The sequence below is a fragment of the Pseudomonas sp. NPDC088322 genome, assembly GCF_044740745.1.
Classification (GTDB): domain Bacteria; phylum Pseudomonadota; class Gammaproteobacteria; order Pseudomonadales; family Pseudomonadaceae; genus Aquipseudomonas; species Aquipseudomonas shirazensis.
The window spans coordinates 1-55,761 of the sequence record NZ_JBIURK010000006.1 but is presented as its reverse complement, the minus strand read 5'-3'; the positions used below and the strand labels follow the sequence as shown (position 1 = coordinate 55,761).

Annotated in this window: 53 protein-coding genes (1 of these 53 only partly in view); 23 read left to right on the top strand and 30 right to left on the bottom strand. The window is 62.1% G+C overall.

All coding sequences use genetic code 11. From position 1 onward, the window contains the following. A protein-coding gene (gene rnt, locus ACIOAU_RS16800; protein ID WP_189691781.1) for a ribonuclease T crosses the window boundary here: on the bottom strand, positions 1-255 show its beginning. It extends 348 nt beyond the left edge of the window; 255 of the gene's 603 nt are visible here — the first part of the coding sequence; it begins with the start codon at positions 253-255; the stop codon falls past the left edge of the window. 56 nt (positions 256-311) lie between these two features. Beyond that, a complete protein-coding gene (gene pyrC, locus ACIOAU_RS16795; RefSeq protein ID WP_101321837.1) occupies positions 312-1,358 on the bottom strand; it encodes a dihydroorotase in 1,047 nt (348 codons plus the stop codon). 130 nt (positions 1,359-1,488) lie between these two features. On the opposite strand from pyrC, the gene ACIOAU_RS16790 reads away from it, so the two are divergent. Next, positions 1,489-2,424, top strand: coding sequence for an OmpA family protein (locus tag ACIOAU_RS16790; RefSeq protein ID WP_101321836.1), 936 nt, complete (start codon positions 1,489-1,491; stop codon positions 2,422-2,424). A 137-nt stretch (positions 2,425-2,561) separates the two neighbouring features. Then, complete coding sequence (locus ACIOAU_RS16785; RefSeq protein ID WP_101321835.1) at positions 2,562-3,779, top strand: argininosuccinate synthase; 1,218 nt, start codon at positions 2,562-2,564, stop codon at positions 3,777-3,779. 31 nt (positions 3,780-3,810) lie between these two features. Here ACIOAU_RS16785 and ACIOAU_RS16780 read toward each other — a convergent pair whose 3' ends face one another. After that, positions 3,811-4,293 carry a hypothetical protein gene (locus ACIOAU_RS16780; protein WP_150572233.1) on the bottom strand — a complete coding sequence of 161 codons (483 nt, stop codon included), beginning with the start codon at positions 4,291-4,293 and terminating at the stop codon, positions 3,811-3,813. A 371-nt stretch (positions 4,294-4,664) separates the two neighbouring features. On the opposite strand from ACIOAU_RS16780, the gene ACIOAU_RS16775 reads away from it, so the two are divergent. Then, a complete protein-coding gene (locus tag ACIOAU_RS16775) occupies positions 4,665-5,291 on the top strand; it encodes a response regulator transcription factor (protein WP_101321833.1) in 627 nt (208 codons plus the stop codon). A 36-nt stretch (positions 5,292-5,327) separates the two neighbouring features. Here the strand turns inward: ACIOAU_RS16775 and ACIOAU_RS16770 are convergent, their stop codons facing one another. The 3 genes from ACIOAU_RS16770 to metG all read right to left on the bottom strand — a co-directional run bounded on the left by ACIOAU_RS16770 (position 5,328) and on the right by metG (position 8,390). Then, a complete protein-coding gene (locus ACIOAU_RS16770; RefSeq protein WP_401183414.1) occupies positions 5,328-5,507 on the bottom strand; it encodes a PA3496 family putative envelope integrity protein in 180 nt (59 codons plus the stop codon). Positions 5,508-5,611: 104 nt separating this feature from the next. Next, a complete protein-coding gene (gene nth, locus ACIOAU_RS16765; RefSeq protein ID WP_103438356.1) occupies positions 5,612-6,250 on the bottom strand; it encodes an endonuclease III in 639 nt (212 codons plus the stop codon). A gap of 97 nt (positions 6,251-6,347) precedes the next feature. Beyond that, positions 6,348-8,390: a methionine--tRNA ligase gene (gene metG / locus ACIOAU_RS16760; protein ID WP_150572234.1), complete on the bottom strand. Its 2,043-nt coding sequence runs from the start codon at positions 8,388-8,390 to the stop codon at positions 6,348-6,350. 158 nt (positions 8,391-8,548) lie between these two features. On the opposite strand from metG, the gene apbC reads away from it, so the two are divergent. Further along, positions 8,549-9,643 (top strand): iron-sulfur cluster carrier protein ApbC, encoded by a 1,095-nt coding sequence (gene apbC / locus ACIOAU_RS16755; protein ID WP_101321829.1) that lies wholly within the window; start codon positions 8,549-8,551, stop codon positions 9,641-9,643. Positions 9,644-9,751: 108 nt separating this feature from the next. On the opposite strand, the gene ACIOAU_RS16750 is transcribed toward apbC, so the two are convergent. Further along, a complete protein-coding gene (locus tag ACIOAU_RS16750; protein ID WP_101321828.1) occupies positions 9,752-9,961 on the bottom strand; it encodes a cold-shock protein in 210 nt (69 codons plus the stop codon). Positions 9,962-10,286: 325 nt separating this feature from the next. On the opposite strand from ACIOAU_RS16750, the gene dcd reads away from it, so the two are divergent. After that, positions 10,287-10,853 (top strand): dCTP deaminase, encoded by a 567-nt coding sequence (dcd, locus tag ACIOAU_RS16745; RefSeq protein WP_101321827.1) that lies wholly within the window; start codon positions 10,287-10,289, stop codon positions 10,851-10,853. Positions 10,854-10,950: 97 nt separating this feature from the next. Beyond that, complete coding sequence (locus ACIOAU_RS16740) at positions 10,951-11,181, top strand: hypothetical protein (protein WP_101321826.1); 231 nt, start codon at positions 10,951-10,953, stop codon at positions 11,179-11,181. On the opposite strand, the gene pdeM is transcribed toward ACIOAU_RS16740, so the two are convergent. From pdeM to ACIOAU_RS16690, 10 genes are all read right to left on the bottom strand, one after another. Then, complete coding sequence (gene pdeM / locus ACIOAU_RS16735) at positions 11,182-11,838, bottom strand: ligase-associated DNA damage response endonuclease PdeM (RefSeq protein ID WP_401183408.1); 657 nt, start codon at positions 11,836-11,838, stop codon at positions 11,182-11,184. 26 nt (positions 11,839-11,864) lie between these two features. Next, complete coding sequence (locus ACIOAU_RS16730; protein ID WP_401183405.1) at positions 11,865-14,342, bottom strand: ligase-associated DNA damage response DEXH box helicase; 2,478 nt, start codon at positions 14,340-14,342, stop codon at positions 11,865-11,867. 61 nt (positions 14,343-14,403) lie between these two features. Next, entirely contained in the window at positions 14,404-15,519 is a 1,116-nt protein-coding gene (locus tag ACIOAU_RS16725; protein WP_188036558.1) for a succinylglutamate desuccinylase/aspartoacylase family protein, read from the bottom strand. A gap of 99 nt (positions 15,520-15,618) precedes the next feature. After that, complete coding sequence (locus ACIOAU_RS16720) at positions 15,619-17,277, bottom strand: ATP-dependent DNA ligase (protein ID WP_401183402.1); 1,659 nt, start codon at positions 17,275-17,277, stop codon at positions 15,619-15,621. Beyond that, entirely contained in the window at positions 17,274-18,284 is a 1,011-nt protein-coding gene (locus ACIOAU_RS16715) for a ligase-associated DNA damage response exonuclease (protein ID WP_103438348.1), read from the bottom strand. Before ACIOAU_RS16715 ends, ACIOAU_RS16720 begins: the two co-directional genes overlap by 4 nt. Before the next feature lie 115 nt (positions 18,285-18,399). Beyond that, on the bottom strand, positions 18,400-20,838 hold the full coding sequence (locus tag ACIOAU_RS16710; RefSeq protein ID WP_401183399.1) for a penicillin acylase family protein: 2,439 nt from the start codon (positions 20,836-20,838) through the stop codon (positions 18,400-18,402). Between the two features lie 118 nt (positions 20,839-20,956). After that, a complete protein-coding gene (locus tag ACIOAU_RS16705) occupies positions 20,957-21,160 on the bottom strand; it encodes an SEC-C metal-binding domain-containing protein (protein WP_101321819.1) in 204 nt (67 codons plus the stop codon). A gap of 6 nt (positions 21,161-21,166) precedes the next feature. Next, the gene (locus tag ACIOAU_RS16700; RefSeq protein ID WP_308812245.1) at positions 21,167-21,640 is read right to left on the bottom strand and encodes an LEA type 2 family protein; all 474 of its coding nucleotides are present in this window, start codon (positions 21,638-21,640) and stop codon (positions 21,167-21,169) included. A gap of 2 nt (positions 21,641-21,642) precedes the next feature. Next, positions 21,643-22,119, bottom strand: a complete 477-nt coding sequence (locus tag ACIOAU_RS16695; RefSeq protein WP_101321817.1) for a YchJ family protein — start codon at positions 22,117-22,119, stop codon at positions 21,643-21,645. Positions 22,120-22,123: 4 nt separating this feature from the next. Next, on the bottom strand, positions 22,124-22,618 hold the full coding sequence (locus ACIOAU_RS16690; protein WP_401183394.1) for a DUF6231 family protein: 495 nt from the start codon (positions 22,616-22,618) through the stop codon (positions 22,124-22,126). A gap of 158 nt (positions 22,619-22,776) precedes the next feature. On the opposite strand from ACIOAU_RS16690, the gene ACIOAU_RS16685 reads away from it, so the two are divergent. The 3 genes from ACIOAU_RS16685 to ACIOAU_RS16675 all read left to right on the top strand — a co-directional run bounded on the left by ACIOAU_RS16685 (position 22,777) and on the right by ACIOAU_RS16675 (position 24,724). Then, on the top strand, positions 22,777-23,469 hold the full coding sequence (locus tag ACIOAU_RS16685) for an OmpA family protein (protein WP_101321815.1): 693 nt from the start codon (positions 22,777-22,779) through the stop codon (positions 23,467-23,469). 228 nt (positions 23,470-23,697) lie between these two features. Next, complete coding sequence (locus ACIOAU_RS16680; protein ID WP_101321814.1) at positions 23,698-23,973, top strand: DUF1145 domain-containing protein; 276 nt, start codon at positions 23,698-23,700, stop codon at positions 23,971-23,973. Then, entirely contained in the window at positions 23,966-24,724 is a 759-nt protein-coding gene (locus ACIOAU_RS16675; protein ID WP_150572242.1) for a collagen-like protein, read from the top strand. The genes ACIOAU_RS16680 and ACIOAU_RS16675 overlap by 8 nt, the downstream gene beginning before the upstream one ends. Positions 24,725-24,765: 41 nt before the next feature. Here ACIOAU_RS16675 and ACIOAU_RS16670 read toward each other — a convergent pair whose 3' ends face one another. Continuing rightward, positions 24,766-25,230, bottom strand: a complete 465-nt coding sequence (locus ACIOAU_RS16670) for a CopD family protein (protein ID WP_101321812.1) — start codon at positions 25,228-25,230, stop codon at positions 24,766-24,768. 97 nt (positions 25,231-25,327) lie between these two features. On the opposite strand from ACIOAU_RS16670, the gene dinG reads away from it, so the two are divergent. The 6 genes from dinG (at position 25,328) to ACIOAU_RS16640 (ending at position 34,195) form a co-directional block, all read left to right on the top strand. Continuing rightward, positions 25,328-27,472 (top strand): ATP-dependent DNA helicase DinG, encoded by a 2,145-nt coding sequence (gene dinG / locus ACIOAU_RS16665; RefSeq protein ID WP_101321811.1) that lies wholly within the window; start codon positions 25,328-25,330, stop codon positions 27,470-27,472. Positions 27,473-27,553: 81 nt separating this feature from the next. Continuing rightward, positions 27,554-29,791 (top strand): beta-agarase, encoded by a 2,238-nt coding sequence (locus ACIOAU_RS16660; protein WP_401183389.1) that lies wholly within the window; start codon positions 27,554-27,556, stop codon positions 29,789-29,791. A 133-nt stretch (positions 29,792-29,924) separates the two neighbouring features. Next, positions 29,925-31,070, top strand: coding sequence for a serine hydrolase domain-containing protein (locus ACIOAU_RS16655; RefSeq protein ID WP_101321809.1), 1,146 nt, complete (start codon positions 29,925-29,927; stop codon positions 31,068-31,070). A 97-nt stretch (positions 31,071-31,167) separates the two neighbouring features. Beyond that, positions 31,168-32,157: an OmpA family protein gene (locus ACIOAU_RS16650; protein WP_150570555.1), complete on the top strand. Its 990-nt coding sequence runs from the start codon at positions 31,168-31,170 to the stop codon at positions 32,155-32,157. Between the two features lie 19 nt (positions 32,158-32,176). Continuing rightward, the gene (pdxH, locus tag ACIOAU_RS16645; RefSeq protein WP_259076188.1) at positions 32,177-32,824 is read left to right on the top strand and encodes a pyridoxamine 5'-phosphate oxidase; all 648 of its coding nucleotides are present in this window, start codon (positions 32,177-32,179) and stop codon (positions 32,822-32,824) included. A gap of 909 nt (positions 32,825-33,733) precedes the next feature. After that, positions 33,734-34,195: a glycine zipper 2TM domain-containing protein gene (locus ACIOAU_RS16640; RefSeq protein WP_150573613.1), complete on the top strand. Its 462-nt coding sequence runs from the start codon at positions 33,734-33,736 to the stop codon at positions 34,193-34,195. Between the two features lie 70 nt (positions 34,196-34,265). On the opposite strand, the gene ACIOAU_RS16635 is transcribed toward ACIOAU_RS16640, so the two are convergent. The 7 genes from ACIOAU_RS16635 to ACIOAU_RS16605 form a co-directional block, all read right to left on the bottom strand. After that, entirely contained in the window at positions 34,266-35,876 is a 1,611-nt protein-coding gene (locus ACIOAU_RS16635; RefSeq protein WP_150573612.1) for an NAD(P)/FAD-dependent oxidoreductase, read from the bottom strand. A 104-nt stretch (positions 35,877-35,980) separates the two neighbouring features. After that, positions 35,981-36,655, bottom strand: coding sequence for a COG3650 family protein (locus ACIOAU_RS16630; RefSeq protein WP_101321804.1), 675 nt, complete (start codon positions 36,653-36,655; stop codon positions 35,981-35,983). Between the two features lie 119 nt (positions 36,656-36,774). Next, positions 36,775-37,476, bottom strand: coding sequence for an ABC transporter ATP-binding protein (locus tag ACIOAU_RS16625; protein WP_101321803.1), 702 nt, complete (start codon positions 37,474-37,476; stop codon positions 36,775-36,777). Further along, positions 37,476-38,243 carry a high-affinity branched-chain amino acid ABC transporter ATP-binding protein LivG gene (gene livG, locus ACIOAU_RS16620; protein WP_101321802.1) on the bottom strand — a complete coding sequence of 256 codons (768 nt, stop codon included), beginning with the start codon at positions 38,241-38,243 and terminating at the stop codon, positions 37,476-37,478. The genes ACIOAU_RS16625 and livG overlap by 1 nt, the downstream gene beginning before the upstream one ends. Then, positions 38,240-39,496 (bottom strand): high-affinity branched-chain amino acid ABC transporter permease LivM, encoded by a 1,257-nt coding sequence (locus ACIOAU_RS16615; protein ID WP_101321801.1) that lies wholly within the window; start codon positions 39,494-39,496, stop codon positions 38,240-38,242. The genes livG and ACIOAU_RS16615 overlap by 4 nt, the downstream gene beginning before the upstream one ends. Further along, on the bottom strand, positions 39,493-40,416 hold the full coding sequence (gene livH, locus ACIOAU_RS16610; RefSeq protein WP_101321800.1) for a high-affinity branched-chain amino acid ABC transporter permease LivH: 924 nt from the start codon (positions 40,414-40,416) through the stop codon (positions 39,493-39,495). The genes ACIOAU_RS16615 and livH overlap by 4 nt, the downstream gene beginning before the upstream one ends. A 224-nt stretch (positions 40,417-40,640) precedes the next feature. Next, positions 40,641-41,756: a branched-chain amino acid ABC transporter substrate-binding protein gene (locus tag ACIOAU_RS16605; RefSeq protein WP_150571553.1), complete on the bottom strand. Its 1,116-nt coding sequence runs from the start codon at positions 41,754-41,756 to the stop codon at positions 40,641-40,643. A gap of 356 nt (positions 41,757-42,112) precedes the next feature. Between ACIOAU_RS16605 and ACIOAU_RS16600 the strand changes: the two genes are divergently transcribed. Both ACIOAU_RS16600 and ACIOAU_RS16595 read left to right on the top strand, forming a co-directional pair. Then, positions 42,113-42,424, top strand: a complete 312-nt coding sequence (locus ACIOAU_RS16600; RefSeq protein WP_101321797.1) for a DUF2288 domain-containing protein — start codon at positions 42,113-42,115, stop codon at positions 42,422-42,424. Between the two features lie 222 nt (positions 42,425-42,646). Further along, positions 42,647-43,534, top strand: a complete 888-nt coding sequence (locus ACIOAU_RS16595; RefSeq protein WP_220632447.1) for an NAD(P)-dependent oxidoreductase — start codon at positions 42,647-42,649, stop codon at positions 43,532-43,534. Here ACIOAU_RS16595 and ACIOAU_RS16590 read toward each other — a convergent pair. Continuing rightward, positions 43,434-45,698, bottom strand: coding sequence for a putative bifunctional diguanylate cyclase/phosphodiesterase (locus tag ACIOAU_RS16590; RefSeq protein WP_401183380.1), 2,265 nt, complete (start codon positions 45,696-45,698; stop codon positions 43,434-43,436). The genes ACIOAU_RS16595 and ACIOAU_RS16590 overlap by 101 nt on opposite strands. 199 nt (positions 45,699-45,897) lie before the next feature. Beyond that, on the bottom strand, positions 45,898-48,744 hold the full coding sequence (gene rapA, locus ACIOAU_RS16585; RefSeq protein WP_101321794.1) for an RNA polymerase-associated protein RapA: 2,847 nt from the start codon (positions 48,742-48,744) through the stop codon (positions 45,898-45,900). A 122-nt stretch (positions 48,745-48,866) separates the two neighbouring features. On the opposite strand from rapA, the gene ACIOAU_RS16580 reads away from it, so the two are divergent. From ACIOAU_RS16580 to ccoM, 4 genes are all read left to right on the top strand, one after another. Further along, positions 48,867-49,562, top strand: coding sequence for a M949_RS01915 family surface polysaccharide biosynthesis protein (locus ACIOAU_RS16580; protein WP_401183376.1), 696 nt, complete (start codon positions 48,867-48,869; stop codon positions 49,560-49,562). Positions 49,563-49,651: 89 nt separating this feature from the next. Then, on the top strand, positions 49,652-49,978 hold the full coding sequence (locus tag ACIOAU_RS16575) for an aspartate-semialdehyde dehydrogenase (protein WP_101321792.1): 327 nt from the start codon (positions 49,652-49,654) through the stop codon (positions 49,976-49,978). A 60-nt stretch (positions 49,979-50,038) separates the two neighbouring features. After that, positions 50,039-50,200, top strand: coding sequence for a hypothetical protein (locus tag ACIOAU_RS16570; protein WP_178080789.1), 162 nt, complete (start codon positions 50,039-50,041; stop codon positions 50,198-50,200). 136 nt (positions 50,201-50,336) lie between these two features. Next, positions 50,337-50,453: a cytochrome c oxidase subunit CcoM gene (ccoM, locus tag ACIOAU_RS16565; protein ID WP_275967712.1), complete on the top strand. Its 117-nt coding sequence runs from the start codon at positions 50,337-50,339 to the stop codon at positions 50,451-50,453. A gap of 89 nt (positions 50,454-50,542) precedes the next feature. On the opposite strand, the gene ACIOAU_RS16560 is transcribed toward ccoM, so the two are convergent. Next, positions 50,543-51,760, bottom strand: coding sequence for an ATP-binding protein (locus tag ACIOAU_RS16560; protein WP_401183372.1), 1,218 nt, complete (start codon positions 51,758-51,760; stop codon positions 50,543-50,545). Positions 51,761-51,945: 185 nt separating this feature from the next. Here ACIOAU_RS16560 and ACIOAU_RS16555 point away from each other — a divergent pair, with 185 nt between their 5' ends. Then, positions 51,946-52,266, top strand: a complete 321-nt coding sequence (locus tag ACIOAU_RS16555) for a DUF2025 family protein (RefSeq protein ID WP_101321790.1) — start codon at positions 51,946-51,948, stop codon at positions 52,264-52,266. 12 nt (positions 52,267-52,278) lie between these two features. Here the strand turns inward: ACIOAU_RS16555 and ACIOAU_RS16550 are convergent, their stop codons facing one another. Continuing rightward, complete coding sequence (locus ACIOAU_RS16550; RefSeq protein WP_150573607.1) at positions 52,279-53,355, bottom strand: diguanylate cyclase; 1,077 nt, start codon at positions 53,353-53,355, stop codon at positions 52,279-52,281. Between the two features lie 125 nt (positions 53,356-53,480). Here ACIOAU_RS16550 and ACIOAU_RS16545 point away from each other — a divergent pair, with 125 nt between their 5' ends. Next, a complete protein-coding gene (locus ACIOAU_RS16545; protein ID WP_150573606.1) occupies positions 53,481-54,575 on the top strand; it encodes an MBL fold metallo-hydrolase in 1,095 nt (364 codons plus the stop codon). Positions 54,576-54,578: 3 nt separating this feature from the next. Here ACIOAU_RS16545 and ACIOAU_RS16540 read toward each other — a convergent pair whose 3' ends face one another. Next, positions 54,579-55,472 carry a formate/nitrite transporter family protein gene (locus ACIOAU_RS16540; RefSeq protein ID WP_401183367.1) on the bottom strand — a complete coding sequence of 298 codons (894 nt, stop codon included), beginning with the start codon at positions 55,470-55,472 and terminating at the stop codon, positions 54,579-54,581. Positions 55,473-55,761 lie beyond the last annotated feature (289 nt).

The window sequence follows — 55,761 nt, the reverse complement described above, 5'->3', positions numbered from 1 at the left end:
GCTCTCTTCACTCACTGCCATGCGCAGTGGGTGGTCAAGCTTGATCCCGGTGAACTCCAGTGCCGCCGCCTCGATGTTGGCGCCTTCAAACGGCTCGACGCGGAAGAAGTGCGTGTGCTCAGGGAACAGGAAACCCTTCTCGTCCATGCCGATGGTGACCGCAGCGATCTCCAGCAGGGCATCGGTAGCGCTGTTGAAGCCACCGGTCTCGACATCGATAACAACCGGCAGGTAACCGCGGAAGCGCTCGGCCATCGGGTGGCGTGGGCCACCGCTGGAAGCTTCCTGGTCGTCTTCGTACAGATCTTCGCTCACGCGTTTTCCTCCAGCAGGCGCCAGCGCAGTTTTTCACCGGCGCGCAGCGGAATCACAAGGTTGTCGCCAAACGGCAGGCTGCTTGGCGCAGTCCATTCTTCACGGACCAGAGTAATCCGGTCGGTGTTTGCCGGCAGGCCATAGAACGCTGGGCCATGCAGGCTGGCAAAACCTTCCAGCTTGTCCAGCGCGTTGCGCTGTTCGAACGCTTCGGCGTACATCTCGATCGCCGCATACGCGGTGTAGCAACCGGCGCAGCCGCAGGCGGCTTCCTTGGCGTGCTGGGCGTGGGGCGCCGAGTCGGTGCCAAGGAAGAACTTGCGATTGCCGCTGGTAGCCGCGTCCAGCAGCGCCACCTGGTGGGTGTTGCGCTTGAGGATCGGCAGGCAATAGAAGTGCGGGCGAATACCGCCGACCAGCATGTGATTGCGGTTGTACAGCAAGTGCTGAGCGGTGATGGTCGCACCGACATTGGCCGGTGCTTCACTGACAAACTGCGCGGCATCGGCCGTGGTGATGTGTTCGAACACCACCTTGAGCGTCGGGAAGCGGTCGACCAGACGGCGCATGTGCTCGTCGATAAAGCGTTTTTCGCGGTCGAACACATCGACATCGGCATGCGTCACTTCACCGTGCACCAGCAGCGGCATGCCGGTTTCGGCAAGGGCTTCGATGGCCGGGAAGATCTTGTCGATGCTGGTCACGCCGGAATCGGAGTTGGTCGTGGCGCCAGCCGGGTACAGCTTGGCGGCGTAGACAAAACCACTGGCCTTGGCCGCGCGGATGTCATCGGCACTGGTACGGTCGGTAAGGTACAGCACCATCAGCGGCTCGAAGCGGCTGCCAACTGGGCGCGCGGCAAGGATCCGCTCGCGGTAGGCACCCGCTTCGGCGGCATCGCGCACCGGCGGAACCGTGTTGGGCATGACAATGGCGCGGGCGAAGGTACGCGCTACGTCGCCAACGGTGTGGGGCAGGACAGCACCATCGCGCAGATGGATATGCCAGTCATCGGGACGCAGGAGGGTCAGGCGGTCGGACATTGGGGATTCCAGGCGGGTCGAACTCAAGTGCGAATGCTACCGGAAAACCCTTGGTCGAGCACGGCTATCAAGTTTTCCGGCGCGCGACCGATAGCCTGCAGGTAAGCCGTCAGAATTTGTGGAGCCGCCCGTGCGCCAGCGTTACCTAGCCCTGTTCACCTTGTTTGCCAGCCTGCCGGCAGGCGCATTGACCTTCCAGACCCGGATGGAGAACATCGCCTGGACGGTCGAAGGCGATCAGTTCGAATGCCGCCTGGTCCAGCCGATAGACGGCTTTGGCAGTGGCGAGTTCGTGCGTCGCGCAGGCGAGCAACCAACCTTCCGCCTGCGCTCGGACACCAACCTGCTCGGCGCCGGCTCTGCCACCTTGCTCGCCGCCGCTGCGCCATGGCAGCCGGGGCGCAGTGATGTCAGTCTCGGAGCCGTACGCCTGGCCCGCAGTGGGGTGTTGTTCACGTCCTCGCAAGGCCAGGCCAGTCGCTTGATCAACGGCCTGATGGATGGGCGCAGCACGGTCGTGCGCAACCATGCCGGCGAGGGTGGTCGAGCAATGGAAGTGCGAGTGTTGCCCGTCAGCTTTGCCAAGGCGTTCAACGACTATCAGCTGTGCGCGAGCAAGCTATTGCCGATGAACTACGACCAGATTCGCCAGACGCAGGTCGCCTTCCCGCGTGGGGTTGAACTGGACAGTAATGGCCGGGCTCGGCTGGACGTGATTCTCGATTACCTGAAGGCCGATCCGACGGTCAATCACATCGAACTCAACGGTCATTCCGACAACGGCGGCAATCGTCTGGCCAATCGCGAGGACTCGCGGCGCCGGGCGCTGGCGGTTGCCGAGTACCTGGTAGCACATGGTGTGCCTGAAACGCAGATCATCGTGCGCTTCCATGGCGAGCGCTACCCGCTGGCGAAGAACAACAGCGCGGCCAATCGGGCGCGTAACCGTCGCGTCAACATCGAACTGGATCGCGTCACGCCAGTGGCCAAACCGGCGGAGAGAGCGGTTGAGCCTTCCCCGGCTGGCGCTCCTGTGGCCCCTGCGCCTGCGGCCAAGCAACTGTAAACAGCCAGATCCGCGACCGTTGGTCGCTGTATCGAAAGTTCTTGTCGCTTTGTCGTCAGAAGCTGTCGCCCCACTGTAAATTTGCCCGCGAGGTCGGTAGAATCGACGGCTTTCCGTAAACCCCGTGGAGTGATGGCATGGCGGACGTAAATAAGGTCGTACTGGCGTATTCCGGCGGCCTTGATACTTCGGTGATTCTCAAGTGGCTGCAGGACACCTACAACTGCGAAGTGGTGACCTTCACCGCTGACCTCGGCCAGGGCGAAGAGGTCGAACCGGCCCGCGCCAAGGCTCAGGCGATGGGCGTGAAAGAAATCTACATCGATGACCTGCGCGAAGAATTCGTGCGTGACTTCGTGTTCCCGATGTTCCGCGCCAACACCGTCTACGAAGGCGAGTACCTGCTGGGTACTTCCATCGCGCGTCCGCTGATCGCCAAACGTCTGATCGAGATCGCCAACGAAACTGGCGCTGACGCCATTTCCCACGGTGCGACCGGCAAGGGCAACGACCAGGTTCGTTTCGAGCTCGGCGCCTACGCGCTCAAGCCAGGCGTCAAGGTCATTGCACCATGGCGCGAGTGGGACCTGCTGTCCCGCGAGAAGCTGATGGATTACGCCGAGAAGCACGGCATCCCGATCGAGCGCCACGGCAAGAAGAAGTCGCCTTACTCGATGGACGCCAACCTGCTGCACATCTCCTATGAAGGCGGCGTGCTGGAAGACACCTGGACCGAGCACGAAGAAGACATGTGGAAGTGGAGCGTCTCCCCGGAGAACGCCCCTGACCAGGCGACCTACCTAGAGCTGACCTTCCGCAATGGCGACATCGTTGCCATCGACGGCGTCGACAAGTCGCCAGCTACCGTGCTGGCCGACCTCAACCGCATCGGCGGCGCCAACGGCATCGGCCGTCTGGACATCGTCGAGAACCGTTACGTCGGCATGAAGTCGCGTGGCTGCTACGAGACCCCTGGCGGCACCATCATGCTACGCGCTCACCGCGCCATCGAGTCGATCACCCTCGACCGTGAAGTGGCTCACCTGAAAGACGAGCTGATGCCCAAGTACGCCAGCCTGATCTACACCGGCTACTGGTGGAGCCCGGAGCGGATCATGCTGCAGCAGATGATCGACGCTTCGCAGGTCAACGTGAACGGCGTAGTGCGCTTGAAGCTGTACAAAGGCAACGTCACCGTAGTCGGGCGCAAATCCGACGATTCGTTGTTCGATGCCAACATCGCTACCTTCGAGGAAGATGGCGGTGCGTACAATCAGGCTGACGCGGCTGGCTTCATCAAGCTCAACGCACTGCGTATGAGGATCGCCGCAAACAAAGGTCGTTCGCTGCTGTGATCGACTGCCAGATGGCGTGATCAACCCCGGCCTAGCGCCGGGGTTTTTTTTGCCCGCCAGCGACCTCGAACAGCACTGACTGAGGGGTGTCGGCGAGCGCCTCGACAGCCAGATAGATCTGCTTGTGCGCGTCCAGGTTGTACAGCGTCCAGCTGCGCGCGCTCGGCTCTGGGTCGGCCAGCGTGCGGTGGATATGCTGTTCTATCAGAACACCTGCGTCCGGACCGGAAAACGCAATGGTCGCCGAGGCCTGCCCATGCATTCGCTCCGCTTCGATTGTTGGCTGCTGCTGCGCCGCTTCATGTGCAGCGGGCTGGTAAAGGGTCTGGTGATTGAAGTTCAGGGTCAGAAAGAACAGTACCGTGAGAAAAAATGGAAAGCCGACCAGAAACCATGTGTAGATCATTTGGCTGGCCTCGCTCAGGAACGGCAGCGATGCCAACGCCGATGCCTCGACGATGCCTGCAAAAATCGCTATGAGCGTCAAAGGACTCAGACTTTTTTCATTTTTCATGTTGGCAGCCCCCGTCGATATAGCTCCTGTTTACCCGGCGCAGCGTGCGCCGAAAAGGTAGCCGAGTTCCTCGCTTGGTTAGAGTGCCGCCGCGTCATCAGAGCGTTGATGTCGAGTCCTGCGTTGTGGGCTGATTGATCCTGCATGCGTCAGCGATGATGCTGGCTTGAATAGCGCTTGTGTCGCCAGGCTGCCGTCTGGTGAATAGAGGGCAAGGGGCATGATTTCCTAAGATGCCTGTTTGTAGGAAATTTCCTTGATTAACGTAGGTTTCATCTCTGCGTGTCCTACGGGCCCCACCCCCCGCGCTATTTGCCGTTGCGCTCGGTTATGGTGGCGGCTGGATAAAAAAATAAGTCAATGGATGTCGCATGAATAAAGTGCTTATCGTGGATGATCACCCGGTCATTCGCCTTGCTGTGCGCATGCTGATGGAGCGGCATGGTTATGACGTTGTGGCAGAAACCGACAACGGCGTAGATGCGCTGCAACTGACCCGGGACTACCTGCCAGATATCGTGGTCCTGGACATCGGTATACCCAAGCTCGATGGGCTTGAGGTGATTGGCCGCATCGGCCTCGCCAGCCCCAGCAGCAAGGTACTGGTGTTGACGTCGCAGGCGCCAGGGCATTTCTCCATGCGCTGCATGCAGGCCGGCGCGGCCGGCTATGTCTGCAAGCAGCAGGAACTGACCGAATTGCTCAGTGCAATCAAGGCGGTGCTCTCGGGCTACAGCTATTTCCCCAATCAAGCCCTGCACAAGGCTCGCAGCGCCATCAGTCGTGGGACCGAGACCGAAATGGTCGAGCGCCTTTCTGCGCGTGAGATGATGGTGCTGCAGCAATTGGCCAGGGGCAAGAGCAACAAGGATATCGCCGAAAGCATGTTCCTCAGCAACAAGACCGTCAGCACCTATAAAACCCGGCTGCTGCTCAAGCTCAATGCTCGCTCACTGGTCGATCTGATCGAGCTTGCCCAGCGTCATGGGCTGGCCTGAGCAGGCTTGGTGCCGGCCTGTTTACAGATCGTGGTTTTACAGGTCGTAGTCGTAATCGGCGAGTTGCCGCTGCAGGCGTCGCTCCTCCAGCAAGTTGTCAATGGTGCGACGCTTGTCCAGGTTGGTCTTGGCAACTTCTACCTGCGGCTCCGGCTCGTCATCGGTGCTCAGTACCAGATCGTCATCGATCACCAGGTCTTCTTTGTCAGTGCTCATGAGTTACTCCAAGCCAAGGGGCCATTGGCCGACCTTATAACGAGAATCTCTGGTCTGGTAAAAAAGATTTTTTCAATCAGGAAGGGGGTGTTCTGGCTATCGGCTCAATCGTCCGAGGTTTTTAGTCGGTATTCGCACAAATCCTCGATGCGGCAGCTGCCGCAGCGCGGCTTGCGCGCCTGGCATACGTAGCGGCCGTGGAGGATCAGCCAGTGATGAGCATCGAGCAGGTAATCCTTGGGAACGAAGCGCATCAGCTTTTTTTCCACTTCCAGCACGGTCTTGCCAGGGGCGATCCCGGTGCGGTTGCTGACGCGGAAAATATGCGTGTCGACGGCCATGGCGGGTTGCCTGAACGCCGTATTGAGCACCACGTTGGCGGTCTTGCGGCCCACGCCTGGCAGCGCCTCGAGTGCTTCGCGGTTGTCGGGGACTACGCTGCCATGCAGCTCAATCAGCAGCCTGCAGGTTTCGATGACGTTTTTCGCCTTGCTGTTGTACAAGCCGATGGTGCGGATGTAGGCGCTTAGCCCGTCGACGCCCAGGGCGTAGATCGCCTCGGGTGTATTGGCAACCGGATACAGGCGCGCCGTGGCCTTGTTGACGCCGACATCGGTGGCCTGGGCTGACAGGATCACCGCAATCAGCAATTCAAACGGTGTGGTGTAGGCGAGTTCGGTCTTGGGCTCTGGGTTGTCTTCGTGCAGCCGACGAAAGATCTCCAGGCGTTTGGCGGCATTCATGAAAGGCTAGGCTCTCGTTTGAGGCGGGGAGGCGATGGTCGCTGGCCACGTTGGCCAAAACAACGCCCCGGCACTTGGCCGGGGCGTTGTTGCTCGGTTACTTGATGCGTTGGCCTGGCTTGGCGCCGCTGTCAGGGCTGAGCAGGTAGATCTCTTCGCCGCCAGGGCCGGCTGCCATGACCATGCCCTCGGAGATGCCGAAGCGCATCTTGCGGGGCTTGAGGTTGGCCACCATCATGGTCAGGCGGCCTTCCAGCAACGACGGGTCAGGGTAGGCCGACTTGATCCCGGAGAACACGTTGCGACGCTCGTCGCCGATGTCCAGGGTCAGTTGCAGCAGCTTGTCGGCACCCGGTACTGCTTCGGCTTTGACGATCAGGGCTACGCGCAGGTCGACGGCGGCGAAGGTGTCGAATTCGATTTCCGCAGCCAGCGGATCCTTGCTCAGCTCGCCATTGCCAGCAGGGGCGCTGGGCGCCTGGGAGGCGAGCAGGTCTTCCTTGCTGGCGGCGATCATGGCTTCGACCTTGGCCGGTTCGATGCGGCTCATCAGTGGCTTGAACGCATTCAGCTGATGGTTTTCCAGGCGTGACCGGTGATCGTCCCAGCGCAGCGGGGCGACGTTGAGGAAGGCCTCGGCGTCTGCTGCCAGCACTGGCAATACCGGTTTGAGGAAGATCACCAGCTGGCGGAACAGGTTGATGCCTTGGGCGCAGATGGCCTGAACCTCGTCCTGCTTGCCTTCCTGTTTGGCCAGCGACCACGGCGCCTTGTCGGCAATCCAGGCGTTGGCGCGGTCGGCCAGGGCCATGATTTCGCGCATGGCGCGGGCAAAGTCGCGTGCCTCGTAGGCTTCGGCGATCGATGGCGCGGCGGCGGCAAAGGCTTCGGTCAGCTCAGGCGCGGCGTCACCGCCGACCATCACACCGGCATTGCCTTTGTGGATGAAGCCTGCGCAACGGCTGGCAATGTTCACCACTTTGCCGACCAGGTCGGAGTTGACCTTCTGGATGAAGTCTTCCAGGTTCAGGTCGAGGTCATCGACGCCGCGGCCAAGTTTGGCGGCGTAGTAATAACGCAGGTATTCCGGCGCCAGGTGGTCGAGGTAAGTACGCGCCTTGATGAAGGTGCCACGCGACTTCGACATCTTCGCGCCGTTGACCGTCAGGTAGCCGTGCACGTTGATTGCGGTCGGCTTGCGCAGGCCTGCGCCTTCGAGCATGGCCGGCCAGAACAGGGCGTGGAAGTTGACGATGTCCTTGCCGATGAAGTGATACAGCTCGGTGGTCGAGTCGGCCTTCCAGTACGCATCGAAGTCCAGCTCCGGGCGGCGTGCGCAGAGGTTCTTGAAGCTGGCCATGTAGCCGATGGGCGCGTCCAGCCAGACATAGAAGTACTTGCCTGGCTCATCCGGGATTTCGAAGCCGAAATACGGTGCGTCGCGGGAGATGTCCCACTCCTGCAAACCGGAGTCGAGCCACTCGGCGAGTTTGTTGGCAACGGCGTCCTGCAGGGTGCCACTGCGGGTCCACTGTTGCAGCATGGCCTGGAAGTCGGGCAGCTTGAAGAAGAAGTGCTTGGAGTCCTTGAGTACTGGCGTGGCGCCAGAGATCGCTGACTTGGGGTTCTTCAGTTCGGTCGGGGCGTAGGTTGCGCCGCACTTCTCGCAGTTGTCGCCGTACTGATCTTCAGCCGCGCACTTGGGGCAGGTGCCCTTGATGAAGCGGTCGGCCAGGAACATGCCTTTTTCCGGGTCGAAGTACTGCGTGACCGAGCGGTTGGCGATGTGTCCGGCGTCGCGCAGGCGGGTGTAGATCATGCTCGACAGTTCGCGGTTTTCATCGCTGTGGGTCGAGTGGAAGTTGTCGAAGTCGACCAGGAATTCGGCAAAGTCACTGCTGTGCTCGGCCTGCACGTCGGCGATCAACTGCTCGGGGGTGATGCCTTCTTTTTCGGCACGCAGCATGATCGCCGAGCCGTGGGCGTCGTCGGCGCAGACATAGGTGCACTGGTTGCCGCGCAGCTTCTGGAAGCGAACCCACATGTCCGTCTGGATGTACTCGAGCATATGGCCAAGGTGAATGGAACCGTTGGCATAGGGCAGGGCGCTGGTGACGAGAATCTGACGTGGCTCGGACATGGTGGCTCGGCTATTACTCTGGCTAGACGGGATACAAAGTTGATCGGCCACTATAAAGCGACAGCGAATATATTTCACCCCATCGACGTACCTGCTGACGATTGACGGGTTAGCATAGGCGCCTGTCTCACCTTCAGATCTTGCCTATGGGAGCCTCCATGAGTGCCGTCACACGTGCCGATGTCGAAGCCGCGCTTCGCCAGTACACCGATCCCTACCTGAACCAGGACCCGGTCAGCGCCGGTTGCGTACGCGCGATCGACATCCAGGGTAGCCAGGTCAGCGTGCAGCTGCAGTTGGGCTATGCTGCCGGGCTGTTCAAGAATGGCTGGGCGCAGGTATTGCAGACCGCTGTCGAGAACATAGAGGGCGTAACTGCCGCCAACGTCTCGATCGATTGTGTGATCAGCGCACACAAGGCCCAGGCGCAAGTGCCCGGCATGGCCAACGTGAAGAACATCATCGCTGTTGCCTCGGGCAAAGGGGGCGTAGGCAAGTCGACCACTTCGGCCAACCTGGCCTTGGCGCTGGCGCGCGAAGGGGCGCGGGTGGGTATTCTCGATGCCGATATCTACGGCCCAAGCCAGGGCGTGATGTTCGGTATCGCCGAAGGTACTCGACCGCAGATTCGTGAGCAGAAGTGGTTTGTGCCGATCAAGGCGCACGGCGTCGAAGTGATGTCGATGGCATTTCTGACCGACGACAACACGCCGATGGTCTGGCGCGGGCCGATGGTCTCCGGCGCCCTGCTGCAACTGGTGACCCAGACGGCCTGGGATGATCTGGACTACCTGGTGATCGACATGCCGCCCGGCACTGGCGATATCCAGCTGACCCTGGCGCAGAAAGTCCCGGTGGCCGGTTCGGTGATCGTGACCACGCCGCAGGACCTGGCCCTGCTTGACGCGCGCAAGGGTGTGGAGATGTTCCGCAAGGTCAACATCCCGGTACTTGGCGTGGTGGAGAACATGGCCGTGCATATCTGCTCTAACTGTGGCCATGCCGAGCACCTGTTCGGTGAGGGCGGCGGTGCCAAGCTGGCCTCGCAATACGGTGTCGACTTGCTGGCGTCGCTGCCGCTGTCGATGCTGATTCGCGAGCAGGCTGACAGCGGCAAGCCGACTGCGATCGCCGAGCCGGAAAGTCAGATTGCCATGGTCTACCAGGAACTGGCGCGGCAGGTCGGTGCACGTATCGTGCTGCAGGAAGCAGCCGCTCCGGCCATGCCGAGCATCACCATCAGCGAAGACTGATATCTCGGCATCCCTGCGTAAGTGGGGATGCCGTTCGCGCTGGTCTGATAGCTAAATTGCAGGCATAAAAAAACCCGCCGAAGCGGGTTTTTTTGAAGCCAGCTGGAATTAACCCAGTTGAACTTCTTCAGCCTGCATACCTTTCTGGCCGCGGGTAGCGACGAAAGTTACGGCTTGGCCTTCTTTCAGAGTTTTGAAGCCGTCAGCTTGGATGGCTTTGAAGTGCACGAACAGGTCGTCACCCGATTGAGGGGTGATGAAGCCGTAGCCTTTTTCATCGTTGAACCACTTGACGGTACCGTTTTGACGGTTGGACATGTGTCTGTCTCCTTGGACAAAGTAATTATCGGCGCAGGAAATGCCCTGGCCGGACTGAGTGCAAAGAGTCGGAAAATTCAGCGATGGGCAGATTGGGATCGTGCATCTAACTAGAGTTCTCGGTGTCACGTGCAGCACAGTGACGTCACCATACCCCACTTTCTTCAGCCTGCCAATGGTCAAACGCGGCTTTGCTCAAAATCGGATCGGCGGCGGCTGCAAGCCCCGTCCGGCGTGGGATACGGCCGGGGAACTTTAACCCGGAGGCCGGGACCGGTAAGATGCGCTTCTCGTTTTTTACCTTGCAGCCTTCAGGACACCCGCCATGAGCATCAAATCAGACAAGTGGATTCGCCGCATGGCGCAGGAACACGGCATGATCGAACCCTTCGTCGAGCGCCAGGTGCGCGGTGACGAAGCCAGCCGGGTGATTTCCTTCGGCGTTTCCAGCTACGGCTACGACGTGCGCTGCGCAGACGAATTCAAGGTCTTCACCAACATCAATTCGGCCACGGTCGACCCGAAAAACTTCGACGCCGGCAGCTTTGTCGACGTCAAGAGCGACGTCTGCATCATCCCGCCGAACTCGTTCGCCCTGGCGCGCACCGTCGAGTACTTCCGCATTCCGCGCAACGTCCTGACCATCTGCCTGGGCAAAAGCACCTACGCGCGCTGCGGCATCATCGTCAACGTCACGCCGCTCGAGCCAGAGTGGGAAGGCCACGTGACCCTGGAGTTCTCCAACACCACCACCTTGCCGGCAAAGATTTACGCCAACGAAGGCGTGGCGCAGATGCTGTTCCTCGAGTCCGATGAAGAGTGCGAAGTCTCTTATAAAGATCGTGGCGGCAAGTACCAGGGCCAGCGTGGCGTCACCCTGCCGCGGACCTGAGCCGACGAGCGCGGGGAATTAGTTGCCCGCAAGGCACTCCAACGGGGTAACAGTTGCGGCGTGCATGACGTACGCCGGCCCCCGTGAGGAGCTGCCTATGAAACTCCATACCACTGTCAGTGCCCAGCTGGCTCATCTCCAGCCTAACCAGATCGGCCTGCTGGCCTGGTCGCTGTTGGCGCAGCCACCACTGCCTGTGCAGGCAGGAGGAGTGCCCGGCCAGCCGGACCCGGACAGCCCGCAGCCGCCTCAGCCGGGTGAGCATCAACCGACCGAGCCGGGTGTACCGACCTTGCCGGACGACATACCGCCTACTCCTGTTGCGTAATTAACGCTGCACTGCCCAGACCCGCTCAGCCCCTGCCAGAAACACGCGGGTGGCTGCGTCGGGTTCGACCGTCCAGCCCCCGGTGAATTCGCCGAATGCGGGCAACAGGCAGACCTCCTTGTTGATCAGAAAGCACGGCAAGCGCAACCGCTGCCGGGCTCTGCCGCGCAGTACGTAAACCGGATGTACGTGCCCTGCCAGCACCGTGTGCGGAGGGTTTGCCGTGGGCTCGTGCTGCAGGGCAAACGGGCCGTATAGCCACGGTTCTTCCTTGATCTCGATGTTCAGTTCCGTCGGTGGGTCGCCGGCATGGCGGTCATGGTTGCCGCGCACCAGAATCATCTGCACCTGAGCATGCCGCTCGCGCCAGGCCTTGAGCTTGGCGGTGATCGCCGGCGCCTGAGCGTGGCGGGCGTGCAAGAAATCGCCGAGTACAATCAATTGCTCGCAAGCGTGCTCGGTAAGCAACGCATCAAGGCGGGCGAGGGTGGCATCGGTGGTGCCGCGCGGCACTGGCTGATTCAATGCGCGATAGCTTGCTGCCTTGCCGATGTGCACATCAGCGACCAACAAGGCCCGCCGCGCTGGCCAGTACATGGCCTTGTCCGGCAGCAGCCAGAGCGTTTCGCCGCAGTGTTCGATTTCCAGGTGCTGCATAGAAGTCCTTGTATTCAGGGCGAGGCTCAGCTCCCGCGCCGGGTTCGCCCCTTGGGTGCGTCGGCGACTTTTTCCAGATCAGCCACCATCCGTGCAATGCGGTCGGCCAGTTTTTCTGTGCTCAGGGTCTCGCGCATGCCTTCTACCAGCAGCGCGAAAGCCAATGGTCCGGGGCGGCGCAGGTCGTGCAGATCCAGACGCAGCGTACTCAATTTGAGCAGCTGCCGATGCAGCCGCTCGATTTCCAGTTCTTCGCGCAGCACCTCATCCCGCGCTTGGCCGAGCAACAGATTGTCGGCGTCGTGCTTGCGAAATACCTCGTAGAACAATCCGCTGGAGGCCTGAATCTGTCGAGTGCTCTTCTGCGCGGCCGGGTAGCCGCCGAACACCAGCCCGGAAATCTGCGCGATTTCGCGAAAGCGCCGCAGCGCCATTTCGCCCGCATTCAAGCTGGCCAGTGCATCTTCGAGCAGATCATCCGTGCTCAACGCCCGCGGCAGATACGTGGCCCAGTCGACCGTGCTGGGGCTGACCAGCTCGAAGCCGTAATCATTGACCGCAATGGACACCGACAATGGCTGCACCCGGCTCACGCGCCACGCTATCAGATTGGCCAGGCCCAGGTTGGCCATGCGTCCGGCGAATGGGTACAGAAACAGATGCGAGCCTTGTCTTGAAGTGAATGTCTCGGCCAGCAGGGTGTGCTGGGTGGGCAGCGCCGACCAAGTCGCCTGCAACTCCAGCAGAGGTCGCACGGCGCGCATTTCCGGGCCGTCGAAGTGGTCATGGGCTGCGGCATCCAGGCGCTCCACCAAGGCGTCCGCCAGTTCGCTCGACAGCGGCATACGGCCGCCATTCCAGCGGGCAATCGCCGCCTTGCGAGCGGTACTGCGGCGTACATAGGCGGTCATGTTCTCGACCCGCACCAGCTCCAGCACGCGGCCGGCAAACACCAGCGTATCGCCGGGTTTGAGGCGCGCGATAAATGATTCCTCGACGCTGCCCAGCTGTTTGCCGCCGCCGCCCTTGCTCCAGTATTTGAGCTGAATACTGGCATCGCTGACGATGGTGCCGATGCCCATCCGATGGCGCCGCGCCAGGCGCTCGTTGGCCACACGCCAGATGCCGTCGGCGTGGGCTTCGACGCGCTGGTAGTCAGGGTAGGCCGTCAGCGAGCTACCGCCATGGCAGACAAAATCCAGTGCCCATTGCCATTGGCTGTCGCGCAGTTCGCGAAAGACCCAGGTGCTGCGCACTTCCTCGAGCAGTTCTGCCGGGCGAAAGCCGCTGCCCAGCGCCATGCTGACCAGATGCTGCACCAGCACATCCATGCTTAGCCGCGGCGACTGGCGTGCCTCGATCTGGCCGGCGGCCAGGGCATGGCGAGCAGCGGCGGCCTCGACCAGCTCGAGGCTGTGGGTCGGCACCAGGGTAATCCGCGAGGCGCGCCCGGGCGCATGCCCGGATCGACCCGCACGCTGCATCAAACGCGCGATACCCTTGGCCGAGCCAATCTGCAGTACCCGCTCTACTGGCAGAAAATCCACCCCAAGGTCCAGGCTTGACGTGCAGATCACCGCCTTGAGCGAGCCTTGCTTGAGACTGCGCTCTACCCAGTCGCGGGTCTGCCGAGCCAACGAGGCATGGTGCAGGGCGATCAAGCCGGCCCAGTCAGGGCGGTGCTCGAGAAGTGCCTGATACCACAGCTCGGCTTGCGCGCGGGTATTGGTGAAGACCAGGCAGCTTTCACTGGCGTCGATTTCGGCACTGACCTGCTTGAGCATTTTCAGGCCCATGTGGCCGGCCCAAGGGAAGCGCTCGATTGCCTCCGGCAATAACGTGTCGACGACAAAACGTTTGTCCTGACGCCCTTCGACCAGTGACCCGCCGGCGGGCAACAGCACATCGCGGGCGTGCTCAAGATTGCCCAAGGTTGCCGACAGCCCCCATACCACCAGCCCGGGATGCCAGCGGCGCAAGCGCGCCAACGCCAACTGGAGCTGCACGCCACGCTTGTTGCCAAGCAACTCGTGCCATTCGTCGACCACCACCATGCGCAGCTGCGCAAAGTCTTCATTGGCCTGGGCGCGGGTCAGCAACAGGGTCAGGCTTTCTGGAGTGGTCACCAGCGTGCTGGGCAGTCGCCGGGCTTGGCGGGCGCGCTCGGCAGAGCTGGTATCACCACTGCGCACGCCGACGTTCCAGTTCAGTTCCAGCTCATCCAGCGGTGCCTGCAGGGCACGTGCTGTATCCGCTGCCAGCGCACGCATCGGCGTGATCCACAGCACCTGCAGCGGCGCCGGCTTACCGCTCGGGTTGGCCGTGCGCGCATAGGCGCGCAGGGCGGCCAGCCATACCGCGTAGGTTTTGCCAGAGCCGGTGCTGGCATGCACCAGTCCCGACTCGCCACGCTCGACGGCGGCCCAGACCTGGCGCTGAAAGGCGAAGGGTTTGAATCCACGCGTGGCAAACCAGGCGTTGGCAAGGTCGGTCGTGGCGGGCATGCGTGGATCCGTCAAAGGCTGTGCTTCTACAGACCGCCGTGCGTGCCGATTGGTTTACCTGTTAGTTGCCCAACAGGTAACCACTGCGGCAAATCTGCTCGCCCGCGACATGGGCGACGACCATGCCGCTGGTTGCCATGCGCCGAACGCTACGGGCATACAGCAGCCCGGCCTGTTGATTGCGCAGCGAACTGACCTGATCGGTGAGTGGGTCGATCACCTCGGCAATCAGTTGCCCGGCTTGCAGGTATTGGCCGGGTTTTGCGTGGAATACCAGCAGCCCGCCCTGGGGGGTGCTGACGGGTTCCACTGCGGCCAGTGGCGTGGCCGGATGGAGCAGCGCCGGTAATTCGGCCGGTTGCCCTTCGATAACGCCCGCGTGGGTCAGAAAGTCGATGATCGCCTGGCAGTCCTTGGCCGCCAGCGCGTGACAGACGTCGGCTTGCCCGCGCAGCTCCAGCGTGACCGAAATGCCACCGTCGGGGATCGGGTAGCGCTTGCCGAAGCGCTGCTGCAATTGCCACCAGACCAGACTGAAGCACTCATCGAACGACTGCCCGCCCGAGTCGGTCGCGAGAAGGCTGGCTTGCGCCCCGAGGTAGCGCGCCAGCGGCTCGACCCGCGGCCAGGCCTGCGGCGTGGTGTACAGGTGTTCGACCGCTTCGAAGTCGCAGTGCAGGTCGAGGACCATGTCGGCATCGCACGCCAGTCTTTGCAGGCACAAGCGCTGGGACTGCAGCGCGGTACGTACCGGGTGCGCGTCCAGGCCCCGGCGCAGGTGCTCGCGGATCAGCTCAAGGTTGTGGTGCGGGTCCTGCGTCAATTGTCCTTCGAGCTGGTCGCCGATGGTGTCCGAAAGGTCGACGAAGTTGCGGTTGAAGTTCTCCCCGCTGTGCAGCTCGAAGCGGCCCATGGGTGCATCCAGCAGCACTTGCTCGATGCCCAATGGGTTGGCCACTGGCACCAGCAGGACCTGCTGACGCAACAGGCCTTGCTGTTCCAGTTCGAGCAGGCGCTGCTTGAGGTGCCAGGCGACCAGCATGCCCGGCAGTTCGTCGGCGTGCAGCGAGGCCTGTATGTAGACTTTGCCGGCGCCGGCTGGGCCGAACTGGAAGCTGTGCAGGTGCCGGCTGATGCCGGGCGCGGGGCTGAGCAAGCTGTGGGTCGAGTGGTGCATGGGGGGCCTGGGCGCTGGTTGATGATCGGGCTGCGACTGAAGATAGAAGCACAAACTTCGGCGTTGCGCATGCGCGCAGGCAGATCCCGATCACGGTTTTCAGCTCAGCAGGGCCTGCAAGGTGGCCAGGTCGTCGGCTTCCTCGACCGGCTTGTCCAGGCGCCAGCGCAGCATCCGTGGGAAGCGCACGGCGATGCCGCTCTTGTGCCGCTTGGACAGCGCGATGCCTTCAAAGCCCAGTTCGAACACCAGCGTCGGGGTGACGCTGCGCACCGGGCCGAAGGTTTCCACGGTGGTTTTGCGCACGATTGCATCGACCTTGCGCATTTCTGCATCGCTGAGGCCTGAGTAGGCCTTGGCGAATGGCACCAGCGCACGTCCAGGCGTGCCTGCCGGTGCGTCCCACACGGCAAAGGTGTAATCGCTGTACAGGCTCGCGCGCCGGCCATGGCCACGCTGGGCATAGATCAGCACGGCATCGACGCTGAACGGGTCAATCTTCCACTTCCACCACAGGCCCATGTCCTTGGTCCGGCCAACCCCGTAGAGCGCATCGCGCTGCTTGAGCATCAGCCCCTCTACACCGAGGTTGCGCGACTGTTCGCGCTGCTCGGCGAGGTCGGCCCAACTGTCGCCGGTCAGTAGTGGTGACAGCAGCAGCGGCACTTGCGGGTACTCGGCGACTACCCGCTCCAGCTGGGCGCGCCGTTCGTGCTGCGGGCGGCTGCGCCAGTCATGGTCCTGCCATTCGAGCAGGTCGTAGGCCTGCAGCACCACCGGAGCATCGCCGAGCAGCTTCTTGCCCAAGGTCTTGCGGCCGAGCCGTTGTTGCAGCAGGGCGAAGGGCTGCACGGCGACATCGTCGCTGCTGGAGCCCGGTTTCCACACCAGAATCTCGCCATCCAGCACGGTGCCGTCCGGCAGGCTGCTGGCCAGGCTGTGCAGCTCGGGGAAGCGATCGGTCACCAGCTCTTCGCCTCGTGACCAGATCCACAACTGGCCCTCGCGTTTGACCACCTGCGCGCGGATGCCGTCCCACTTCCACTCCGCCTGCCAGTCGCTGACCGGGCCGAGCAGGGCGTCGAATTGTTCGGTCGGCGCTTGCAGCGCATGGGCCAGAAAGAACGGATACGGCTGGCCGCCGCGCTGGCTGTGCTCGTCGGCCGACTCGGCGGCGATCAGCTTGAGGTAGCTGGCGGGGCTCGGTTTATGGCTGAGGTCGGTATAGCCGACCATGCGCTGGGCCACGCGCTTGGCGTCGAGATCGGCCAACCGCGCCAGTGCGCGGGTGACCAGCAGTTTCGACACGCCCACGCGGAAACTGCCGGTGATCAGTTTCAGGCAGAGCATCAGGCTCTGCCGGTCAAGTTGCGCCCACAGCACTGGCAGGCGCGCGCGTACCTCTTCCTGGGGCTGGCCGCGCAATGGCAGCAGATGCTGCTCGATCCACTCAGCCAGACCCTGATCACTGGCATGGGCGCTGTCGGGGAGCAGTAACGAAATGGTTTCGGCCAGGTCGCCCACTGACTGATAGCTCTCTTCGAACAGCCAGTCGGGCAGGCCTGACAATTCAATGGCCAGCTCGCGCAACAAGCGGGTTGGCACCAGTTGCCGCGGCCGGCCGCCGGCAAGAAAGTACACCGCCCAGGCAGCGTCCTGCGCTGGCGCCTGGCTGAAGTATTCGCGCAAGGCCAGCAACTTGGCGTTGCTCGAGGTAGTGCCGTCCAGGCGCAGGTACAGCTCGGCAAAAGCCTTCATGGCTGAACCTCGCGGGTGTCGTCTTCTTCGCCGTATTCGGTAACGAAGGCCCGCGCGTCCAGGCCTTGCTCGGATAAATAGCGCACCAGCACATTGACCGAACCATGGGTGACCATGACCCGCTCGGCACCGGTCTGGGCGATGGCCCACAACAGCCCCGGCCAATCAGCGTGATCAGACAGCACAAAACCGCGATCGACCCCGCGCCGCCGGCGGGTACCGCGCAGGCGCATCCAGCCGCTGGCGAAGGCATCGCTGTACTCGCCGAAGCGCTTCATCCAACTGCTGCCGCCAGCCGACGGCGGCGCCATGATCAATGCCTCGCGCAGTAGCGGGTCGTTGCGGGCAAAGTCGCCGGCGTAATGGGTCTCTGGCAGGGCCACGCCAGCTTCGCGATAGACCCGATTCAACGGCTCGACCGCGCCATGCACCAGGATCGGCCCGATGCTGGCGTCGAGGCCATAGAGGATGCGCTGGGCCTTGCCGAAGGCATAACAGAACAACACGCTGGCCTTGCCTTGTTCGCGATTGGCCCGCCACCACTGGTTGATCTCGGCGAAAATCACCGCTTGCGGCGGCCAGCGGTAGATCGGCAGGCCGAATGTCGATTCGGTGATGAAGGTGTGGCAACGCACCGGCTCGAACGGCGCGCAGGTGCCGTCGGGCTCCACTTTGTAGTCACCAGAGGCGACCCATACCTCGCCCTGGTACTCAAGGCGCACCTGCGCCGAGCCGAGCACATGTCCGGCTGGGTGGAAGCTCAAGCTCACGCCGTGGTGTTCCAGGCGTTCACCGTAGGGCAGGGTCTGCAGATTGATGTGCTGGCCGAGCCGGCTGCGCAGGATGCCGGCACCGGGCGCCGCGGTCAGGTAGTGATTGTTGCCCGAGCGTGAGTGATCACCGTGACCGTGGGTGATCACCGCGCGATCAACCGGGCGCCACGGGTCGATGTAGAAATCACCGGGTGGGCAGTACAGGCCTTCGGGGCGAGCAATCACAAGGTCCATGGCAGGCCGCTGGCTAGGGAGTTATAGCTAGGAGCGTTGCTGGCGCGATGAAGTTCGGATTGTCTGGCTGAGGTTACCCGCACAGCCAGGGCTGTGCGGGCAGTCGGACGTGGGCTTACTTGCCCGGTACCAGGGTCAGGCGCTGGCTACCGTAGGCACGGGCGAAGTTCTGCGGTTGCAGCGGCAGGCTCATGAAGCGGCCTTTGAACCAGGCGTCCAGGCCATCGCTGTGGTGACGACTGGCCGGGTTGCCGGACTGACCACTGCTGGTCAGCAGTTGCAGCGGCTCGGCCTGGCCAAAGTCGACGATCATCCGCGCCGAGGCTGGCAGTTGCGTGTCGAAGTTGCTGCCCCAGGCATACGGCGTCAGGGCCAGGGTGCTGAAGTCGCCGCCAGCCGCCATTGGCGCGCGGCTGATAGCGTCACCCAGGCCGTGATAGGCCGGTGCTGGCCAGCGGTACTGGTGCAGCTTGCCCCACTGCCAGGCCTTGCGGTCGGCGCCGAGCAGCGCCGTGCCAGTGTCGATCGCGGCGGCCAGGCTGCGGGCCAGGATCGCCGGTTTGTCTTCCTTTTGCGCGGTGGTGCGGTCATCCCAGAACGGGCTGTCATCGCGGCCCAGCAGGTGATCAGCCTGCGCCGAGTAGGACAACTGCGCGTTGCTGACAAAGGCTTGCCAGGCAGGGCCGGATTCAGGCCCAAGATCGTCGAGGAAGGTCTGTCGGGCCACTTCCTGGAGGAACAGCTGATACAGCGCGGCATCTGCCGACACTGGGCTCAGGCGACCATCGAAAGCTTGCAGCCGAGCCAGCGCGGCATTGGCCTTGTCGCGCTGGGCCGGTGGCAGTGCCGCGATCGCCTGCTTGAGCGGCTGGGCCATGCCGGGTGCGCTGAACATCTGCTTGAGCTTGTCGGCAAACAAGCTGACCTGATCGTTTTGCAGGGCCATCACGCTGCGGCTGTCGTGGCGGCCATTGGCAGCCAGCTGACCGAGACGTTCGGCGCGCTCGGGGTAGTACCAGGTGTTGGACAACTGCATGCCGTAACCCTTGGCCAGGCTGCGCTCGTTGGCATGGCCGAGCCAGCCGGACGGTGGGTCCTGGTCGTACGGGTGGAGCATGGCGTCGGCATAGCCGTCCCAGTCATAGCGCCCATCCCAGCCTGGCGAGGGCAGCAAGCCCTGGCCTTCGCGGCGGTTCGGGTAGCGCCCACTGACCTGCCAACCGATGTGCTGCGGCTCAGCAAAGACGAAGTTGAGCGCCGCTGCGCCGACCTCGCGGGTGCTGTCGAAGGCGCGCTCCACCGAGGTGGCGCGTGTCAGGTCGAACAAGGCGTCGAGGCTGCGATCACCCTTCAGCTGCGGCAGGCTCAGGGCCAGGCCGAGGCCGTTGCCGACAGGCTGGCCGAGCAGGGTGCCATGGCGAGTGTCGTAAAGCACTTCGCGCAGTGGCTGCTGGCCGCGGGCGAAGAAGGTCTCGCTGCGGGCACGCGTTGGCAGCCATTTGCCATCGGCAAGGTAAGTCAGCTGGCTGCCTTGGCGGCGCAGTTGCTCAAGGTACAAATCCTGGTTGTCGGCCATGACCGCGCTGCTGCTCCAGGCCAGTTTGCCGTTGTAGCCGGCCAGCACGATCGGCAGGCCCGGCAACGACAGCCCGGCAACCTGATACTTGCCGGTGTGGATCTGTACCGGGCTCAAGGCCCAGGCGGCGCGGCTGTCACTGGCCAGCAGGCTTTTGCCGCTGCGGCTGCGCTGTGGGCCGAGGGCCAGGTTGACCGAGCCCGGGCTGCCAAGCAGGCCCAGGTCGGCGAGCTTCTGGCTGGTACTGGCCAGGGCAGGCAGGGCAGGCAGTTGGCTGGCCAGGTTGATGCCCTTGAGTTTGTCGACTTCGCCTTCGGCCAGCGGCTCGTCAGGCGCACCCGGCAGCAGCCAGGCGAGCTTGTCGCTGCCGACTTTTTGCGCGAGGGTCAGGGCGCTGAGTTCTTCCTGCAGATTGACTGACTGGCTGAAGGCATACAGGCTGAAGATCAGCGCGCTGTCTTCGGCCTTCCAGTATTCAGGGCGATAACCGCTACGGGCGAGCTCACCCGGCAGCCTGTCGCGGTAGCGGTACAGGTAGGCGTTGACCCCACGCGCGTACACTTCAAAGAAGCGCTTGAGCCGCGGCGAAGCGTCGCCGTACAGGGCATTGGCACTCTGCTTGAGATTGGCTGCACGCATCAAACGGTCGATATCCAGCGCTTCTGGCCCGGCCAGTTCCGCCAGGCGGCCCTGAGCCAGCAGGCGCATGCCGAGCATCTGCTCGATGCGGTCGCCGGCGTGCACGTAACCCAGCGTGAACAGCGCATCGTGAAAGCTGCTGCTTTCGATCAGCGGTGCGCCCATGGCATTGCGCCGCAGCGAAACGTTCTGCGCGAGGCCTTTGAGCGGTTGCACGCCGGTGGTCGGCGGGACGCTGTCTTGCACGGCGCTCATCTGGCAGCCGCCAAGACCAAGCAGACCTAGCAGCGCCAGGCTGGCGAAGCGGGGACGCAAAGGAGGAAAAGCGGGGGCGGCCATTGAAGAGGCTCCTGCAAGGTGTGACAAAAAAGGGATTTGGCTGGATCGGAAAGCATCAACCGCAAGCAATCACGGCCAAAGGCTGCAGTTGCTTGCGGCAGCGGTTAGCGAGCGAAGATCAGGCGCCGTGGCACTTCTTGAACTTCTTGTCGCTACCGCACGGGCACGGGTCGTTGCGGCCAACGTCTTTCAAAGCGTTGCGCACCGGCTCCTGGTGGCCGTGGTTGCAGTGTGGACCGTGCACATGGCCGTGGTCATGATCATGCTGATGATCGTGATCGTGGTTGCAGTCAGGGCCATGAACATGCGGTTGCTGAGTCATTGCAGGTTACTCCGGTAAGAAATCGCCGGGCATTATCTCATCACTGCGCGACAAGTGCAGGCCCCGCCAGATGATCAGCCCGGTATTCAGCTCGGCCTGCAGTGAATAGCGCAGCGGTTGCCTGCTCTTGAGCAGCTTGGCCAGCGGTTTGAGCTGCTTCCACAGGTTGGTGCGGGCGGTGATCTTGAAGGTCCGCCCCTCATGGGCGGCGACGCTGCGCCAGATGCTCGCCTCATCGTCGACCAGCAGCAACTGGTTGAGCCGCACCGAGTAATTCAGGTTGCGGATGAACAGGCGGCTGTCATTGGGGTTGTCGACCCGCAGGTGAATGACGAACTCCTGTTGCAGCAGGCGCGCCTTGACTGTTTCGACCCTGACCAGATGTACCTGTGGTTCGCGCCATTGCTCGCCGCTCCAGCCTGCGCAGCCGGCCAGCAGCAGGACGCAGCTGGTCAGGAGCAGGCGGGCGAGGGCGTTCACGGTCAAGTACCGACGTAACTGGAACAGCACTTCTTGAACTTCTGCCCGCTGGCACAGGGGCAGGGGTCGTTGCGCGTGGCCTTGAGGCCGACCGTTGGGTCAATGAAGTACCAACGGCCATCGCGCTGGACGAATGCCGAACGCTCACGGTGGGCGTGTTCGCCTTGAGCGTCGTGCCAGCGCGCGATGAAGGTGACAAACGCATGCTCAGGCTGACCGCCAAGCACCTCGGCGCTTTCCACCTCAAGCCCCAGCCAGGTGCTTTGCGCGCTCCAGGCAGCAATTGCAGCGCGGTCCAGGCCATCTTGCTGAGCCGGCAGGGTGGTTGCGACCAGGTAATCGATCAGGCCCAGCACGTAAGCGCTGTAGCGCGAGCGCATCAATGCCTGGGCGTCTGGCGCCGGGGTGCCGGCATGATAATGCCCGCAGCAGGCGTCGAGCAGGTTGCCACTGCCGCAAGGGCAAACCGAAACACTCATCACATCACCACCAGTACTTGCCAAAGTTTTCAGGGTTGGCCCAGAACCTGGCGTTGAGCCAGTCAGGGACCTCCTTGTAGTCATGTAGATCATAGGTGAACAGGCTCAACACCTGCTGCTCACGGCCGAATTTCTCGCTGGCCGACATCGCCAGCGAGAAAAACTCGGTGTCCTGCCAGCCGCAGGCGCTCAAGTCGGCCAGCACCGCCAGGCGACTGGCATTCAGATTGCGGATGCCTGCCAGCAGTTCCAGGCCGGTGCGCTTGGGCAAGTGCTCAAGGCAGTCGACCAGCACCGCCAGGTCGAAACGCTGGGCGGCGAGTGGATCCGGCAGTACGCCTGGCGCTGCCACTTCGATGATCACCTGTGGGTGCGCCTGGGCAAAGGCATCCAGCGCCGGGAAGCGCGTGCCCACCAGCAGCAGGCGCTGCGGTTGCACGCGCTCGAGCAAGGCGGCGAGGGCTTGTTGCGGCGTGCGTTGGGAAAAACCGTCGGTCATTGCCTATCTCCGTTCAGGGTCGCCAAGCCTAGCTGGCTAGAGCTTGCCGGCAAAGGGCTGTGGCACACCAGCATGGCTCATTGCTGGCAGATCGGGAATGCGCGGTCTTTACTGGCACAGATCGGCCTTATGCCGATTCCCCCTAGGAGATGCAACAGATGAGCATAGTTCGCACGGCGATACCCTTGGTGCTGCTGACCAGTGTGTTGACTGGTTGTGCAGGTTTGCAGAAAACCGACTGGCCGACATGTGCTGCCGTCGGGGGTGTGGGCGGCGCCGCCCTTGGCGCTATCGAAAGCTCGAGCTGGGCCGGCTGGGGCGCGCTGCTTGGCGGTGGCCTGGCCGCCGGCTACTGCTGGGCCAATGGCGACGGTGACGAAGACGGCGATGGCGTGCCGGACAGCCGCGACAAGTGCCCGGGCACCCCGCGTGGGGTACAGGTCGATGCCAATGGCTGCCCGCCTGAACCGGTAGCAGTGGTAGAAGAGGTGGTCGTGGTCAAGGAAGAAGTCATAGTCATCCGTGACGTGCACTTCGAGTTCGACTCTGCGCGGCTGACTGCGGCCGACAAGGAACGCCTCAATACCATCGCCACTCGCCTCAAGCAGGAAGCGGCGAGCACCCGACTGAGTGTCACCGGGCACACCGACAGCGTTGGCTCCGACACGTACAACCAGAAGCTGTCCGAGCGCCGCGCGCATTCGGTTACTGACTATCTGGTCGAAAGCGGCGTGCCGCGCAACAGCGTGGTGTCGGTAGTCGGTGCCGGCGAAACCCAGCCAGTGGCCGACAACGCTACTGCTGAGGGGCGTGCCATGAACCGCCGGACCGAGATCAAGATCGAGCGTTGACCGTCGGTGTGCAACTGGGTGCCGGGCCTGAGGCAATGCTTGGCGGGCGCCCATCAATGAAGTTACTGTGGACGAAGATGTCGGCTTGCCAGTGGACCGCTGTGCGGTCTTCGCGGGTGAACCCGCTCCCACAGGATTGCGCAACTGTACCTGTGGGAGCGGGTTCACCCGCGAAGGGCCGCACAGCGGCCCCAACAGGCTTAACTGACTGGCAAAGGAGGGCGGGGTATGAAATTTATCCTGGGGCTGGGCAAGGCCCTGACGGTTGTGTTCTGGTGGGTGGTGCTGGTCAATCTGCTGATGCCGCAGCCGCTGCCGTTCAATCTCCTGATCAATGCAGCGGGCATCCTTTTGCTTGGCCTGCATATGCTCGAAGTACTGTTTTTCAACGCCAGCCTGCGCAACCGTAGCCACCGCTGGTTCGATCGTCTGCAGATTTTGCTGACAGGAATTTTTCACGTGATGTCGATTCCCAAGCCTCAGGAGGCGCCCCGCCGTGCGTAAATTGATGTTGTTGGTGGCCTTGGCCAGCCCATGGGCCCAGGCAGACAGCCTGGATGTTGCTGCCAACTCGGTGATGCGCCTGGCCAACAAGGCCGGCAGTGTTCATCTGCAACACCTGCGGGTGGCGGATTCGGCGACCTTGCTGTTGCCGGCGTCACTCACCTCGCTCAAGGTCGAGCAACTGGAACTTGGCCAAGATGCGCGCATTGCCGTCGCTCCGGCCGACACGGAATTGACCATCGAAGCAGCCTCGGCGCGTTTCGCCAGCGGCAGCGAGATCAGCGCCAATGGCGCGCCGGGTAGCTATGAACGCGCCGCGCGCAGCGGCCGCAGCCTTGACCTGCAGTTACATGCACTGGACGCCGAGCAATTGTCGATCGACGCCCGTGGTGGTGCCGGTGCGCCGGGCTATGTCGGCCTGGATGGCGCCAATGGCAAGGCCGGTGGCTGCACCTGGGGCCAGGCCAGCCGCGGCGCTGATGGCGACAATGGTGGCAACGGCCATGACGGTGCAGCGGGTGGGCGAATTCGTCTGGCGGTGCCGGCTGACTATCCCGAGCAGCGCATTGTCGTACGCCTGGATGGGGGCCTGCCGGGCAAACCTGGGGCAGCGGGCAAGCCTGGCGCAGGCGGCGCCAGCAAGGGTTGCCTGGTGTATAGCACCGACGCTGGGGCCAAGGGCCGGCCGGGCGTTGAAGGCCAGGCCGGCCTGGCGGGCGCAGAGGGTGAGTTGATCCTGCGACGCCTGTAACCGGGCTTGCCGCCGCGCAGTTTGCCTGCGCGGCGCACCGTTCAGAGCGGCAGACGCAGGCTGGCAACCGCCACCACGGCGAGCCCCAGCAGCAGGTTGATACCCACCAGCCGGCGAATCCGCCCCAGCGCAGCAGCACCTGCCGGCCAATCCTCGGCCTGCACCGCGGCACGCAAGTCAGGCAGCAGCAAGGCCTGCACGCGCAGGAACAAGGCAAACATAACGATCGCCCCGCCCATCATCAGTTGCACGTACTTGGGCGCAGTTTCGAAACCGCTGAAGCGCATGTGCAACATGCCGATACCACTGATCGCCAAAATCGCCACAGCGACCCAGACCCAGACAAAGAAGCGTCGGAAAACTTCCAGCCACAAGCGCAACCGTGCCGGCCCCTCCAGGGCTGCAACCGTTGCCGGGCGCAGGATCAGCCAGGCGAAAAACATCCCGCCGACCCAGACCAGGGCGGCTAGCACATGCAGGGTGTAGGGTAGGGTGAAGCTCAGCATCGGGATCTCCATGCGGCATAAAGGGCGCGAGCGGGGTATGATAGCCGCCCATGCAAAACACTGAAAATATATCCAGCCCTTCGGGCGCCTGCAGACCATGATCAGCAACGAACTCAAAGCCACCATCCAGGGCGCCTATTCGCGTTTTCTCGAAGCCAAGAGCCTCAAGCCACGTTACGGCCAGCGCCTGATGATTGCCGAAGTAGCGAAAGTGCTCGGCGATATTGCCTGCGACGACGAAGGTCGACGCTCGGGTGACCCCGCCGTGGTTGCCGTCGAGGCGGGCACTGGTACCGGCAAGACAGTCGCCTACGCCCTGGCGGCCATCCCCGCCGCCAAGGTCGCCGGCAAGCGCCTGGTGATTGCCACCGCCACCGTGGCGCTGCAGGAGCAGATCGTCTTCAAGGATCTGCCTGACCTGATGCGCAACAGTGGTCTGAACTTCAGCTTTGCCTTGGCCAAGGGCCGTGGCCGCTATCTGTGCCTGTCCAAGCTCGACGTACTGTTGCAGGAAGGCCACGCCCAGTCGGCCACTGCGCAGTTGTTCGAGGAAGAAGGCTTCCATATCGAAGTCGACGAGCGCAGCCAGAAGCTGTTCAACAGCATGATCGAGAAGCTCGCCGGCAACCGCTGGGATGGCGACCGTGACAGCTGGTCGGAAACCATCGAAGACCCGGACTGGGCGCGCCTGACCACCGACCACAGCCAATGTACCGGCCGTCACTGCCCGAACTTCCAGCAGTGCGTGTTCTACAAGGCCCGAGAAGGCATGGGCAAGGTCGATGTGATCGTCACCAACCACGACATGGTCCTGGCTGACCTGGCCCTGGGTGGCGGCGCGGTGCTGCCTGACCCACGCGACACCATTTATGTGTTCGACGAAGGCCATCACCTGCCGGACAAGGCGATTGGTCATTTTGCCCATTATTCGCGGCTGCGCTCGACCGCCGACTGGCTTGAGCAGACGGCCAAGAACCTGACCAAGCTGCTCGCCCAGCACCCGCTGCCGGGCGATCTGGGCAAGTACATCGAACAGGTGCCGGAGCTGGCGCGTGAAATCCGCACCCAGCAGCAGTTCATGTTTACCCTTTGCGAGCAGATTGCAGACTTCAAGCCCGGTGAAGACACCGAAGGCCGCGAGCGGCCACGCTACCGCTTTGAGGGCGGGGTGGTGCCGGAGCATATCCGCGAAGTCGGCATCGAGCTGAAAAAGGGTTTTTCCCAGCTCAATGACCTGTTCACGCGCCTTGCAGACCTGCTCAAGGAAGGCATGGATGGCGAGAAGAATATCGGTATCGCCAGCCACCAGGCCGAAGAGTGGTACCCGCTGTTCGGCAGCCTGGTGACTCGGGCTCAGGGCAACTGGGAGCTGTGGACGGCGTTCACCGCCGAGGACCCGGAAGACAGCCCGCCGATGGCGCGTTGGCTGACCCTGGCCGAGACCGGTGCGCTGTTCGATATCGAGGTAAACGCCAGCCCGATCCTCGCAGCTGAGATGCTCCGGCGCAGCTTGTGGAGCGTTGCCCACGGCGCCTTGGTGACGTCGGCAACGCTGACCGCGCTGGGCAAGTTCGACCGCTTCCGCATGCGCTCCGGCCTGCCAAGGGACGCAGTAACCTGTGTGGTGCCGAGCCCGTTCGTGCACGGCGATGCCGGGTTGCTGCGGGTGCCTGATCTGGGCGCCGATCCGCGCGATGCTGCCGGGCACACCGCCGCGATCATCCGCGAACTGCCGGCGATGCTCGAAGAGGCGCGGGGTGCGCTGGTACTGTTCTCGTCGCGCAAGCAGATGCAGGACGTATTCGATGGCCTTGATCGTGACTGGCGCAAGCTGGTGCTGATTCAGGGCAACCTGTCCAAGCAAGAAACCCTGAACAAGCACAAGGCGCGGGTCGACGACGGCCAGCACAGCGTGCTGTTCGGTCTGGCCAGTTTCTCCGAAGGGGTCGACCTGCCTGGCGCATATTGCGAGCACGTGGTGATCGCCAAGATCCCGTTCTCGGTGCCGGATGACCCGGTCGAAGCCGCTCTGGCCGAGTGGATCGAAGCGCGCGGAGGTAATCCATTCATGGAAATCGCCGTACCCGACGCCTCGCTTAAGCTGATCCAGGCTTGTGGTCGCCTGCTGCGCACCGAACAGGACCGCGGCGTGATCACCTTGCTCGATCGGCGCCTGGTCACTCAGCGCTACGGCAAGGCTATCCTCAACGCGCTACCGCCGTTCCGGCGGGAAATTTCCTGACGGCTGGAGCGTGCGGCTCCAGCCTGTTGTCCATTACTCAGTCACGGGCTCCCCGCGGCCCTGAAGGAGAGCTCCAGTTCTATGATTCGACGCACCTTGCCCGCAGTCTTCACGCTGCTGTTCTGCTCACCCTTGCTGGCTGGGCAGCAGACGCTGTTCAGCTTCGTGCGGCCGGCCTCGGTGGTCAATGTCATCACCGCCGACGCCGGCATGCCGCAATACAACGCCGAACAGACCGCAGAGGGCGAGGTACTGCGCCGCGTCGTGTTCAATCCGGTCGAACGCCCAAGCCTGGGCCTGAGCCCGCAAGGTGGGGCGTGGGACTGGTCGGCCGGCAAGGCCCTCACCTTGCGCCTGCAAAGTGCGATGGATTGGGCGCTGACGGTCGACGTCACAGTGCAGAGCAGCGATGGCCGCACCCTCACCAGCCGCATCGACCTGCCGGCCGGGCCTGCGCAAACGGTAATGGTGCCACTTACCGCCAGCTCGCCGCTGAGCCAAGGCATGCGTGCTGGCCCACCGATGCCATGGACCTACGACGGCCAGCGCTTGCTGCTGACCAGCAGCGTCGGTGAGGTGGACCTGAAGCAGATCAGCTCGGTGACTCTGAGCATCCCCAAGCCCAACGTGGCGCAAAGCCTGCTGATCGAGAGGGTCGGCCTACAAGATGACGATCTCGCCTTCAAGGCAGCGTATGCCGGCCTGATCGACGCTTATGGCCAGTCGACGCGGGGCCGCTGGCCGGAGCGAATCGTCAGCGATGACCAGCTCAAAGCTGCCGATAGCCGCGAGCAGGCGCAGCTCAAGGCCTGGCTGGCAGAGCGCGGCAAGCAAGCGCTTGACCCGTACGGTGGGCTGCTGGCCGGGCCTGCGTTCGAGGCTCAGGGCTTCTTCCGTACAGAGAAACGCGATGGCCGCTGGTTCCTGGTGACGCCTGACGGCCATCCGTTCTTCTCGTTGGGCGTAAACGCTGTGGCCGCTGATGGCGGGCGTACCTATGTTGCTGGTCGCGAGGGCATGTTCACCGCGTTGCCCGGCGTCAACGAGCCCTTCGCCGCGTTCTACGGGGAAGGCAACAATGATGATGGCAATGCGTCTTCGCAGGGGCGCGCATTCAAGCAGGGCCGCTGGTTCGACTTCTACGCAGCCAACCTGCAACGCAGCCATGGCCACAGCTGTGCCCCGGCCGCCGCCGAACCGACCAGCCAGGCGTGCCCGCCGATGGCGATCGATGCCGGCCGCTGGCAGGCGCATGCTCTGAATCGCTTGCAGGCGTGGGGCTTCAATACCCTCGGCAACTGGAGCGATCCTGAACTGGGCCTGGCCAAACGGGTGCCTTACACCCTGCCGTTGTCGATCGTTGGCGACTACGCCAGCATCAGCACGGGCATGGACTGGTGGGGGCGCATGCCCGATCCGTTCGACCCACGCTTTGCCATGGCCACCGAACGTGCTGTAGCGATTGCTGCCCGTGATCACCGCGATGACCCGTGGCTGATCGGTTACTTTGCCGACAACGAGCTGGCCTGGGCCGCACCCGGTGATGATCCGCGGGCCCGCTATGGCCTCGCTTTCGGCACCCTGCGCCTGACCACCGACGTGCCGGCCAAGCGCGCGTTCCTCAAGCAGCTGCGCGACAAGTACCGCAATCAGGAAGGGCTGTCCAAGGCCTGGGGCATCGAGCTGCAGGCGTGGGAGCTAATGGAAGACCCAGGCTTCGAAGCACCGCTGCCCAACCCCGAGCACCCGGAAATCGAACGCGATTACCAGTACTTCCAACAGGTGTTCGCCGACACCTATTTCAAGACCATCGCCGATTCGCTCAACTGGCATGCGCCCAACCACCTGTTGCTCGGAGGCCGCTTTGCCCTGAGCAGCCCACAGGCGGTCAAGGCCTGCGCCGAGTTCTGCGATGTGCTCAGTTTCAACTTCTATACCCTCAAGCCTGACGACGGCTACGACTTTGCTCGCCTGGCCGAGCTGGATAAGCCGGTGCTGGTGTCCGAATTCCAGTTCGGTTCGCGCGACCGTGGGCCGTTCTGGCCGGGGCCGGTGGAACTGGCGCGCGAGGAGGACCGTGGCCCGGCGTATGCCAACTTCCTCAAGGCCGCCATGGCCCAGCCGATGATCGTCGGTGCGCATTGGTTCCAGTATCTGGATCAGCCTGCCAGTGGCCGCCTGCTCGATGGCGAAAACGGCCATCTTGGGTTGGTGGCGATCACCGATGTGGCCTATCCGGGCTTTGTCGAGGCGGTGCGGCGGAGTAATCAGCAGGTAATCGACGAGCTGCGCACGGTGGTCAGCAAGCCGGTGCCATGAGGCGCATGGGGCTGGTTGCAGAGCTGTTTGGCGACGTTTCCTGACAACCATCCGGCCACATTCAGTAGGCAAAATGGTCAACTACTGAAACAATGCACGCCTTTGCAAACTCGAGTCGTACGGAGAGCTGGCGGTGCAGATTCAGGGTCACTATGAGCTGAAGTTCGAGGCGGTGCGTGAAGCATTCGCCGCCTTGTTCGAGGATTCCCAGGAGCGCGGTGCGGCGTTGTGCATCCAGGTCGGTGGCGACACCGTGATCGACCTGTGGGCCGGCAGTGCCGACAAGGATGGGCAGCAGGCTTGGCATAGCGACACCATCGCCAATCTGTTCTCCTGCACCAAGACGTTCACCGCCGTGACTGCCCTGCAACTGGTGGGCGAGGGCAAGCTGGCGCTGGATGCCCCGGTAGCACGCTACTGGCCGGAGTTCGCTCAAGCCGGCAAAGAAGCCGTGACCCTGCGTCAGTTACTGAGCCACCGCGCTGGCCTGCCGGCAATCCGTGAGCTGCTCCCCGCCGAGGCGTTGTACGACTGGGAAGCGATGACTGCCGCGCTGGCCGCAGAAACGCCGTGGTGGACCCCAGGCACCGAGCATGGCTACGCGGCAATCACCTATGGCTGGCTGATCGGCGAGCTTATTCGCCGAGCTGACGGCCGCGGTCCGGGTGAGTCGATCGTCGCCCGCACGGCCAAGCCGTTGGGGCTGGATTTTCACATTGGCCTGGCAGATGAAGAATTCCACCGTGTGGCGCATATAGCCCGCGGCAAGGGCAATTCAGGCGATGCGGCTGCGCAGCGCCTGCTGCAGGTCACCATGCGCGAGCCAGAGGCGCTTTCAACCCGAGCGTTCACCAACCCACCAGCAATCCTGACCAGTACCAACAAGCCCGAATGGCGACGCATGCAGCAGCCTGCGGCCAACGGCCACGGCAACGCGCGCAGCCTCGCCGGTTTTTATGCCGGCCTGCTCGACGGCAGCTTGCTCGAATCCGAGTTGCTGGATGAACTGACCCGCGAGCACAGTCTCGGTGAAGACCGTACCTTGCTGACCCAGACCCGCTTCGGCCTGGGTTGCATGCTGGACCAGCCAACCGTAGCCAACGCCACCTTCGGCCTCGGTGCTGGCGCATTCGGTCACCCGGGCGCCGGTGGTTCGGTCGGTTTCGCCGACCCCGAGCACGATGTTGCCTTTGGCTTCGTCACCAATACCCTCGGCCCTTACGTGCTGATGGACCCAAGAGCGCAGAAGCTGGTGCGGGTGCTCGCCAGTTGCCTTTGATCGGCTAGTGCGGGTAATGCCCGTGCGGTTTGACTATGCTCAATGCCAATGCCTGCTACTGCAGGCAAATTTCCTTCAATTTCATGGTGTATCGCTGATGTCTTCACAAAAAACCTTAGCACTCGCCCTGTGCCTGGCCATGACCGGTTGTGCCAGCCAATCGCAGGATGCCTCCTCGACTAGCGGACACAGCTGGTGGCCGTTTGGCTCGGACAAGGTTGCCGATCAGGAAGTGAAGCAGGCGGTGACCGAGAAAGTTGCCAAAGCCGACGCCAAGTCCGAAAGCAGCAGCCGCTGGTGGTGGCCGTTCGGCTCTGAAGAGACCCAGGCCAAGGGGCCGGTCGTTCCCAAGATTGATCACAAGGCCACCCAGGCCTGGCTTGACCAGTACGAGCCAAAGCTGCGTGAAGCGGTCAAGGACAGCAAGTTTGAAGTGGAGCGCCGCGAAGACCTGTTGGCCGTGACCATTCCGGTCGACAGCTCGTACAACCCGGACCGCCCGAACATGCTGTTGCCGGCGAGTTTGGGGCCGATCACCCGTCTGGCCAAGGCCATTGAAGTCGACCCGAAAACTGCCGTGCTGATTCTCGGTCACGCCGACAGCAGCGGTGCCGCTGCCGTTAACCAGAAGCTCAGCCTTGAGCGCGCTGCCTCGGTCTCGGCTATCTTCCGCCTGAGTGGTCTGCAACGCGACCGTTTGAGCCTCAAAGGTATGGGCTCGGTGATGCCACGCGCCGCCAACGACAGCCTCGAAGGCCGCGCCTTGAACCGCCGCGTCGAATTGCTGATGACGCCGCAGAACACCATGCTGGCCCTGTTGGCCAAATACCAGCAGCCGAACCTGGCGCCGGCCCCGGCCGCTGTGGTCGCCACTCAAGACAGCAAGGCCCCGGTGGCCAAGCCTGCAGCCAGCAAGCCTGCAGCCAAGGCCGCTGCCAAGCCTGCGGCGAAGAAAGCCGTGGCCAAAGCCCCGGTCAAGAAGGCCGCAGCCAAGACTGCTGCCAAGAAGCCGGCCGCCAAGCCGGCCGCGAAAAAAACCACGGCCGACAAGAAAGTCGCTGCCAACAGCCCTGCGAAGACCAACTGATCGTCAAGGAAGTGCTGTCATGACTCAATCTCTGGCCGATATGCGCCGCGACTACACCCGTGATGGCCTGGCCGAAAGCCAGGCGCCGGATGAGCCGTTTGCGCTGTTCCACCAGTGGTTTGCCGATGCTGTAAAAACCGAACAGGCGCCGGTCGAGGCCAATGCCATGACGCTGGCTACGGTCGATGCCGATGGACGACCGCATTGCCGGGTGTTGCTGTTGAAGGGCCTGGATGCTCAGGGATTCACCTTTTTCAGCAACTATGACAGCGCGAAGGGGCAGCATTTGCAGGCTAACCCGTTTGCGGCGATGACCTTCTTCTGGCCGGCGCTGGAGCGTCAGGTGCGGATTGAGGGGCGGGTTGAGAAGGTTACTGCGCAGGAGTCCGATGACTATTACCAGGTGCGCCCGCTGGGGAGTCGTCTTGGGGCTTGGGCTTCGCCGCAGAGTCGGGTGATTGCTGGGCGTGAAGAGCTGGAGGCTTTGGTCAAGGCTACTGAAGAGCGGTTTTCGCAGACTCAGCCGCATTGTCCTGAGCATTGGGGGGGGTATCGTTTGCTGCCGGAGCGGGTTGAGTTTTGGCAGGGTAGGGCTAGCCGGTTGCATGATCGACTGAATTATCGTCTGGGGGCGGGGCATTGGGCTCGGGAGCGGTTGGCTCCCTGAGGTTGGTTTTCGCTGTTTTGTGAGCTTATCCGTTTTTTGTGGTGGCTGATCAGGCCCCTTTCGCCCTTACGGCGAGTCACTTTTTTGGCAAACGCCCCAAAAAAGTAACCAAAAAAGGGCTTGGCTCCACATCCGGCCCCTTCGCTGCGCTGCGGGGTACCCTCGCTCCGGCCTTGCTCCCGGGCGGACCGCGCTGTACGGGCCTCCTGGCCCGCAGCGCTTGCCGGCCATCCATGGCCGTCACCTCCCTCCGCAAGACCTGCGCTCGGCCTCCTGAGTCGCCGGTGGATCAAGATCAAAAGCAGATCAATATCAAAGGCACGCCTCGCTGCGCTGGCGCAGATCAAGAGCTAGAGGCAAAGTCAAAAGCTTGTGTCGTGCCGTGCCGCAGCAATCTCATTCGTACCCAAATCCAGCAGTCACCCCGATCCCGCTCTGCGCCAGCGCAGCAAGGCGTGCTCTTGATCTTGATCTACCTGCGACTTCAGGAGGCCGAGCGCAGGTCTTGCGGAGGGAGGTGACGGCCATGGATGGCCGTCAAGCGCTGCGGGCCAGGATGGCCCGTACAGCGCGGTCCTCCCGGGAGCAAGGCCGGAGCGAGGGGACCCCGTAGCGCAGCGAAGGGGCCGTATGTAGGAGCGAGCCCTTTTTTGGTTACTTTTTTGGGGCGTTTGCCAAAAAAGTGACTCGCCGTAAGGGCGAAAGGGGCCATCACAGCCACCACACAAAATGGATAAGCCCGCAATCCCAAACCCAATGCAGTAATCCAAGCCGATCCAAGGTCTGACAATCAAGCGTCAGCACACACCCTGTACCGACGCTGAATGAATGCATTTTTGTTACGTATGCACCGTGACAGCCGTCAACCTGCAGCGTCTAATGGTCACCTGTCTTATGGAGATACAACCCATGCGTAAATCTGTTCTGGTGGTGGCGTTCACCACCATGTCGCTGCTGCTCGGCGGTTGTGCCTCGAGCCTGACCGGTGACAGCTACTCCCGTGATGAAGCCCGCCGCGTGCAGACCGTACGCATGGGTACCATCGAAGCCCTGCGTCCGGTGAAAATCGAAGGCACCAAGACCCCAATCGGCGGCGGCGCTGGTGCTGTAGTCGGCGGCGTGGCCGGTAGCGCCATTGGCGGCGGTCGCGGCAGCATCGTTGCCGCTGTGATCGGTGCTGTAGCCGGTGGCCTGGCAGGTTCGGCTGCTGAAGAAGGCATCACCCGCACCCAGGGCGTCGAAGTCACCGTACGTGAAGATGACGGCAGCACCCGCGCCTACGTACAGGCCGTGCAGGAAAATGAAATCTTCCGCGTGGGCGAGCGTGTCCGCATCATGACTGTAGATGGCACCAGCCGCGTTACCCACTGACAGCCGCGCTGAATGTAAAAAACCCCGATCGGCAGTGCCGACCGGGGTTTTTTTACGCCTGGGTTTCAGCTCACTGCAGCCCGAGAATATCCCGCGCTACGGCTTCAGCGATGCGAATGCCGTCGACACCTGCCGACAGAATACCACCCGCGTAACCTGCACCTTCACCGGCCGGGAACAGGCCCTTGACGTTGATGCTCTGGAAGCTGGCATCACGGGTGATGCGCAGCGGCGAGGAAGTCCGCGTCTCGAGCCCGGTCAGTACTGCGTCGTGCAGGTTGTAGCCCTTGATCTGCCGATCGAACGCCGGCAGCGCCTCGCGGATGGCCTCGATTGCGAAATCGGGCAGGCTCAGCGCCAGGTCACCCAAGGTCACGCCCGGCTTGTACGAAGGCTCGACACTGCCCAGCGCGGTCGAAGGCCGACCGGCGACAAAGTCGCCAACCAGTTGCGCCGGCGCCTGGTAGTTGCTGCCGCCCAGCTCATAGGCGAGTGTCTCAAGCCGCTCCTGCAACTCGATGCCGGCAAGCGGCCCGCCCGGGTAATCCCGTTCTGGGTCGATGCCGACGACGATGCCCGAGTTGGCATTGCGCTCGTTACGCGAGTACTGGCTCATGCCATTGGTCACAACTCGGCCAGGCTCGCTGGTTGCCGCAACCACAGTGCCGCCCGGGCACATGCAGAAGCTGTACACCGAGCGACCGTTCTTGGCGTGATAGACCAGCTTGTAGTCAGCGGCGCCGAGTTTCGGGTGGCCGGCGTATTTGCCCAGGCGCGCCTTGTCGATCAAGGTCTGTGGGTGCTCGATGCGGAAACCGACCGAGAACGGCTTGGCTTCCATGAACACACCCTTCGCGTGCAGCATGCGGAAGGTGTCACGCGCGCTGTGGCCCAGAGCCAGCACCACGTGCCGCGCGTGCAGCTGTTCGCCGTTGTCGAGGACCACGCCAGTGAGCTGTTCGCCGTCGAGGAGCAAGTCGCTGACTTTTTGCTCGAAGCGCACTTCGCCACCGAGGGCGATGATCTGCTCGCGCATGTTCTCGACCATGCCGGTCAGGCGGAAGGTACCGATGTGCGGCTTGTTGATGAACAGAATCTCGTCTGGCGCACCGGCCTTGACGAACTCTTCCAGCACTTTGCGGCCGTGGTGCAGCGGGTCCTTGATCTGGCTGTACAGCTTGCCGTCGGAGAAGGTCCCGGCGCCGCCTTCGCCAAACTGAACGTTGGACTCGGGGTTGAGCACGCTTTTGCGCCACAGGCCCCAGGTGTCCTTGGTTCGCTGGCGGACTTCCTTGCCGCGCTCGAGCACGATCGGCTTGAAGCCCATCTGCGCCAGCAACAGCCCGGCAAAGATCCCGCACGGGCCGAAGCCGACTACCAGAGGCCGCTCCTGCAGCTCGGCAGGAGCCTGGCCGACGTACTTGTAGCTGACGTCGGGGGCAACGCTGATGTTGTGATCGTCGGCGAATTTGTGCAGCAGTTCGGCTTCGTTGCTGGCGTGCAGGTCGATGGTGTAGATGAACAGCAGTTCGCTGTTCTTCTTGCGAGCATCGTAGCTGCGCTTGAACAGGGTGAAGCTCAGCAACTGGTCATCGGCAATACCCAGGCGCTGGAGGATGGCCTCGCGCAGGGCTTCGTCAGGATGGTCCAGGGGCAGCTTCAGTTCAGTGATTCGTAGCATGGCAGGGTCCAGTATCCCGGCCTCTGGCGGCCGGCGGCTTTACACAAACCGCCAAGTATAAGCTGTTCGCCGGGCTCAAAGGCAGGATAAAAACCACTAGGCGATCAGTTGTCGCGGGCGCCGCCGTAGTAAGCGCAGCCGTGCACGGTCTGGCCATCGACGCGCAGCTCGGCACGCAGGTGGCGCACGGCGCCGGTGACGCTGTCGACGCAGCGCTGCGGAGCGAGCCACAGTTCGATGCGCTGGCCATTGGCTTCGCTGGACAGGTTGAGGCCACCGCCGGGCATCTGCTCTTCAAGGAACGGCAGTGGCAGCGGCGGCTGGCCGGCGCGGTTGAGGACCATGCCCTTGCCGCTGGCCTTGATGTCCCATTCCGGCGCATGGCCGCCGGCGCGCAGGGTCAGTTGCTTGAAGTTGGGGTCGTCGCAGGCACTGGCCGAAGGCTCCAGGCGATACAGCCGGCGCACATCCAGCTGGCCGTCGCTGTTGGCCTGCTTGCTGCCGGCGAGGCGCCCGCGGACATCGGCAAACAGCTTGTCGCCAGCGCCGTGGGCCAGGCTCGAGGCTTCCTGCAGGATGCCCGTGGCGCCGGCATCATTGACCACGAACGAGCGGCTTTCGCTGCAAGGTTTGAACAGCAGATGACCGCCGCTGGCGCTCAGTTCGCCCTGCATGCGCGTGGTGCCAAGGTCAGGGTCGACCGGTTTGTCGGCCAGCATCTGGCAGCCGGCGAACAGTGGCAGCAGGGTGGCGAGCAGCAGAGGAGGGGTGCAACGCATGGGTGAGGCTCCGGGGACGCGGCGGGTGAAGTGCGCACGTTACCGAGCAGTACCCGGGATCACAAGGGGTGGTGAAACGATTGGGGCCGCAAGGCGGCCCCAATGGATTACACGAAGGATCAACCGCCGAGGTAAGCGTCTCGCACCTTCGGGTCACTCAACAATGCTTCGCCAGTGCCCTGCATGACCACGTGACCGTTCTCCAATACATAGGCACGGTCAGCGATCTTGAGTGCCTGGTTGGCGTTTTGCTCGACCAGGAATACCGTCACACCATCACGGCGCAGTTGTTCGATGATATCGAAGATCTGCTGGATGATGATCGGCGCCAGCCCCAGCGACGGTTCGTCGAGCAGCAGCAACTTGGGCTTGCTCATCAGCGCACGACCAATCGCCAGCATCTGCTGTTCGCCACCGGACATGGTGCCGCCACGCTGTGAGTAGCGCTCTTTCAAGCGCGGAAACAGCTGCAGGACCTTGTCCAGTTGTTCCTGGTAATCGCCCTTGTCGGTGAAGAAACCGCCCATGGCCAGGTTCTCTTCGACAGTCAGACGGGCAAACACGCGGCGGCCTTCGGGGACCACGGCGATGCTCTTGCGCATGATGTGTGAAGACGGCTGGCCGACCAGCTCTTCCCCCAGGTACTTGATGCTGCCGCTGTGCGCCTGCGGCGAGCCGCACAGGGTCATCAGCAAGGTCGACTTGCCGGCACCATTGGCGCCGATCAGGGTGACGATCTCGCCCTGGTTGATCTCGACATTGACGCCATGCAGCGCCTGGATCTTGCCGTAGAAAGTGGAAACGTTTTCGAACTTGAGCATTACGCTTCCCCCAGATAGGCCTTGATCACATCAGGATTGTCACGGATCTGCTCCGGGGTACCATCGGCCAGGGGCGTGCCCTGGTTGATCACGACGATATGGTCGGAGATGCTCATCACCAGTTTCATGTCGTGCTCGATCAGCAGCACAGTCACGTTGTGGGATTCGCGCAGGTAGCCGATCAATGCCTTGAGGTCTTCGGTTTCCTTGGGGTTCAAGCCGGCGGCAGGTTCGTCGAGCATGATGATCCGCGGTTGGGTCATCATGCAGCGGGCGATCTCCAGGCGGCGCTGCTGGCCGTAAGCGAGGGTGCCGGCAGTGCGGTTGGCGAACTCGGTCAGGTTGACCTTGTCCAGCCAGTACTGCGCGCGCTCCATGGCTTCGTGTTCGCTGCGGCGAAAGCTCGGGGTCTTGAACAGGCCGGCAAAGAAGTTGGTGTTCAAGTGCCGGTGCTGGGCGATCAGGAGGTTTTCCAGCGCGGTCATCTCTTTGAACAGACGCACGTTCTGGAAGGTCCGCACCACACCCTTGCGGGCGATCTGATGGCCGGCCAGGCCCTGAATCGGCTGGCCGTCGAGCAGAATGGTGCCGCCACTTGGCTTGTAGAAGCCGGTCAGGCAGTTGAACACCGTGGTCTTGCCGGCGCCGTTCGGGCCGATCAGCGCCACCACTTGTTTTTCCTTGACGGTCAGGGCCACGCCGTTGACCGCCAACAAGCCGCCGAAGCGCATGCTCAGGCCGCTGACTTGCAGAATTTCGCGGCTCATCGACGCAGCTCCATATGTGGTCGTTGCATAGGCAGCAAGCCCTGCGGACGCCAGATCATCATCAACACCATCAGCGCACCGAACATCAACATGCGGTACTCGCTGAATTCACGCATCAGCTCCGGCAGCAGGATCATCACGATGGCCGCGAGAATCACGCCCAACTGCGAACCCATACCGCCCAGCACAACGATGGCGAGGATGATTGCCGACTCGATGAAGGTGAACGACTCCGGTGTCACCAGCCCTTGCCGTGCGGCGAAGAAGCTGCCGGCAAAACCGGCGAAGCAGGCGCCCAGAGTAAATGCCGAGAGCTTGATCACGGTGGGGTTGAGGCCCAACGCACGGCAGGCGATCTCGTCTTCACGCAGTGCCTCCCACGCCCGCCCGATTGGCATGCGCAGCAGCCGGTTGATCACGAACAAGGCCAGCAAGGCCAGCAACAACGCTACCAGGTAGAGGAAGATGACCTTGTTGATCGAGTTGTACTCGATGCCGAAGTACTCGTGGAAGGTTTGCATGCCTTCAGCCGCGCGACGCTCGAACGACAGCCCGAAGAAGGTTGGCTTGGGGATGTTGCTGATGCCGTTGGGGCCGCCGGTGAGGTCGGTCAGGTTACGCAGGAACAGCCGAATGATCTCACCGAAACCGAGGGTCACGATCGCCAGATAGTCACCGCGCAAGCGCAATACCGGGAAGCCCAGCAAGAAGCCGAAGGTGGCTGCCATCAAGCCGGCAATCGGCAGGCAGATCCAGAAGCTCAGCCCGTAGTAGTGCGACAGCATGGCGTAACTGTAGGCACCCACTGCGTAAAAGCCGACATAACCCAGGTCGAGCAGGCCGGCCAGGCCGACGACGATGTTCAGCCCCAGACCGAGCATCACGTAGATCAGGATCAACGTAGCAATGTCGACCGCGCCGCGCGAACCGAAGAACGGCCAGACCAATGCCACCACGATCAGGCCGAGGATGATCCAGCGCTGGGTCTTGGGCAAGGTCAGGAAGTTGCTCACCGCTGGCGAGATCAACTTGCGGTCCGAGCCACGGGCAGTCACTGCGCTCCACTGCTTGTCGAACAACACCCGCAGGAACATCAACACCGAACACACCGCAATCACGGTGATGGTGAACGGCCCCTGGCTATGCACGATCAGGTTGATGCCGTCGATGCTCAGCTTCAGGCCAAGTACCGGGAAGGCCACGGCCCAGACCAGCAGGGCGCTGAAAAACGCTTGTTTGATATTCTTGTTCATACTTTCTCAACCTCCGGACGGCCCAGAATGCCGGTCGGCCGGAACAACAGCACCAGAACCAACAGCCCGAACGCCACGACGTCCTTGTACTGGTCACCGAAGATATCGGCGCCAAAGGCTTCGGCCACACCCAGCACCAGGCCACCGAGCATGGCGCCCGGAATACTGCCGATGCCGCCCAGGACTGCCGCGGTGAAGGCTTTCAAGCCCACCAGGAAGCCGGCGTTGGGGTTGATCACCCCGTATTGCATGCTCAGCAACACGGCTGCCACTGCCGCCAGTGCGGCGCCAATGACGAAGGTCAGGGCAATGATGTTGTTGGTGTTGATACCGAGCAGGTTGGCCATCTTGATGTCCTCGGCACAGGCGCGGCAGGCGCGGCCCAGGCGGGAACGGGAGATGAACAGGGTCAACAGGGTCATGGCCACCAGGGTGACGACGAACACCAGTACCTGCATGTAGGAAATCAGCACTTCCTCTGCGCCGCCCGGGCCGAAGGAGAAGCTCCCAGGGATCAGGTTGGGGATCGACTTGTCCTTGGAATCCTGTGACAGCAGCACAGTGTTCTGCAGGAAGATCGACATGCCGATGGCAGAGATCAGCGGGATCAGACGGTTACTGTTGCGCAACGGGCGGTAGGCAACGCGCTCGATGCTGTAGCCATAGGCACTGGTTACGCAGATCGTGGCGATAAAGGCCACGGTCATCAGTATCGGCAGGGAATGGATGCCCATCATGGCCAGCCCGGCGAGTGCAATGAATGCCACGTAGGACCCGATCATGTACACCTCGCCGTGGGCGAAGTTGATCATGCCAATGATGCCGTACACCATCGTGTAACCGATGGCGATCAAGGCATAGGTGCTGCCGATGGTCAATCCATTAACCAGTTGTTGGAAGAAATGGTAGATCTCAGGCATTACAGCGCTCCTAAAAACCTGATTGCATTCGCTGGCGGGGGGTAACCCGGCGCGCCTCGTGGTCTGTGCGACGATGGCAGGGCTCGGCCAGTGAACCGCGGGTGACGGTTTTAAGATTTTCAGGTGAGGCGGCTGCCGGATCACGGCAATCGTTCTCATGAACCTCGTAAAACAAAGCCCACTGCTCGCACAGTGGGCTTTTCGGTCAGCTATTGATCACGCAGTTACTGCGGGGAGACTTCGGTCTTCGGCTTGCCGAAGTGCCATTCGTAAACCACGAACTTGAAGTCTTTCAGGTCGCCCTTGGCGTCATACGACAGGTCGCCGGTCGGGGTCTTGAAGGTGCCAGCGTGGATCGCTGCAGCCACTTTGTCGGCGTCTTCGGACTTGGCCGCAACGATACCGTCAGCGATCAACTGCACAGCGGAGTAGGCCGGGAACACGAATGGGCCGCTTGGGTCCTTGCCGTCAGCCTTGATGGCATCGGCAATGGCCTTGTTCGCAGGGTCAGCGTCGAACGACTTCGGCAGGGTCACCAGCAGGCCTTCCGAAGCGCCTTGGGCGATCTGCGAGATGGAGTCGTTGCCGACACCTTCCGGGCCCATGAACTTGGCTTTCAGGCCTTTTTCTTGCGCCTGGCGCAGGATCAGGCCCAGTTCTGGGTGGTAGCCGCCGTAGTAAACGAAGTCGACGTTGTTCTGCTTGAGCTTCTGGATGATCGAGGAGAAGTCCTTGTCACCCGCGTTCAGGCCTTCGAACACGGCAACTTTGGTGCCTTTGCTTTCCAGGGTCTGTTTGACCGCGGTAGCGATGCCTTCACCGTATTGCTGCTTGTCGTGCAGTACTGCAACGACCTTAGGCTTGACGTGGTCGGCGATGTAGTTGCCAGCAGCCGGGCCTTGCGCGCTGTCCAGGCCGATGGTGCGGAAGATCATCTTGTAGCCACGGGCGGTGATTTCCGGGCTGGTGGCAGCCGGGGTGATCATGATCACGCCTTCGTCTTCGTAGATGTCGGATGCAGGCTGGGTGGAGCTGGAGCACAGGTGACCGATTACGTACTTGACGCCATCGTTGACCACTTTGTTGGCTACGGCCACTGCTTGTTTAGGGTCGCAAGCGTCGTCATATTCCTTGGCCTCAAGCATCTTGCCATCGACGCCGCCCTTGGCGTTGATGTCCTTGATAGCTTGCTTGGCGCCGATGAACTGCATGTCGCCGTACTGGGTGACGGGACCGGTTTTCGGGCCGGCGATACCGATCTTGATGGTATCGGCAGCAAACGAATGGCTGGCTACGCCGGCCAGTACCATTGCAGCGAACAGCTTGGAAATCTTGATCATAGTGCTCCACTCATTCTGTTGTAATTCTTATAGTCCTGGCGGTCAGGGCTACAGACCGGGCGGGATGTGCAATGGCCACGCCATACGCACGCCCACCTTCCCCCGGAACATGTCCCGGAACTGTACCGGTACAGTGTAGAGCGCTGGCTCGACGCTTGAAAAGCCATCAAAAAGCGTCTGTTTCGCGGGGTGTCGCGTGATCGACATAAACATACAGAATAGCGCCATCAAATAGCCTCTATTCAGCGATGCATCCCCCATACTCGGGAGCCGTCGAGCAAATTACATATTTGCAACCGGGTTTTTCTGCAAAAATAGCGGCCTTTGAGTTGGCCGATTCTTGCTGGTAGGAACCCATGACTGATCAAACAAGCACCCTCTATGCCAAATTGCTTGGTGAGACTGCAATCATTGAGTGGAAGGCGCTGGAGCGTTTCTGGGCAAAGGGTGACCTGATTTGGGTCGACCCCGATCTGGACCTGATTACCGTTGCTGCGGCGATGGCCGAAAACCAAGGTGAAATGTTCGCCAAATGGCGGGCGGATGGCACTGTCGGCCCGGTATCGGCAGAGCAGGCGCTAGACATGCAGGCCCGTGATCCGCAAATCTGGGCTGTGGTGGTTTCGCCATTCGTGCTCATGCAGACAAAGCCCGCTACAAATCAGTGAGCTTTTTTGGTGCGTAGAAACAGGCAGGCGGCTGCTCATGGTGCGCGTTGACGTGCACGTAAGGTAGAAGTAAGTAACACCGCGAGCTTCGTTCGGCACAGCGGTAACAGTTTACGGAATGCGTAATAAAGGTGCAGGGCGCTCGCCACTGCGCTCAAGTCGAGGCCAGGGTGGCACTGTCACTTGCTGGTTGCTGTTGCACACACCGTTGATGGAGTTGCTATGAGTACTGCATTGCCTGCGTTGGGTTTCGCTGGGATTGGCTTGATGGGCCTGCCGATGTGCCGTCGCCTGTTGGCTGCCGGTTATCCATTGACGGTATGGAACCGCAGCCCGCACAAGTGCGCCGAGTTGGTCGCTGCCGGCGCCCGGCTGGCGGCGAGCCCTGCAGAGCTGAGCCAGTACAGCGATATGGTGCTGTTGTGCCTGGCGGACACCCGCGTGGTCCGCGAGGTGGTGTTTGGTGAACAGGGGGTGGCCGCAGGCGGTCGGCACGGGCAGTTGTTGGTCGACCTGTCCAGCCTTGAGCCCAGTGCGACGCGGGCAATGGCAGCCGAGCTGGCAGCGCGTTGTGGCATGGCCTGGCTGGATGCGCCAGTGTCGGGCGGCACAGCCGGGGCTACCGCCGGTAGCCTGGCGATCATGGTTGGCGGCGCAGCGCAGGATCTGGCCCGGGCACGGCCGGTGCTGATGCAGCTCGGTCAGCGCGTGACTCACATGGGCGCGGTAGGCGCGGGCCAGGTCACCAAAGCCTGCAACCAGATGATCGTTGCCTGCAATGCCTTGGTGATTGCCGAAGTGGTCGCCCTCGCCGAGCGCTCCGGCGTCGATGCCAGTTTGATCGCCGAAGCGCTGGCCGGTGGCTTTGCCGATTCCAAGCCGCTGCAGATACTTGCGCCGCAGATGGCAGCGAGCGAGTTCGAACCGGTCAAGTGGCATGTACGCACGCTGCTCAAGGACCTCGATGGCGCCGTCAAACTGTCCCACGAGCAGGGCTCGGCCGCACCGATCAGTGGCCTCGCCGCGCAACTGATGCGCTTGCACGGTAGCCAGGGCTGCCTGGAAAAAGATCCGGCAACTCTGGTTGAGCTGTATCGGCATCTGCCGTGAGCGCCGGTTGCTGGCGGTCGAGGCGCTCCAGTACCGGGTACAGTTCGGTCAACGGCACCGGTCGGCTGAGCAGGTAGCCTTGCAGGTAATCACAGCTATGGCTGACCAGAAACTGCTGCTGCTCCACGGTTTCGACGCCTTCGGTGACTACCTGCAGGTGCAGGGTGTGGGCCATCATGATGATTGCCTGGACGATCTCACGGTCTTTCTGGCTGACCGGGACTTCCTGGATAAATGAACGATCGATCTTCAGTACGTCCAGCGGCAGGCGTTTGAGGTAAGCCAGCGACGAATAGCCAGTGCCGAAGTCATCGATCGACAGCGCCACGCCTTGCCCGCGAATCCGCTTGAGCAGGTTGATGACCTGCTGAATGTCGCCCATCAGGGCGTTTTCGGTGACCTCCAGTTCCAGTTGTCGCGGCGCCAGGCCAGCCTGGAACAAGGCCTGTTCGACGTCATCTGGGAGCTCTTCGCGGGCCAGGGTCAGCGCCGAGCAATTGACCGTGACCTTGAGGCTGGCGTAACCATGCTGATTGAGCCGGGCAAGGTCGGCGCAGGCGCGGCGCAGCACCCACAGATCCAGCTCGGCGATCAGCCCGTTGGCCTCGGCGATGCCGATGAAGCGGTCGGGCCCGAGCAGACCATGCTGCGGGTGTTGCCAGCGCACCAGCGCTTCCAGCTTGGCCACTTGACCGCTGCGTACGTCGAAAATCGGTTGGTAGTGCACGCACAGGCCGCGTTCTTCGAGCAAGGCAACCCGCAGTTCTTCCTCCAACTGCAGTTCCAGGGTCGCGCGAACACGCAGACTGCTATTGAAGAAGTTGAGGTTGTTGCGTCCGCAGCCTTTGGACTGATAAAGCGCCAAGTCGGCGTTTTTCAGCAATTCTTCGGCATTGCGGCCGTCGTCCGGATAGATGCTGATGCCGATGCTGGTGGTCATGACCATACGCCGTCCGCCCAGGTCGATCGGCTCTTTCATCCGCTGCATGATCCGCTGCGCCAGGTGACGGGCCTCGTCGCGGCTGTGCAGGCTGGTGACGATGCAGAATTCGTCGCCGCCAAACCGCGCCACCAGATCCTGGCTGCGGGTTGCGGCTTTGATGTGGTCGGCGATGACCTTGAGCAGATCATCGCCGGCGGCGTGGCCGAGGCTGTCGTTGATCCGCTTGAAGTGGTCGATGTCGAGGAACATCACCGCCAGCATGCCTTCATTTGCGGCGTGCTCGGCGAGACGTTCGGCAAACACCTGGTTGAAACCGCGGCGGTTGATCAGGTTGGTCAGTGCATCGTAGTGCGCGGCCTGCTGCAGCGACACCCGGGCCTGGTCAAGCTGGCTGAGCAGCACACTGACCCGGCGCAGGTCGTGCTCCTTGCTTTGCAGTTTTTTGTCGGCCAGCGCCGCGCTGATGCTGCTGGCGCTGATCAGCAGGGTGATGCAGGCAACGGTCAGGCCCAACTGCAGGCTGTTGTCAGTGGATGGCAGGCTCAGCGCAGCGTCTGCCGGGATCACCAGGGTCATGGCCGCCATGCCGGTAAAATGGGTAGCCACGATACCGCCGGCCATCAGCAGGCTGGCGCCGTACTTCATGGCCAGATGCAGGGTGCCGCTGCCGTTGCGAAAGTAACGCGCCATGACCAGCGCCAGCAGGCTGGCGACAATGGCAATCAGCAACGAGGCCAGCAGCAGGCTGGTCTGGTAGTACTGCACGGCGCTGGTCTTCATTGCCGCCATGCCGACGTAGTGCATCAAGGTCACACCGAGGCCGATGAATGTGGCTGCTTGCAGGTAATGAAGCGGGCTCATCACATGGCGCTCAAGGCTGTGCATGGCGAACCACGAGGCGAGTAGGGCAAGCAGCAACGACAACCCTGTCAGCGCGGCGTCATAGTGGGTTTCCAGCGGCGCGTGAAAGGCCAGCATGCTGATGAAATGCAAGGCCCAGATACCGCCTGCCAGGCAGCATGCGCCGAGGATCCGCCATTGCCGGCGAGCATTGTCGTTCTCGCTGTGGCATTGGCGCTCAGCCATATCCAGGGTGGCAAACGCCGCAGCGCTGACGACGATATAGGCCAGAATGATCAGCAATGGCTCGTGACGGCAGTCGATAACGATCTGTCCGGTTGCCGGTAGCTCGGCGAACAATTGCAGTCCCAGCCACTCCATCGCGCCTCTCCGTGGTGCCCTGCATCCGTCCCCGACGGAGACTCATGAATACGCAGTATAGGAAAAGGTAGTTAACCCTTCCTGATTAATGGCTATTTGGTTGCTACGATTTGGTTATCAGGCTGATAGCGGGCGGAAATAAAAAAGGGCGCCGTAAGGCGCCCTGGTTTTTACTGCTTGCGAGTCGTGCTTGGACTACTCAGCCCGCGACCAGCACCCGAATCGCTTCCAGACGCAAAGCCGCCTTGTCGAGCATGGCCAAGCCCTGCTCACGCTGTGCACGCAGCGCATCGATTTCGCTGTCACGTACCGTCGGGTTGACGGCCTTGAGTGCGGTCAGGCGTGCCAACTCCTCATCCGCTTCGGCAGCCAGGCGACGCTGCGCCTCGGCCACGCGCTCGACGTGCACCGGCTCGATCTTGGCTTCGGCACCACTGATGCGCTGGGCCAATACATCGCGCTGCGCCTGGATGAACTTGTTGGCGCTGGCCCGCGGCACGCTTTCGAGCTGCTCGTTGAGCGTCTCGAAGGCCACCCGTGCGGCCAGGTCGTTGCCGTTGGCATCGAGCAAACAGCGCAGGGCAGCGGTCGGCAGGTAACGGCCAAGTTGCAGGCTGCGAGGCGCGACCACTTCACTTACGTAGAGCAGTTCGAGCAGGACGGTGCCTGGCTTGAGCGCCTTGTTCTTGATCAACGCTACGGCGGTGTTGCCCATCGACCCGGACAGCACCAGGTCCATGCCACCCTGTACCATTGGGTGTTCCCAGGTGAGGAACTGCATGTCTTCGCGCGACAATGCCTGGGCCCGGTCGTAGGTGATGGTCACGCCTTCGTCGTCACCCAACGGGAAGCTGGCGTCGAGCATCTTTTCGCTCGGCTTGAGGATCAGGGCGTTTTCCGAATGGTCCTCGCTGTCGATACCAAAGGCATCGAACAGGGTTTCCATATAAATAGGCAGGGCGAACTGGTCGTCCTGCTCCAAGATCGCCTCGACCAGTGCCTGACCTTCGCCAGCACCGCCGGAGTTGAGCTCGAGCAAGCGGTCGCGGCCGCTGTGCAGTTCGGACTCGAGGCGCTCGCGGTCAGCGCGGGCTTCGTCCACCAGGGTGTTCCAGGCGCTGGCTTCGCCATCGCCGAGCAGCGAAAGCAAGCGCGAACCGTGGCGATGTTGTAGGGCGTTGCCGGTCGGGCAAGTGGCGAGGAACGCATTCAGTGCCAGGTGGTACCACTGGAACAGGCGCTCTTGCGGGCTGTCCTGCAGGTACGGGATATGCAGCTCGATGGTGTGCTTCTGGCCGATCCGGTCGAGACGGCCAATGCGCTGCTCGAGCAGGTCGGGGTGGGCTGGCAGGTCGAACATCACCAGGTGATGAGCGAACTGGAAGTTGCGGCCCTCACTGCCGATTTCCGAGCAGATCAGTACTTGAGCGCCGAACTCTTCATCGGCGAAGTAGGCTGCCGCGCGATCCCGTTCGAGGATGCTCATCCCTTCATGGAATACCGTGGTTGGGATGCCGGAGCGCACGCGCAGGGCGTCTTCCAGGTCCATCGCGGTCTCGGCGTGGGCGCAGATCACCAGGACCTTGGTGCGCTTGAGCATTTTCAGCGTGTCGATCAGCCAGTCGACCCGTGGGTCGAAGCGCCACCAGCGTTGCTCGTCATCGCCTGGGCCCTGGGCCTGGAAGGCCACTTCCGGATACAGCTCGGCGCGCTCGCCAGCCGGCAGTGCGCTGTACTGCTCAGGGTTAGGCAGCGGGTAGGGATGCAGATGACGCTCGGGGAAGCCTTGCACGGCAGCACGGGTGTTACGGAACAGCACGCGGCCGGTACCGTGGCGATCGAGCAGCTCGCGGATCAAGCGTGCGCTGGCTTCGCTGTCGCCATCGTTGACCGCAGTCAACAAGGCTTCGCCTTCGGCACCGAGGAAACCGTGGATAGTGGCGTGGGCCTTGGGCGACAGGCGGCCTTGTTCGAGCAGCTCCTGCACTGCTTCGGCGACCGGGCGGTAGTTCTCGCTCTCGGCGCGGAAGGCTGCCAGGTCGTGGAAACGATGCGGGTCGAGCAGACGCAGGCGCGCGAAGTGGCTGTCCTGGCCAAGTTGCTCGGGGGTCGCGGTCAGCAGCAGCACGCCAGGGATGACCTCGGCCAGTTGCTCGACCAGGGAATATTCCGCGCTGGCGTTTTCTTCGTGCCAGACCAGGTGATGCGCTTCATCGACCACCATCAGGTCCCAGCCGGCGGCGAACAGCGCGTCCTGAGCCTTCTCGTCTTCGACCAGCCACTCCAGCGCGACCAACGCCAGCTGGGCGTCTTCGAATGGGTTGCTGGCATCGCTTTCAATGAAACGTTCGGCGTCGAACAGCGCTACCTGCAGGTTGAAGCGCCGGCGCATCTCCACCAGCCACTGGTGCTGGAGATTTTCTGGAACGAGGATCAGCACCCGGTTGGCGCGGCCGGTGAGCAGTTGGCGGTGAATCACCAGGCCTGCTTCGATGGTCTTGCCCAGGCCTACTTCATCGGCCAGCAGAACGCGCGGGGCGATCCGGTCAGCGACCTCACGGGCGATATGTAGCTGGTGCGCGATCGGTTGCGCGCGGCAGCCGCCCAGCCCCCACAGGCTCGACAGCATCTGTTTGCTGTTGTGCTGCAGGGTGTTGTAACGCAGCGAGAACCACGCCAGCTGGTCGATCTGCCCGGCGAACAGGCGGTCGCTGGCCAGGCGGAACTGGATGAAGTTGGACAGCTGGGTTTCCGGCAGGGTGCGCGGCTGGTTCTGTGCGTCGAGGCCGTGGTAGACCATCAATCCGTCGACGTCATCGACCTCGCGCACGGTCAGCTTCCAGCCTTCGAAATGAGTGATCTGGTCGCCCGGCGAGAAGCGCACGCGGGTCAGCGGCGCATTGCGCAGGGAATATTGACGGGTGTCGCCAGTGGCCGGGTACAGCACGGTCAGCAAGCGGCCATCCTGTGCCAGGATGGTACCCAGGCCGAGCTCGGCTTCGCTGTCGCTGATCCAGCGTTGCCCCGGTTGATACTGCTGCGCCATACTGCCTGAACTCCCGCCGATGAAAAGCCGGCTATGTTAACGGATAGACCGGGCAGACCAAAGAGTTAACAGACTAGCCGTTTCATCGACGCCCACCCGCAGCGACGAGGATACCCAGCCCAATGCCTGCCAAGTACCGTTGGTTGACCGCTTCCATGGGCCTGGGCAGCTTGCTGCTGATGGCCGGTTGCGAGCAGAACAATTTCCAGTCCTTGGCGCCGATCGCCGCCGAGCAGCTCGAGGTGCTTGGTGTGCGTACACCGATCAAGAGCGTGCATTTTCGCGACCGCGACGGCGAGGGGCTGTTGGTGTTGAGCCGTACCGATGGCCAGGCCAGTGACCCCGAGAGCGAGCAGGAAGTCGACAAGGTGGTGCTCAAAGCCACCCTGTACGGGCGCACTGCCGGCAGCGAAGCGTTCAAGCCGCGCTGGCAGATCGAGCAAGAGACCGCCTGCCCAGGGCTGGACCTGGATGTCGACTTCTATACCGATGTCAGTGACGTCAGCGATCTGAATGGCGACGGTGTCGCCGAAGTGACTGTGGCCAGCCACGCATTCTGCGGCGGTGGTATTGACCCGCACGACATTGCAATCGAACTGCGTGAAGGTGCTTCGGTCTACAGCATCACCGGTCAGTCCTTGATCAGCCCGGCAGGAGAACAACCTATCGGCGGTGAGCGGGTTGATAGCGCTTCACTGAAGAATGCCGCGCAGGTCCTGCGTGATCATCTGGATGCGGTCTGGCAGAAGGTCTACAAACGGCCGTGGAGCGAAGTCAGCCCCGAGCCGGATGATGCAGATGACGATCTACCCGATTAAGCAAGCCTGGCTGGCGGCGCTCGCTTCCCGTAGTGAGGCACTCAAGGCCGGTTCACACCGGCCGATACAGTAGTGACAGGAGAACCTCAATGCTGCCGCCGATCATTCCACTCAGTGCCATGCCCGTGACCACCCAGCACGACCCGGTCAAACAGACACCGGACATCCGCCCGGTTGTCCCTGCGCAGCCAGCTCCCGATGACAGCTCGATCAACCTCAAGCAGCAGCGCGATCCCAACGAGCAGGCCTTGCTCCTGCGTGAAGAGCAGCGCCGCCAGCATCAGCGCCGCCACGATGAGGATGACGAGCGTTACGAGGCACTCGCCGGTGAGGAACTCAATGCCGACAACACCGTGCCTGTAGCGCCCCTGGGCGAACGCCCGCGCCAGGGTCTGCTGGTCGATATCGAAGTCTGACTGGCCAACATCGGCGCCTGGCGGCATCATGCACTTATCTGCTGACAGCCGGGCCCGCCCATGAGTGACGACAACCTGATCGACTTCGGTGCCGAGCGCGCCAAACGTATCCATGATCTCAAGGACAAGCGCCTTGATGAAATGCGCCAGGCCTTCGAGCAAGCCATGCCGCTGACCGCTGGCAAAAAGAAAAAGCCCAAGAACAAACCCAAAAAGCGCTGAAACTTGACGCAGGTCAACCCTGCGCCCGCCTCCAGTGCCCGGTCCCGGGCACTATTGACCCCGGTCAATTTCCTCCCTGCTCCTATTCGCTACCTTACATCCATCGGACGACGGCAGATAAACAGGGAGCGCCGACATGTTCTTCGACAATGTGGTTATCGCAGGTGTTGTGACGGTCGGATTGATGCTGGTCTTCTTCGCCGGTCTGGGCATTTTCATCTGGAAGGATTCGCACAAGCGCAAACAGCGCTGATCCTTCCCGATTCATGAGCACGCAAGGCATTTAGGGCGACTTCGGTCGCCCATTTTTTTGTCTGGATTTTCTTGCTGGCGCAGTGCGGCTTACTGTTCCGGCAACAGTGCTTGAACAGCCGTCTCAGGCCGATCAACGGCCAGGTGAAAGCTGAACACAGTTCCGCCCGCAAGGCTTGATGCCACTTGCATGTGCCCGCCGTGGGCGAGGGCGATCTGGTTGGCAATGTACAGGCCGAGGCCCAGGCCTTGTTGATGGGCTGTGGCGCGTGTTCGGGTAAAGGGCTGAAACAGCTGAGCGAGGGTCTGCGCGGGGATCGGTTCGCCCAGGTTATGTACGCTCAGCAGGAAGTGGCCGTCATGAATGTTTGCACCAACCGTCACCACACACTGCGGGTCACCATGCACCAGGGCGTTGGCGATCAGGTTGGATAACAACTGGGCAATCCGCTCAGGGTCACAATACAAACCGTCGATCTCGCCCAGTTGCAGCTGCAATAGGCGCTGTGGATGGACGCGTTGCAGTTCCGAGGCAACGTGCCGCAGTACCTCGGCCAGGTCATGGCACGGTTGCTGCGCAAGGGCGATACCGCTGCCCAGGCGGCCGCGGGCGAAGTCCAGCACATCACGCACAAGATTGCTCGCCCGTTGACCGCAGGTGAGGATGTGCTTGGCCAGTGCCTGGTGTTTTTGCTCGGTCAGGCGCTGCACCAGCAGCTCTGCGCCGGCGGTGATGGCGAACAGCGGGTTGCGCAGGTCGTGGCCCAGCACGGCAATGAACTGCTCGCGCACCTCTGCCATCGCTCGCTCCTGCTGCAGGGCGTGTTCGGTACGCTGCGCCTGTTCTTCATGTTCTATCTGCACCGACAGCAGGCGGGCAAAGCCCTCGACCATTGGCTGTACTGCGCTGTTTTTCAGCGCAAACGGCTCGGGATCAAGCGCGCAGATGGTGCCGAAGAAACTGCCGTCCTGCCGGTACACCGGCACAGAGATGTAACTCTCGAACTTGTATTGCTTGGGGGTGGGGTGCTGGCAGTAGAGCTGGTCTTCACTGGCCTTGTCGATCACGATCGCCTGATGTGAGCTGCGGATTACATTGCAAAAGGTAGTGGCGATGTCCAGCTCGCCGCCTACATCCATGCCGAACCCGAGGCTGTCCAGCACCGCACAGGCGGTCCAGCTGTGCTCGGTGACCCGCGCCACTGCAGCAAAGCGCATACCGGTGCTCTGGCAGATAACCTGAAGAATCGCCGGCACGGCACTGATGCGACCAATGGTGGCGATGTCGGAACTTACCGCGTTGTTCATGCAGGGTTCCACGGCCCCTTGGGCCACATCAATGATTTGCCGGGTATTCTAGCGGGCTTGCCAGGAGCAGATCAAAAAGCTTGGCGAAGCGCTGGCCAGTTGCGCTAGGCTGAAAGCTGCGCGTGGCCCGCCAGAGGCCGCCGCAGGCTTTGCGTGCGTCACTCTCTTAACTAGCGAGGTACGCCATGGCCATTACTTCTCAAGACATCTGCAGCGCCGCCGACCAGCTCAATGGCTTTGTCGGTTATCACGCCAAGCGCGGCAGTCATATCGTGCGCTTTTCCGAAGATGCGTTTGGCATGGATGTAGCGGACGACAGCATTACACCGTGTAGCGAATTCGTCTGGCGGGCCGAGTCCGGGCAGCGCATGGCGTTGTGCCGTGAGCGCCTGGCCCTGCTGCTCGGCCAGCATGTGGACGACCGCCTGAATATCGCCGAGCCGTTGCGCATCTATCTGCAGCGCAGCGATCTGCCGGAGATCGTTGCCGAGCGCCGTCTGCGTTGAATGTGGCCCCGCTCAGTCTGGGTATGCCAGCCTGAGCGGGGCAGCAGGCCCATGATTGAAGCTGACCTGGTCGCGGCCCTGATGTTTGGCGGCATAGAGTGCTTTGTCGGCGTGTTCCAGCCAGTGCTCCGGCGACTTCAAAAGCTCATCATAGGCTGCCAGACCAATGCTCAGACTGATCCGTAACATGGGTAGTTGCGGGTTGCGGTAGGCATTGACCCGCTCACGCAGCGCTTCCATCGCCAGCCCAGCCCGGGCTTGGTCAGCCCCTGGGAATATCACGCAGAACTCGTCGCCACCGTAGCGCCCGGCCTGATCATCCGGGCCAAGGCTGCGCTGCAGTTCCTGGCTCAAGTGGCGCAGCACGCAGTCGCCGACGACGTGACCATAAGTGTCATTGATGGCCTTGAAATGGTCGATGTCGATCAGGGCGATCATTGCCGGCAGGCGCTGTTGGCGGCTGATCTGGAACTTGAGCAGGAGCAGGTCCTTCCATGAACCGTGATTGAGCAAACCAGTCAGGCTGTCGGTACGGCTCAGTGCGCTGAGCTGACGTTTATGGTCGGCCAGGTTGATCGCCAGGCGATAACACACCCATCCAAGTGCTACGGGATACAGGGCCAGCATTGGCAGGCATGCCCAGACCTGCAGGGCGCTGGTCTGCAACTGCAGGCCGCTGCCCAGCATCGCGCTGGCGAGCAGCATCCCGGCTAATTGCCCGAGCAGCCCGCGCGCCAGCAGGGATTTGCCGCCGGCGGCAACATTGTTCATGGTCATCATCGACAGGATGGTCACGGTGGGCAGAGGATTGAAGTGCATGGCCGCCACCCAGAAGCCGCCCATCAGTGAGTCCAGCAGCAGGTTACGTTGTTCGGCGCGGTAGGGCGCAGTGGAATGCTTGGCCCATAGATAAGCAACGTGTGGCCACAGCAAGCCATTAACCAGCATCAACGCCCAGATCCAGCCGGGAGGATGCAGCGGTGCCATGGCGGCCATCACGCTGAACAGGCCGATGCCCATGCCGAGAATCCTGGGCAGGTAGATGCGCCTGACGAATGAGAGTCCCTTGCCGCTTCTGTTGTCGATCATGATCGTGGTTCTTCCGTGGGGCGCCGTTTATCGCATAAATTGCGTGAATATTGTTCAACAGACTCACCGCAGCGAAAAATGACCTTACAAGCCAATTCACGGTTGATCCAACGCTGTGGGGTAATATGAAGGCCTTGTTTCTCTACGGAGTGCTCCTGTTCATGCTGCCCACGGACTCCCCCGCCGGTGAACCGGCGCGTTATCAGGATGGGCGCTTTCATAACCATGCGGCCCTGCCACAGGACGGCATGCTGAAAAAACTGCGCATTGGTCTCAAATACCTGTTCTTGCGCAAACCACCGCAAACGCGGCCAGCGACGGCTATTACCTTGCAGCCGATGAGCCGGCAGCAGTTGCTTGATTCGCCAGACCACAGTCTGTGGCGGCTGGGGCACTCGACGATACTGCTCAAGCTGCGTGGGCGCTTTTTCCTCACCGACCCGGTGTTTGCCGAGCGCGCCTCGCCGGTGCAGTGGGCCGGGCCGCAGCGCTTTCACCCTTCGCCGTTGGCGACCAACGAGATTCCGCCGTTGGCAGCCGTGATCCTGTCCCATGATCACTTCGATCACCTCGACGAGCATGCCATTCGCCAGTTGGCGCCGCGCACGGATGTTTTCCTGGTGCCGCTAGGAGTTGGTGACCGCCTGATCGGGTGGGGAGTGCCAGCTGGCAAGGTGCGCCAACTCGATTGGTGGCAGGAGGCGGAGGTGGCGGGCGTGCGCTTCGCCGCCACACCTGCGCAGCACTTCTCCGGGCGCGGTCTGTTCGACAGCAATCAGACGTTGTGGGCGTCCTGGGTGATCATCGATGACGGGCTGCGGCTGTTTTTCAGTGGCGATACCGGTTACTTCGATGGCTTTCGTCAGATAGGCGAGCGCTACGGTCCGTTCGACCTCACGCTGATTGAAACCGGCGCCTACAACCTGGCCTGGCCCAGCGTGCACATGCAGCCCGAGCAAAGCTTGCAAGCACACCTGGATCTGCGTGGGCGTTGGATGCTGCCTATCCACAATGGCACCTTTGATTTGTCTACCCATACCTGGCAGGAGCCGTTCGAACGTATTCTCGCGCTGGCCGGCGCTGCTCACGTCAAGCTGAGCACGCCGCAGATGGGCGAGCGTGTCAGCCTCGACTCACCCCACCCCGGGCAGAACTGGTGGCAACCGCGCCCCCTGCGTCAGCAGGGCAGGGCGCAACCCAGTTCAGTTGTCTCGCGTTAGCTATTAAAGACGCGGCTCTTGGCGATCGTTATTTTCGTTGGCTTCCTTTAATAGCTTGGACGGTGGCTTGCCGCTGTCGCTGCGCACCTGGGCGTGGCTGATCAAGGCAAAGATGAAGCTGCCACCGATGATGTTGCCGGCCAAGGTAGGCAGGGCAAATTCGAACACAAAAGCCTGCCAGGTTTCATCGCCAGCCCAGACCAGGTAGGAAACCTCAACCGAGCCCACCACGATATGGGTGAAGTCGCCGAGGGCCATCATGTAGGTGATCAGCAGGATGATCCAGATCTTGGCGTTCTCCATTGCCGGGATCATCCAGACCATGGTTGCGATCATCCAGCCCGATATGATGCCTTTGGCAAACATCTGGCTGATGTCGTTTTGCATGACCTTGCGGCCTATCTCCAGGAATGCCACGTCTGCCTTGCTGTCGAAAATCGGCAGCTCGAGCATGACCCAGGACACCAGCAGCGTGCCGGCCATATTGCCCAGCAGCACCACGCTCCATAAACGCAACAAGCGGCCGAGGTTGCCCAGGGTCGGGGTAGTCATCACTGGCAGCACGGCAGTCAGCGTGTTTTCGGTAAACAACTGCTGGCGCGCCAGGATCACAGCGAGAAACCCGGCGCAGTAGCCAAGGCTGGCGATGACCTGTGCACTATCACCCTCTGGCAGGCGGGCATAGAACAAGCCCATAGCCATCAACGACAGGCCCATGCTCAGGCCGGCGGCAAGTGCCGACCACCACAGCGCGGCGAGGGTTCGCTCCAGCTCCTGGTCGCCTTGGGCGCGGATGATCTCGTGCAGCACCGCGGCCCGGGGCGGTTGGTTATGGCTGATTTCCTGTTCTTCATCCGCCGACAGGCCAGGGGTTTTGTCGCTGTGCGCATCGCTCATTACCGCTGTGCTCCTCAGGGTGTTTCTCTACAGATCAATTGCGCTGCCGTTTAGTTGCCGGGAAGGCCGTTATCAGCGCGAAAGTTTTTTCAGATCAAGGTGTTGACTCCAAATTCAGATCGCGTATTATTCGCCACCTCGCAGCGAGGCAGTCGCAGCGAGGCAAGTGTTAAACGCTTAAGGTTGTTAGTAGCAAAAAGGCAGTTGACAGCAGGTTGTAACGCTGTAGAATTCGCCTCCCGCTACGAGAGATCGCAAGCGAGTCAAGTGTTTGAAGTTGAACGAGTTT

Bases quoted from the DNA above. Each gene is read 5' to 3' on its own strand.
- pyrC (WP_101321837.1), bottom strand. From the start codon at position 1,358: ATGTCCGACCGCCTGACCCTCCTGCGTCCCGATGACTGGCATATCCAT.
- ACIOAU_RS16785 (WP_101321835.1), top strand. From the start codon at position 2,562: ATGGCGGACGTAAATAAGGTCGTACTGGCGTATTCCGGCGGCCTTGAT.
- ACIOAU_RS16780 (WP_150572233.1), bottom strand. From the start codon at position 4,293: ATGAAAAATGAAAAAAGTCTGAGTCCTTTGACGCTCATAGCGATTTTT.
- ACIOAU_RS16775 (WP_101321833.1), top strand. From the start codon at position 4,665: ATGAATAAAGTGCTTATCGTGGATGATCACCCGGTCATTCGCCTTGCT.
- ACIOAU_RS16770 (WP_401183414.1), bottom strand. From the start codon at position 5,507: ATGAGCACTGACAAAGAAGACCTGGTGATCGATGACGATCTGGTACTG.
- nth (WP_103438356.1), bottom strand. From the start codon at position 6,250: ATGAATGCCGCCAAACGCCTGGAGATCTTTCGTCGGCTGCACGAAGAC.
- metG (WP_150572234.1), bottom strand. From the start codon at position 8,390: ATGTCCGAGCCACGTCAGATTCTCGTCACCAGCGCCCTGCCCTATGCC.
- apbC (WP_101321829.1), top strand. From the start codon at position 8,549: ATGAGTGCCGTCACACGTGCCGATGTCGAAGCCGCGCTTCGCCAGTAC.
- ACIOAU_RS16750 (WP_101321828.1), bottom strand. From the start codon at position 9,961: ATGTCCAACCGTCAAAACGGTACCGTCAAGTGGTTCAACGATGAAAAA.
- dcd (WP_101321827.1), top strand. From the start codon at position 10,287: ATGAGCATCAAATCAGACAAGTGGATTCGCCGCATGGCGCAGGAACAC.
- ACIOAU_RS16740 (WP_101321826.1), top strand. From the start codon at position 10,951: ATGAAACTCCATACCACTGTCAGTGCCCAGCTGGCTCATCTCCAGCCT.
- pdeM (WP_401183408.1), bottom strand. From the start codon at position 11,838: ATGCAGCACCTGGAAATCGAACACTGCGGCGAAACGCTCTGGCTGCTG.
- ACIOAU_RS16730 (WP_401183405.1), bottom strand. From the start codon at position 14,342: ATGCCCGCCACGACCGACCTTGCCAACGCCTGGTTTGCCACGCGTGGA.
- ACIOAU_RS16725 (WP_188036558.1), bottom strand. From the start codon at position 15,519: ATGCACCACTCGACCCACAGCTTGCTCAGCCCCGCGCCCGGCATCAGC.
- ACIOAU_RS16720 (WP_401183402.1), bottom strand. From the start codon at position 17,277: ATGAAGGCTTTTGCCGAGCTGTACCTGCGCCTGGACGGCACTACCTCG.
- ACIOAU_RS16715 (WP_103438348.1), bottom strand. From the start codon at position 18,284: ATGGACCTTGTGATTGCTCGCCCCGAAGGCCTGTACTGCCCACCCGGT.
- ACIOAU_RS16710 (WP_401183399.1), bottom strand. From the start codon at position 20,838: ATGGCCGCCCCCGCTTTTCCTCCTTTGCGTCCCCGCTTCGCCAGCCTG.
- ACIOAU_RS16705 (WP_101321819.1), bottom strand. From the start codon at position 21,160: ATGACTCAGCAACCGCATGTTCATGGCCCTGACTGCAACCACGATCAC.
- ACIOAU_RS16695 (WP_101321817.1), bottom strand. From the start codon at position 22,119: ATGAGTGTTTCGGTTTGCCCTTGCGGCAGTGGCAACCTGCTCGACGCC.
- ACIOAU_RS16690 (WP_401183394.1), bottom strand. From the start codon at position 22,618: ATGACCGACGGTTTTTCCCAACGCACGCCGCAACAAGCCCTCGCCGCC.
- ACIOAU_RS16685 (WP_101321815.1), top strand. From the start codon at position 22,777: ATGAGCATAGTTCGCACGGCGATACCCTTGGTGCTGCTGACCAGTGTG.
- ACIOAU_RS16680 (WP_101321814.1), top strand. From the start codon at position 23,698: ATGAAATTTATCCTGGGGCTGGGCAAGGCCCTGACGGTTGTGTTCTGG.
- ACIOAU_RS16670 (WP_101321812.1), bottom strand. From the start codon at position 25,230: ATGCTGAGCTTCACCCTACCCTACACCCTGCATGTGCTAGCCGCCCTG.
- dinG (WP_101321811.1), top strand. From the start codon at position 25,328: ATGATCAGCAACGAACTCAAAGCCACCATCCAGGGCGCCTATTCGCGT.
- ACIOAU_RS16660 (WP_401183389.1), top strand. From the start codon at position 27,554: ATGATTCGACGCACCTTGCCCGCAGTCTTCACGCTGCTGTTCTGCTCA.
- ACIOAU_RS16650 (WP_150570555.1), top strand. From the start codon at position 31,168: ATGTCTTCACAAAAAACCTTAGCACTCGCCCTGTGCCTGGCCATGACC.
- pdxH (WP_259076188.1), top strand. From the start codon at position 32,177: ATGACTCAATCTCTGGCCGATATGCGCCGCGACTACACCCGTGATGGC.
- ACIOAU_RS16640 (WP_150573613.1), top strand. From the start codon at position 33,734: ATGCGTAAATCTGTTCTGGTGGTGGCGTTCACCACCATGTCGCTGCTG.
- ACIOAU_RS16635 (WP_150573612.1), bottom strand. From the start codon at position 35,876: ATGCTACGAATCACTGAACTGAAGCTGCCCCTGGACCATCCTGACGAA.
- ACIOAU_RS16630 (WP_101321804.1), bottom strand. From the start codon at position 36,655: ATGCGTTGCACCCCTCCTCTGCTGCTCGCCACCCTGCTGCCACTGTTC.
- ACIOAU_RS16625 (WP_101321803.1), bottom strand. From the start codon at position 37,476: ATGCTCAAGTTCGAAAACGTTTCCACTTTCTACGGCAAGATCCAGGCG.
- livG (WP_101321802.1), bottom strand. From the start codon at position 38,243: ATGAGCCGCGAAATTCTGCAAGTCAGCGGCCTGAGCATGCGCTTCGGC.
- ACIOAU_RS16615 (WP_101321801.1), bottom strand. From the start codon at position 39,496: ATGAACAAGAATATCAAACAAGCGTTTTTCAGCGCCCTGCTGGTCTGG.
- livH (WP_101321800.1), bottom strand. From the start codon at position 40,416: ATGCCTGAGATCTACCATTTCTTCCAACAACTGGTTAATGGATTGACC.
- ACIOAU_RS16605 (WP_150571553.1), bottom strand. From the start codon at position 41,756: ATGATCAAGATTTCCAAGCTGTTCGCTGCAATGGTACTGGCCGGCGTA.
- ACIOAU_RS16600 (WP_101321797.1), top strand. From the start codon at position 42,113: ATGACTGATCAAACAAGCACCCTCTATGCCAAATTGCTTGGTGAGACT.
- ACIOAU_RS16595 (WP_220632447.1), top strand. From the start codon at position 42,647: ATGAGTACTGCATTGCCTGCGTTGGGTTTCGCTGGGATTGGCTTGATG.
- ACIOAU_RS16590 (WP_401183380.1), bottom strand. From the start codon at position 45,698: ATGGAGTGGCTGGGACTGCAATTGTTCGCCGAGCTACCGGCAACCGGA.
- rapA (WP_101321794.1), bottom strand. From the start codon at position 48,744: ATGGCGCAGCAGTATCAACCGGGGCAACGCTGGATCAGCGACAGCGAA.
- ACIOAU_RS16580 (WP_401183376.1), top strand. From the start codon at position 48,867: ATGCCTGCCAAGTACCGTTGGTTGACCGCTTCCATGGGCCTGGGCAGC.
- ACIOAU_RS16575 (WP_101321792.1), top strand. From the start codon at position 49,652: ATGCTGCCGCCGATCATTCCACTCAGTGCCATGCCCGTGACCACCCAG.
- ACIOAU_RS16570 (WP_178080789.1), top strand. From the start codon at position 50,039: ATGAGTGACGACAACCTGATCGACTTCGGTGCCGAGCGCGCCAAACGT.
- ccoM (WP_275967712.1), top strand. From the start codon at position 50,337: ATGTTCTTCGACAATGTGGTTATCGCAGGTGTTGTGACGGTCGGATTG.
- ACIOAU_RS16560 (WP_401183372.1), bottom strand. From the start codon at position 51,760: ATGAACAACGCGGTAAGTTCCGACATCGCCACCATTGGTCGCATCAGT.
- ACIOAU_RS16555 (WP_101321790.1), top strand. From the start codon at position 51,946: ATGGCCATTACTTCTCAAGACATCTGCAGCGCCGCCGACCAGCTCAAT.
- ACIOAU_RS16550 (WP_150573607.1), bottom strand. From the start codon at position 53,355: ATGATCGACAACAGAAGCGGCAAGGGACTCTCATTCGTCAGGCGCATC.
- ACIOAU_RS16545 (WP_150573606.1), top strand. From the start codon at position 53,481: ATGAAGGCCTTGTTTCTCTACGGAGTGCTCCTGTTCATGCTGCCCACG.
- ACIOAU_RS16540 (WP_401183367.1), bottom strand. From the start codon at position 55,472: ATGAGCGATGCGCACAGCGACAAAACCCCTGGCCTGTCGGCGGATGAA.